At 67.0% G+C, this 57,425-nt stretch carries 47 protein-coding genes and 2 pseudogenes (1 of these 49 only partly in view); 30 read left to right on the top strand and 19 right to left on the bottom strand.

What is annotated here, in order from left to right; translation table 11 throughout:
* Positions 1-120: the 5' portion of a carbohydrate kinase family protein gene (locus AB4Y92_RS14040; protein WP_441820220.1), read on the bottom strand. The gene continues 813 nt to the left of window position 1, outside the view; the window shows 120 of its 933 coding nt (coding positions 1-120); it begins with the start codon at positions 118-120; the stop codon falls past the left edge of the window.
* A 441-nt stretch (positions 121-561) separates the two neighbouring features.
* On the opposite strand from AB4Y92_RS14040, the gene AB4Y92_RS14035 reads away from it, so the two are divergent.
* The 5 genes and pseudogenes from AB4Y92_RS14035 (at position 562) to rodA (ending at position 6,778) form a co-directional block, all read left to right on the top strand.
* Positions 562-1,608, top strand: coding sequence for a rod shape-determining protein (locus tag AB4Y92_RS14035; protein ID WP_057944408.1), 1,047 nt, complete (start codon positions 562-564; stop codon positions 1,606-1,608).
* Positions 1,609-1,781: 173 nt separating this feature from the next.
* Complete coding sequence (gene mreC, locus AB4Y92_RS14030) at positions 1,782-2,933, top strand: rod shape-determining protein MreC (RefSeq protein ID WP_441820219.1); 1,152 nt, start codon at positions 1,782-1,784, stop codon at positions 2,931-2,933.
* A complete protein-coding gene (gene mreD / locus AB4Y92_RS14025) occupies positions 2,930-3,415 on the top strand; it encodes a rod shape-determining protein MreD (protein ID WP_441820218.1) in 486 nt (161 codons plus the stop codon). The genes mreC and mreD overlap by 4 nt, the downstream gene beginning before the upstream one ends.
* A 22-nt stretch (positions 3,416-3,437) precedes the next feature.
* Positions 3,438-5,414 (top strand): annotated as a pseudogene (gene mrdA, locus AB4Y92_RS14020) (penicillin-binding protein 2); the annotation flags it as partial.
* 248 nt (positions 5,415-5,662) lie between these two features.
* Positions 5,663-6,778 (top strand): rod shape-determining protein RodA, encoded by a 1,116-nt coding sequence (gene rodA / locus AB4Y92_RS14015; RefSeq protein WP_441820217.1) that lies wholly within the window; start codon positions 5,663-5,665, stop codon positions 6,776-6,778.
* A 75-nt stretch (positions 6,779-6,853) separates the two neighbouring features.
* Here rodA and AB4Y92_RS14010 read toward each other — a convergent pair whose 3' ends face one another.
* Entirely contained in the window at positions 6,854-7,297 is a 444-nt protein-coding gene (locus AB4Y92_RS14010; RefSeq protein ID WP_441820216.1) for a hypothetical protein, read from the bottom strand.
* 149 nt (positions 7,298-7,446) lie between these two features.
* Between AB4Y92_RS14010 and AB4Y92_RS14005 the strand changes: the two genes are divergently transcribed.
* The 3 genes from AB4Y92_RS14005 (at position 7,447) to AB4Y92_RS13995 (ending at position 9,666) form a co-directional block, all read left to right on the top strand.
* Complete coding sequence (locus tag AB4Y92_RS14005) at positions 7,447-8,001, top strand: hypothetical protein (protein ID WP_441820215.1); 555 nt, start codon at positions 7,447-7,449, stop codon at positions 7,999-8,001.
* A gap of 154 nt (positions 8,002-8,155) precedes the next feature.
* Positions 8,156-8,656, top strand: coding sequence for a hypothetical protein (locus AB4Y92_RS14000; RefSeq protein WP_441820214.1), 501 nt, complete (start codon positions 8,156-8,158; stop codon positions 8,654-8,656).
* 233 nt (positions 8,657-8,889) lie between these two features.
* The gene (locus AB4Y92_RS13995) at positions 8,890-9,666 is read left to right on the top strand and encodes a DNA/RNA non-specific endonuclease (protein ID WP_441820213.1); all 777 of its coding nucleotides are present in this window, start codon (positions 8,890-8,892) and stop codon (positions 9,664-9,666) included.
* Positions 9,667-9,840: 174 nt separating this feature from the next.
* On the opposite strand, the gene AB4Y92_RS13990 is transcribed toward AB4Y92_RS13995, so the two are convergent.
* On the bottom strand, positions 9,841-10,800 hold the full coding sequence (locus AB4Y92_RS13990; RefSeq protein ID WP_441820212.1) for an MBL fold metallo-hydrolase: 960 nt from the start codon (positions 10,798-10,800) through the stop codon (positions 9,841-9,843).
* Between the two features lie 500 nt (positions 10,801-11,300).
* Between AB4Y92_RS13990 and AB4Y92_RS13985 the strand changes: the two genes are divergently transcribed.
* The 4 genes from AB4Y92_RS13985 to AB4Y92_RS13970 all read left to right on the top strand — a co-directional run bounded on the left by AB4Y92_RS13985 (position 11,301) and on the right by AB4Y92_RS13970 (position 15,320).
* Positions 11,301-11,726 carry a hypothetical protein gene (locus AB4Y92_RS13985; protein ID WP_441820211.1) on the top strand — a complete coding sequence of 142 codons (426 nt, stop codon included), beginning with the start codon at positions 11,301-11,303 and terminating at the stop codon, positions 11,724-11,726.
* A 266-nt stretch (positions 11,727-11,992) separates the two neighbouring features.
* On the top strand, positions 11,993-13,126 hold the full coding sequence (locus tag AB4Y92_RS13980; RefSeq protein WP_441820210.1) for a sensor histidine kinase: 1,134 nt from the start codon (positions 11,993-11,995) through the stop codon (positions 13,124-13,126).
* On the top strand, positions 13,123-13,833 hold the full coding sequence (locus tag AB4Y92_RS13975) for a LytR/AlgR family response regulator transcription factor (RefSeq protein WP_441820209.1): 711 nt from the start codon (positions 13,123-13,125) through the stop codon (positions 13,831-13,833). The genes AB4Y92_RS13980 and AB4Y92_RS13975 overlap by 4 nt, the downstream gene beginning before the upstream one ends.
* Before the next feature lie 122 nt (positions 13,834-13,955).
* Positions 13,956-15,320 (top strand): acyl-CoA thioesterase/bile acid-CoA:amino acid N-acyltransferase family protein, encoded by a 1,365-nt coding sequence (locus tag AB4Y92_RS13970; RefSeq protein ID WP_441820208.1) that lies wholly within the window; start codon positions 13,956-13,958, stop codon positions 15,318-15,320.
* Between the two features lie 92 nt (positions 15,321-15,412).
* Here the strand turns inward: AB4Y92_RS13970 and AB4Y92_RS13965 are convergent, their stop codons facing one another.
* Positions 15,413-16,936: a S8 family serine peptidase gene (locus AB4Y92_RS13965; RefSeq protein ID WP_441820207.1), complete on the bottom strand. Its 1,524-nt coding sequence runs from the start codon at positions 16,934-16,936 to the stop codon at positions 15,413-15,415.
* A gap of 394 nt (positions 16,937-17,330) precedes the next feature.
* On the opposite strand from AB4Y92_RS13965, the gene AB4Y92_RS13960 reads away from it, so the two are divergent.
* The 3 genes from AB4Y92_RS13960 to AB4Y92_RS13950 all read left to right on the top strand — a co-directional run bounded on the left by AB4Y92_RS13960 (position 17,331) and on the right by AB4Y92_RS13950 (position 18,786).
* Entirely contained in the window at positions 17,331-17,852 is a 522-nt protein-coding gene (locus tag AB4Y92_RS13960; protein ID WP_441820206.1) for a YcxB family protein, read from the top strand.
* A gap of 146 nt (positions 17,853-17,998) precedes the next feature.
* Positions 17,999-18,253, top strand: a complete 255-nt coding sequence (locus AB4Y92_RS13955; protein WP_441820205.1) for a hypothetical protein — start codon at positions 17,999-18,001, stop codon at positions 18,251-18,253.
* Positions 18,254-18,624: 371 nt separating this feature from the next.
* On the top strand, positions 18,625-18,786 hold the full coding sequence (locus AB4Y92_RS13950; RefSeq protein ID WP_441820204.1) for a hypothetical protein: 162 nt from the start codon (positions 18,625-18,627) through the stop codon (positions 18,784-18,786).
* A gap of 45 nt (positions 18,787-18,831) precedes the next feature.
* Here the strand turns inward: AB4Y92_RS13950 and AB4Y92_RS13945 are convergent, their stop codons facing one another.
* A complete protein-coding gene (locus tag AB4Y92_RS13945; RefSeq protein WP_441820203.1) occupies positions 18,832-19,197 on the bottom strand; it encodes a hypothetical protein in 366 nt (121 codons plus the stop codon).
* Positions 19,198-19,312: 115 nt separating this feature from the next.
* Between AB4Y92_RS13945 and AB4Y92_RS13940 the strand changes: the two genes are divergently transcribed.
* The 3 genes from AB4Y92_RS13940 (at position 19,313) to AB4Y92_RS13930 (ending at position 25,809) form a co-directional block, all read left to right on the top strand.
* Positions 19,313-19,537: a CPCC family cysteine-rich protein gene (locus AB4Y92_RS13940; protein WP_441820202.1), complete on the top strand. Its 225-nt coding sequence runs from the start codon at positions 19,313-19,315 to the stop codon at positions 19,535-19,537.
* Between the two features lie 354 nt (positions 19,538-19,891).
* A complete protein-coding gene (locus AB4Y92_RS13935; protein ID WP_441820201.1) occupies positions 19,892-22,783 on the top strand; it encodes a winged helix-turn-helix domain-containing protein in 2,892 nt (963 codons plus the stop codon).
* A gap of 872 nt (positions 22,784-23,655) precedes the next feature.
* Positions 23,656-25,809 carry a M4 family metallopeptidase gene (locus tag AB4Y92_RS13930; protein WP_441820200.1) on the top strand — a complete coding sequence of 718 codons (2,154 nt, stop codon included), beginning with the start codon at positions 23,656-23,658 and terminating at the stop codon, positions 25,807-25,809.
* A 420-nt stretch (positions 25,810-26,229) separates the two neighbouring features.
* Here the strand turns inward: AB4Y92_RS13930 and fabV are convergent, their stop codons facing one another.
* Entirely contained in the window at positions 26,230-27,435 is a 1,206-nt protein-coding gene (fabV, locus tag AB4Y92_RS13925) for an enoyl-ACP reductase FabV (RefSeq protein WP_441820199.1), read from the bottom strand.
* 270 nt (positions 27,436-27,705) lie between these two features.
* Here fabV and AB4Y92_RS13920 point away from each other — a divergent pair, with 270 nt between their 5' ends.
* A complete protein-coding gene (locus AB4Y92_RS13920; RefSeq protein WP_441820198.1) occupies positions 27,706-28,170 on the top strand; it encodes a hypothetical protein in 465 nt (154 codons plus the stop codon).
* A gap of 24 nt (positions 28,171-28,194) precedes the next feature.
* On the opposite strand, the gene AB4Y92_RS13915 is transcribed toward AB4Y92_RS13920, so the two are convergent.
* The gene (locus tag AB4Y92_RS13915; protein ID WP_441820197.1) at positions 28,195-29,067 is read right to left on the bottom strand and encodes a helix-turn-helix domain-containing protein; all 873 of its coding nucleotides are present in this window, start codon (positions 29,065-29,067) and stop codon (positions 28,195-28,197) included.
* Positions 29,068-29,484: 417 nt separating this feature from the next.
* On the opposite strand from AB4Y92_RS13915, the pseudogene mltB reads away from it, so the two are divergent.
* The 3 genes and pseudogenes from mltB to AB4Y92_RS13900 all read left to right on the top strand — a co-directional run.
* Positions 29,485-30,621: pseudogene (gene mltB, locus AB4Y92_RS13910) on the top strand (lytic murein transglycosylase B); the annotation flags it as partial.
* A gap of 95 nt (positions 30,622-30,716) precedes the next feature.
* Positions 30,717-32,402, top strand: a complete 1,686-nt coding sequence (locus AB4Y92_RS13905) for a septal ring lytic transglycosylase RlpA family protein (protein WP_441820196.1) — start codon at positions 30,717-30,719, stop codon at positions 32,400-32,402.
* A gap of 190 nt (positions 32,403-32,592) precedes the next feature.
* Positions 32,593-33,846 (top strand): D-alanyl-D-alanine carboxypeptidase family protein, encoded by a 1,254-nt coding sequence (locus AB4Y92_RS13900; RefSeq protein WP_441820195.1) that lies wholly within the window; start codon positions 32,593-32,595, stop codon positions 33,844-33,846.
* An 81-nt stretch (positions 33,847-33,927) separates the two neighbouring features.
* Here AB4Y92_RS13900 and AB4Y92_RS13895 read toward each other — a convergent pair whose 3' ends face one another.
* The 5 genes from AB4Y92_RS13895 to AB4Y92_RS13875 form a co-directional block, all read right to left on the bottom strand.
* The gene (locus AB4Y92_RS13895) at positions 33,928-35,784 is read right to left on the bottom strand and encodes a hypothetical protein (RefSeq protein ID WP_441820194.1); all 1,857 of its coding nucleotides are present in this window, start codon (positions 35,782-35,784) and stop codon (positions 33,928-33,930) included.
* 305 nt (positions 35,785-36,089) lie between these two features.
* Entirely contained in the window at positions 36,090-37,019 is a 930-nt protein-coding gene (locus tag AB4Y92_RS13890; RefSeq protein ID WP_441820193.1) for a hypothetical protein, read from the bottom strand.
* 309 nt (positions 37,020-37,328) lie between these two features.
* Positions 37,329-37,949, bottom strand: coding sequence for an NIF family HAD-type phosphatase (locus AB4Y92_RS13885; protein WP_441820192.1), 621 nt, complete (start codon positions 37,947-37,949; stop codon positions 37,329-37,331).
* Positions 37,946-38,725 carry a hypothetical protein gene (locus AB4Y92_RS13880; RefSeq protein WP_441820191.1) on the bottom strand — a complete coding sequence of 260 codons (780 nt, stop codon included), beginning with the start codon at positions 38,723-38,725 and terminating at the stop codon, positions 37,946-37,948. Before AB4Y92_RS13880 ends, AB4Y92_RS13885 begins: the two co-directional genes overlap by 4 nt.
* A 105-nt stretch (positions 38,726-38,830) precedes the next feature.
* Complete coding sequence (locus AB4Y92_RS13875) at positions 38,831-39,538, bottom strand: hypothetical protein (RefSeq protein WP_441820190.1); 708 nt, start codon at positions 39,536-39,538, stop codon at positions 38,831-38,833.
* Between the two features lie 202 nt (positions 39,539-39,740).
* Between AB4Y92_RS13875 and AB4Y92_RS13870 the strand changes: the two genes are divergently transcribed.
* From AB4Y92_RS13870 to AB4Y92_RS13850, 5 genes are all read left to right on the top strand, one after another.
* Positions 39,741-40,019, top strand: a complete 279-nt coding sequence (locus tag AB4Y92_RS13870; RefSeq protein ID WP_057944384.1) for a DUF493 family protein — start codon at positions 39,741-39,743, stop codon at positions 40,017-40,019.
* The gene (gene lipB / locus AB4Y92_RS13865; protein ID WP_441820258.1) at positions 40,016-40,699 is read left to right on the top strand and encodes a lipoyl(octanoyl) transferase LipB; all 684 of its coding nucleotides are present in this window, start codon (positions 40,016-40,018) and stop codon (positions 40,697-40,699) included. The genes AB4Y92_RS13870 and lipB overlap by 4 nt, the downstream gene beginning before the upstream one ends.
* 198 nt (positions 40,700-40,897) lie before the next feature.
* Positions 40,898-41,938: a lipoyl synthase gene (gene lipA, locus AB4Y92_RS13860; protein WP_057944383.1), complete on the top strand. Its 1,041-nt coding sequence runs from the start codon at positions 40,898-40,900 to the stop codon at positions 41,936-41,938.
* 345 nt (positions 41,939-42,283) lie between these two features.
* Complete coding sequence (locus tag AB4Y92_RS13855; protein WP_441820189.1) at positions 42,284-44,506, top strand: carboxy terminal-processing peptidase; 2,223 nt, start codon at positions 42,284-42,286, stop codon at positions 44,504-44,506.
* Positions 44,507-44,767: 261 nt separating this feature from the next.
* Positions 44,768-45,676, top strand: a complete 909-nt coding sequence (locus tag AB4Y92_RS13850; RefSeq protein WP_441820188.1) for a methylated-DNA--[protein]-cysteine S-methyltransferase — start codon at positions 44,768-44,770, stop codon at positions 45,674-45,676.
* Between the two features lie 262 nt (positions 45,677-45,938).
* On the opposite strand, the gene AB4Y92_RS13845 is transcribed toward AB4Y92_RS13850, so the two are convergent.
* Positions 45,939-46,442: an Lrp/AsnC family transcriptional regulator gene (locus AB4Y92_RS13845; protein WP_187313058.1), complete on the bottom strand. Its 504-nt coding sequence runs from the start codon at positions 46,440-46,442 to the stop codon at positions 45,939-45,941.
* Between the two features lie 94 nt (positions 46,443-46,536).
* Here AB4Y92_RS13845 and AB4Y92_RS13840 point away from each other — a divergent pair, with 94 nt between their 5' ends.
* The 3 genes from AB4Y92_RS13840 to rarD all read left to right on the top strand — a co-directional run bounded on the left by AB4Y92_RS13840 (position 46,537) and on the right by rarD (position 49,292).
* Positions 46,537-47,094 (top strand): GNAT family N-acetyltransferase, encoded by a 558-nt coding sequence (locus tag AB4Y92_RS13840; RefSeq protein ID WP_441820187.1) that lies wholly within the window; start codon positions 46,537-46,539, stop codon positions 47,092-47,094.
* A 324-nt stretch (positions 47,095-47,418) separates the two neighbouring features.
* Entirely contained in the window at positions 47,419-48,384 is a 966-nt protein-coding gene (gene yedA, locus AB4Y92_RS13835) for a drug/metabolite exporter YedA (RefSeq protein ID WP_441820186.1), read from the top strand.
* Positions 48,381-49,292: an EamA family transporter RarD gene (rarD, locus tag AB4Y92_RS13830; RefSeq protein ID WP_441820185.1), complete on the top strand. Its 912-nt coding sequence runs from the start codon at positions 48,381-48,383 to the stop codon at positions 49,290-49,292. The genes yedA and rarD overlap by 4 nt, the downstream gene beginning before the upstream one ends.
* Positions 49,293-49,301: 9 nt before the next feature.
* On the opposite strand, the gene AB4Y92_RS13825 is transcribed toward rarD, so the two are convergent.
* The 6 genes from AB4Y92_RS13825 to AB4Y92_RS13800 form a co-directional block, all read right to left on the bottom strand.
* Positions 49,302-50,015: a hypothetical protein gene (locus AB4Y92_RS13825; protein WP_441820184.1), complete on the bottom strand. Its 714-nt coding sequence runs from the start codon at positions 50,013-50,015 to the stop codon at positions 49,302-49,304.
* A 138-nt stretch (positions 50,016-50,153) separates the two neighbouring features.
* Positions 50,154-51,479: an ABC transporter permease gene (locus AB4Y92_RS13820; RefSeq protein WP_441820183.1), complete on the bottom strand. Its 1,326-nt coding sequence runs from the start codon at positions 51,477-51,479 to the stop codon at positions 50,154-50,156.
* A 12-nt stretch (positions 51,480-51,491) separates the two neighbouring features.
* Entirely contained in the window at positions 51,492-52,658 is a 1,167-nt protein-coding gene (locus tag AB4Y92_RS13815; protein ID WP_441820182.1) for an ABC transporter permease, read from the bottom strand.
* Positions 52,659-52,674: 16 nt separating this feature from the next.
* Entirely contained in the window at positions 52,675-53,367 is a 693-nt protein-coding gene (locus tag AB4Y92_RS13810; protein ID WP_057944376.1) for an ABC transporter ATP-binding protein, read from the bottom strand.
* Between the two features lie 176 nt (positions 53,368-53,543).
* Positions 53,544-54,803, bottom strand: coding sequence for an efflux RND transporter periplasmic adaptor subunit (locus AB4Y92_RS13805; protein ID WP_441820181.1), 1,260 nt, complete (start codon positions 54,801-54,803; stop codon positions 53,544-53,546).
* Positions 54,804-55,053: 250 nt separating this feature from the next.
* On the bottom strand, positions 55,054-57,099 hold the full coding sequence (locus tag AB4Y92_RS13800; RefSeq protein ID WP_441820180.1) for a GEVED domain-containing protein: 2,046 nt from the start codon (positions 57,097-57,099) through the stop codon (positions 55,054-55,056).
* Between the last annotated feature and the right edge of the window lie 326 nt (positions 57,100-57,425).

The raw sequence follows: 57,425 nt of genomic DNA, 5'->3' as shown, positions 1-57,425 counted from the left end.
CGGGACCAGGAACGACACATTCAAGATGTGCACCTTGTCCGGCAGGATGTGGTTCTTGAACTGGTCTGGAAACACCATGATGGTGTCGTAGGCCAGCGAGCCGCAGATCAGCGCAGACATTGGTTCACCCCGAAAGATTTTTATTGGAATCGTCGCGTCGCGCGCGCATCGGCGGCGAACACAAAAGCGGGCGGTGTGTGACCGCCCGGCGGCGTAGGGTAGCCGTTGGGCGCGCGGGCGGCTAGTTTTTTGCGTCACCGGGGCGAGGATGCCGGGCGATGGGGGAACTTGCGAGCCCCCGCGGCCGCGGTCCGGGGCGCCGCCGGCGGCCGGATCGGGCCGATCCGGGGCCGGGCCCGGACCCGCCGGGGCGGTCGCCGCCCCGGACCCGGCGAGCGGCCGCCCGGCCCGGACTTATCCCCAGGGTGCCCGGGCGCCGCGCCGCTTGCTTGCTGAATGGAGGAATCGCTTCGAAACCGTTGATTTTCCTTGCTCGCAGGGGGGGCGGTTGCTAGGCTAATGCCCCCGCCTCGCCCATACTTTTAACGGCCCAATCCCCCGATGTTCAAGAAGTTTCGCGGCATGTTCTCCAATGACCTGTCCATCGATTTGGGCACGGCCAACACACTCATTTATGTGCGTGGGCAAGGGATTGTCCTGAACGAGCCGTCCGTGGTCGCAGTGCGCCAGGACCGGCTGATCGGCGGCAATCGGACCGTGGCGGCGGTCGGCGGCGAGGCCAAGCAGATGCTCGGCCGCACCCCCGGTCACATCACCACGATCCGGCCGATGAAGGACGGCGTCATCGCCGACTTCACCTACACCGAGGAAATGCTCAAGCATTTCATCCGCAAGGTGCACAAATCGCGCTTCCTGCGCCCGAGCCCGCGCGTGCTGGTGTGCGTGCCCTGCGGCTCGACCCAGGTCGAGCGCCGCGCCATCAAGGAGTCGGCGGAAGAAGCCGGCGCGCGCGAGGTCTACCTGATCGAAGAACCGATGGCCGCGGCGATCGGCGCCGGCATGCCGGTGACCGAGGCGCGCGGCTCGATGGTCGTGGACGTCGGCGGCGGCACCACCGAGGTCGCGGTGATCGCGCTCAACGGCATCGTCTACTCGGCCTCGGTGCGCATCGGCGGCGACCGTTTCGACGAAGCCATCATCAATTACGTGCGCCGCACCTACGGCACCCTGATCGGCGAAGCCACGGCCGAGCGCATCAAGCTCGAAATCGGCTGCGCCTACCCGCAGGAACGCGCCGCCACCATCGAGATCTCCGGCCGCAACCTCGCCGAGGGCGTGCCGAAGATGGTGCAGATCAACTCCAACGAAGTGCTCGAAGCGCTGCGCGAGCCGCTGGCCGGCATCGTCGCGGCGATCAAGCTGGCGCTGGAGCAGACCCCGCCGGAACTGTGCGCCGACGTCGCCGAGCGCGGCATCGTCCTCACCGGCGGCGGCGCGCTGCTGCGCGACCTGGACCGTCTGATCAGCGAGGAAACCGGCCTGCACGTGCAGGTCGCCGACGATCCGCTGACCTGCGTGGCCCGCGGCGGCGGCCGCGCGCTGGAACTGGTGGACATGCACGGCAACGAGTTTTTCGCGCCGGAATAAGGCCTGGAATCGCGATTCGGGGATCGGGATTCGTCAAAGCCGGTTCCCCGCGTCTGGTTCCTTCGACGCTCAGGCGTTAGTCTCAGCAGTCAATTGGCAAGCGCGCGCAGCGATTCGTCGCTGCGTTCGCGCTTTTACGAATCCCGATTCCCGAATCCCGAATCCCGGCCCCAATGCCCCCCTACGCCGGTCCCTCCACCGCAGCCCGTAGCGGCGAAGTCGCCGATACGTTGCGCCTGATGGCGTATCTGGCACTCGCGCTGGTACTGATCGTGCTCGATCATCGCGGCGGTTGGCTCAATCAAGCGCGCAAGCAGACGGCGACCATCGTCGCGCCGCTGTGGGCGATCGCCGGCTGGCCCGGGCGTCTGGTCGAGCGCGTCAGCGACGACGCCGGCACCTTGAGCCAGCTCACGGAAGAAAACCGCCGCCTGCGCAACGAGGCTTTGATCAATCAGGCGCGGATGGCGCGATTGCAGTCGGTGGCCGCCGACAACCTGCGCCTGCGCGGGCTGCTCGAAGCGGCCGAGCGCGGCAACCTGGACGTGGTGCTGGCGCCGATCCTGGATATCGACCTCGATCCCACGCGGCAGCGCCTGGTGCTCGACGCCGGCAGCCGCGACAAAGTGCGGGTCGGCCAGAGCGTGATCGACGCCGGCGGCCTGCTCGGCCAGATCACCGGCATCACCCCGCTGCACGCCAGCGTGCTGCTGATCACCGATCCCTCGCACGCGGTGCCGGTCGCGGTCGCGCGCAACGGCGTGCGGCTGGTGGTCTACGGCGAAGGCCGCAGCGACAGCCTGATGCTGCGCAGCGTGCCGCTGTCCAGCGACGTGCGCGTCGGCGATGTGCTGGTTACTTCGGGCCTGGGCGGGCGTTTCCCGCCGGGCTTCCCGGTCGGCACCATCACCGCGCTGCGGCCCGACGACAGCCGCGCCTTCCTGGTCGGCGAAGTGAAGCCGGCCGCGCAGCTCGACCGCGGCCGCGAGGTGCTGGTGCTGCTGTCGATCCCGCCGCCGCCGGCCGATACGAATCAATTCGACACCCAGCCGGCGATGCCGGAAGGCCCGTCGGCGTCCTCGCCGGCCGCGCAGGCCGCGGCCGAGAACGCCGCCAGCGCCGCCGCCGCGGTCGCGGCGAAGAAGCCCAAGCTGCATTCCAACACCCAGCCCGACGACGCGCCGGCGCCGGCTTCGCGCGCCTTCGTCAGCACCGCCGGCAATGACGGTGACGCCGGCGCCAGCGCCGCCGCGCCCAAGCCCGCGCGCACCGCGCCCGCGCCGCAGCAAAAACCGGCGGCCAGCGCCGACGGGAACCGCCGATGACCCGCGCCCGCCACCAATGGGTGCTGCCGGTCAGTCTGCTCGCCGCGCTGGCCCTGAGCCTGCTGCCGGTGCCGCAACTGCTGCTGGCGCTGCGGCCGTACTGGCTCGGGCTGGTGCTGGCGTATTGGGTGATCGAAGACCCGGACCGGGTCGGCCTGGGCTTCGCTTTCATCGTCGGCCTGGCCGGCGATCTGGTCTCCGACGGTTTGCTGGGCGAACAAGCCCTGCGGCTGGTGGTGATGGCCTTCATCCTGCAGCGCTTCCGCGCGCGGCTGCGGTTCTTCCCGCTGTCGCAGCAAGCGCTGGCGGTGGGCGGGCTGATGCTCAACGACCGCATCGTCACCGCCGCCATCCACATGGTGCTGCGCGAACCGCCGCTGCCTTCGCTGTTCTGGCTGTCGCCGCTGACCGGCATGGCCTTGTGGCCGGTGATCTTCCTGTTGCTCGACGCGCTGCGTCTGGGCAGCTGGCGCAGGCGCTGACATGGGCCCGCGCCGCAAACTGCTGCAAAGCAAACGGGTGTTGAAGAACACCGCGGGCGAAGCCGAGCAATTCCGCATGCGCGCGGCCATCGCCTTCGCCTGCGTGCTGGCCGGCGTGCTGGGCCTGGGCTTCTGGTACTTCCGCCTGCAGGTGTGGCAACACGACGACTACGCGATGCGCTCGGAAGCCAACCGGGTCAAGCTGCGCCCGGTCGTGCCCGGACGCGGCCTGATCTACGACCGCCAGGGCCGCATCCTGGCCGACAACGTGCCGGCCTTCCGCATCGAGGTCACGCCCAGCGAAGCCGGCGACAGCGAGAAGTGGCTGCCGCAACTGGCCAAGGTGGTCGCGCTGACGCCGGAAGACATCGCCCGCTTCGAAGCCGAACGCAAAGCCACCCGCGGCTTCAAGCCGATCGTGCTGAAGCTGCGCGTCAGCGACGCCGAAGTCGCCGCCTTCGCGGTCGATCGCTGGCGCTTCCCCGGCGTCGAGCTGGTGTCCTACCTCAACCGCCGCTATCCCTACGGCGAGTTGTTCGCGCACGTGCTGGGCTACGTCGGCCGCATCGACACCAAGGACCAGGAGACGATGGGCCGCAACGGCGTGCTCACCCACACCGGCAAGACCGGTCTGGAGCGCTCCTACGAAGAACAGCTGCGCGGCCAGATCGGTTACGAGCAGATCGAAACCAACGTGGACGGCCGCCCGATCCGCCAGGTCGGCCACGTCCCGGCCAAGCCCGGCGCCGACCTGCGCCTGAGCATCGACCTCGATCTGCAACGCGCCATGGTCACCGCCTTCGGCGACATGGACGGCTCGGCGGTGGCGGTGGACCCGCGCACCGGCGAAGTGCTGGGCATGGTCAGCCTGCCCAGCTACGACAGCAACATGTTCGTCAACGGCATTTCCAACGTCGACTACAAAACGCTCAACGACGATCCCTCGCGCCCGCAGTTCAACCGCAACGTGCTCGGCGGCGGCCCGCCGGGTTCGACGATGAAACCGTTCATGGCCCTGGCCGGGCTCGACAGCGGATTCCGCCGTCCCGAAGACCGCATCCTGTCCACGGGCGAATTCCACATCCCCGGGCAGAAGCGCGGCTATCGCGATTCGCACGGCGGCGGCCACGGCTGGGTGGACCTGCGCGAATCCATCGCCCAGTCGGTCAACACCTATTACTACAAGCTCGCGCTGGACATGGGCATCGACCGCGTCGATCAGTACATGACCCGCTACGGCTTCGGCCAGAAGACCGGCATCGACCTGCTCGGCGAAAACATCGGCATCCTGCCGTCGCCGGCGTGGAAGGCCAAGCGCAACAAGAAGGAAGGCTGGTACCCGGGCGAGACCGTGATCGCCGGCATCGGCCAGGGCTATTGGGTGGTGACCGCGCTGCAACTGGCGCGCGGCACCGCCGCCATCGCCAACGGCGGCACCTTGCATCAATTGCATCTGGTGCGCGAAATCCGCACCGGCTATGAATCGCCGTGGGTGCCCAAGGTGCTGCAGCCGGCGACCCGGATCACCGACAATCCCGCGCACCTGCAAGCCGTGCACGAAGGCATGGAAGGCACCATCCACAGCTCGCGCGGCACCGCGCAGATGATGGCGCGCGGCGCGCCTTATCGCATGGCCGGCAAGACCGGCACCGCGCAGAAGGTCAGCCGCAAGGGCAACGTCAGCATGAATCCGCATTCGCTGCCGTTCCACCTGCGCCATCAGGCCTTGTTCGTCGGCTACGCGCCGGCCGACAACCCGACCATCGCGGTGGCGGTGATGGTCGAACACGGCGGCTACGGCGGCAGCACCGCCGCGCCGATCGCGCGCAAGATCTTCGACGCCTGGTTGCTCGGCAAGATGCCCGAACCCGATCCGGCCAAGGACAAAGGCGCGCCGCCGGTGGCGCCGCTCGCCGGCGCCGCGCCCGCGGGCACACCCGCTGCGGGCGCGACCGCAGCCGCCGGCAACACCGTGGCCGGCGAAGAACCCAAGCTCGTGCCGGTGCCGGTCAACGGCGCCTGGGCCGCGGCGGTGGCCGTGGCCAACGCGCGCGTCGCCGCGCAGCCGGGGCACACGCCGCAGATTCTGCAGCGCCCGGAAATGCTGCGTCCTCATCTGCCGCCGGGCTCGGCGGTACCGGAAGAGCCCGCGCGCGAAGCGCCGGCGCGCAGCGACGACGCGTTGATCGAACCCGACGTGGACCCCGAAGACGACGCAGTGGCGCCGCCGAGTACCGGGCCGCAGCGATGAGAGTGATCCTGCGCTACCTGTGGGACATGAGCCTGCGCTTTACCCGCACGCTCGACCTGCTGATGCTCGGCGCGTTGCTGGCGCTGATGGTGATCGGGCTGGCGGTGCTGTACAGCGCCGGCGAACACTCCACCCGCATGGTGTTCGCGCAGGGCTCGCGCTTCGCCATCGGCCTGGCCGCGATGTGGGGCCTGTCGCGCATGTCGATGCCGCAACTGCGCAACTGGACCCCGGTGATCTACGCGGTATCGATGGTGCCGCTGCTGCTGGTGCTGGTGGTCGGCACCGGCAAGCACGGCCGCCACTGGATCGACCTGAAGGTCTTCTACTTCCAGCCCGCCGAACTGTTGAAGCTGAGCCTGCCGATGATGGTGGCCTGGTACCTCAACCGCCAACCGCTGCCGCCGAAGTTCTTCAACGTCATCGTCGCCGCCGTATTGATCGGCGTGCCGACCATCCTGATCCTGCTGCAGCCCGACTTCGGCACCGCGATGCTGGTCGGCATCAGCGGCGCCTTCGCCCTGTACCTGGCCGGCCTGTCGTGGTGGTGGTTCGTCGCCGCCTTCAGCGGCGTCGCCGCGATCGCCCCGGTCGCCTGGTTCTGGCTGCTGCGCCCGTACCAGAAAGACCGCATCCTGACCTTCCTCAACCCCGAGACCGACCCGCTGGGCACCGGCTGGAACATCATCCAGTCCAAGATCGCCATCGGCGCCGGCGGCATGACCGGCAAAGGCTGGCTGCAAGGCTCGCAGTCGCATCTGAACTACCTGCCCGAACACACCACCGACTTCATCTTCGCCGTGCTGAGTGAAGAGTTCGGATGGGTTGGGGTGATCACGGTGCTGGCGCTGTACCTGTTCGTGGTCGGGCGGTGTTTGTGGATCGCCGCCGGAGCGCGCGATGGCTATTCGCGGTTGATCGCCGGGGCGTTGGGGCTGGCGTTCTTCGTGTACGTGATCGTCAACGGCGGGATGATTTCCGGGTTGTTGCCGGTGGTGGGCGTGCCGATGCCGTTGTTGAGTTATGGCGGTACGTCGGCGGTTTCGTTGTTGGCGGGGTTGGGTGTGGTGATGGCTGTGCGGGCGCACAAGCCTGTGCATGGTGGGCGTTGAGCGAGCAGCTCGCGCCGTAGCTTCCGATGCCAGCTTGTAGGAGCGGTGCAAGCCGCGACCGAAAATCCCCGCCGCTCATCTGGTCGAGCGCATCCGCACACGCTCGCGTGCCGCCGCCGTACCGTTGCCTGATGTGTCGATCATAGGATCCGCGTCCTCCAACTGCGCATCTCCCGCTAACTGCCGCGCCAACTCCGGGCGCTCCAAGCAGAACCGCGCGTTCGCCGCCAGTTCGCCCCAACGCTGGGCTAATGCCAACTCGTCGTCCGCTCGCTCGATCAAACGGCGTTGGTGTTCTGGAGACAAGGGATGTTCCAGCGACTCCAGCGCGATTTCGAGCAAATCCCGCGCCTCATCGACGGCCCGATGATGCAAGTCCGAGGCTTTGGTGCGGAGGTTGTTGAGTGCTGCTGGATCGAACTTTGTCAGATACGCCGCTGACTCGGCTCGCCCGGGAATGGCTGGCAGCAACTGCAGCAACAAATCGAAGGAAGTGGTTGCTGGATTTGAGTGTGGCATGGTCGCGTTCCTCGCTTGAGTGCGTCGGTAAGGAACACAACAGTAATGGCTAGTTTTGAATATCTAAAAAGGAGATATTGCGAAGGCAATGGGGTGAGGAATGCACTCAGGATTGATCTGCACTATTCACGTGTCATAGGAGGTGACAAATGCCAGCAGATATAACTGTACCGCTTGTCTGGACTTGCGTGGATTGGAGCCCGGACGAAACTTGGCAAAAAGATCTTTTGCCTCGTTTGGTAAATGCAGGCGCTTCAAAGGGGATGCTTGACAGAAGCGTGTATGTGATTCGATTGGCCGGAAATTTCGTAATCAGCTATCCCAGGGGAGAGTCGCCTGCAGTTTACGTCGGAGAAGGAAGTTTCGGATCCAGGATCGCCTCTCATAAAAAATGGGCGCGTAAGCTTGAAGAGCTCGTTAGCGGCTTCAGCTTTCAAGTATGCGTGGCAACGCCCAGGGTTCGAAAGCAGGAGAACACCTATCTCGACTGTGAAGCGGTTGTCCTAGAGCGTTTCGGTGAGCGGTTTGGCTCGGCTCCGCTTTGGAACAAGCAATTTGAGAGACGTCGATTTCCTCACCACCATTACAGTCGCGAAAAGCTGGACTACGTGATCGGAAAGCGCAGCGGCGCTAAGTATCACTGGGCACTCAAGCCAATGCGGGCGTCTCCTTTTTATGCCAGCTACCTCAAGACCCATGTGTAGCGATCCTAAATACGGGTTAGAGGGGCCTTCTCTGATGAGGCTGGAAACTTTAGGGGAATCTACTCCAACCCCGTGCCCGGATTCCCGAGAGGCCGTTCGCACTGGGGCAGAAGAACGTGCCGGAATTCGCGATTTTTCCGCCAGGAGAATTCTGATGCTGTGGCTTGTCTCAATCCTGGCCTCGGCAATGCTGCTTGTCGCAGTCACGACGGTCGCGGCGGATAAGCCGCTCGCGCCCGAGGATGTCCAGTCGATGGTTCGAACCCGCGGCGCGCCTGCGGCCGTGCGAGCGATCTGGTCTTCGCCGCACGACATCAAACGTTTCCTCGATGGCGTTGGATCGGGCGATTCACGTTGGATCGATGCGGCGCAGGCTGTGGCGCCGGCAGTCGATGCCGGCGCTTCGGAGGAGCTTAACGATGCGTTGGCGAAAGCCCTGGTAGCCAAGCCTTATCAGGTGCTTCCATGGCTCAAAGCGTATTGGTGGCGAGGCGACGGATCGTCCGTCTGCGTATTCGCGCCAGACAGCGAATTGCCCCATGGCTACTTGCTGAAGCTGCGATCGTCCTTGGCGGCAAAGCCACCGAAGACCGTTTCGAAACTCCGCGGTGAATGTCTTCGCGGAGTGGAGCGGAGTCTGCAACTGTCGAACTAACAACGACCGGGTGGGCCGATGCCTCAGCGCTCACCCACTCAAACAAAACTGTAGCCCTTAGCCTCAAGTCGTCCCAATTCCGAGAACGGGAAGTGCACCGCATACACACGCACTTTCCCGTCGATCGCGCGCTGCGGCAGCACGCACGGAAGTTTTTACGCAATACATCCGTCATCCATATGCATAAAACATAGGCGACGCTTCCAGAATCTATCGGTAGTTCTGGAGTCGTCATGGCGCGCAATACGTTGGCAATGGTCGCGGTGCTGGGTCTGTGCGGTGCGATCGGTTCGGCCGCAGCGGCCACCTGCACGACGACGCATAACGAGCAGTACCAGGGCGGCAAGAAGCCGGCGCTCAGCAATACCGAGCTGACTCAGGGGGCCATTTCGGTCTGCTACAAGGAGTACAACCTGTACGCCTCGAAGATCACCGGCGGCAGTCTGTGGTCCGCCGAGCATCTGACCAAGGCGAAGGTCGCGGGCGCGGATTCGATCACCCGCATCGATTCCAACTTCTTCAGCGAGCCGGGTCTGGCCACCACTCATGCCAGCTATACCAACAGTGGTTACGACCGCGGCCACATGATGCCGGCCGGCGACGCTTCGACCACGACGGCGCAGAAGGAAACCTTCTCGGTCGCCAACATCGTGCCGCAGACCGGCAAGTTGAATCGCGGGATCTGGGCGCGGATCGAGAACACGGTGCGCATCGTCGCCAGCAGCTACGACGATGCCTACGTGGTGACCGGCCCGGATTTCGACAACATGAGCACCACCATCGCCAGCGGCAAGGTGGTGGTGCCCACGCAAACCTGGAAGGCGGTGTACGTGCCGCAGGCCGGCGTCGCCGGCGCGTACTGGTGCGAGAACAATCTGGCGCCGGTGTGTAAGGTGATTTCGATCGATGAGCTCAAGCGCACCGCGTTCGTCGATGCGTTCCCGGGCCTGCCGGCGGCGCTGCGCAGTCAGACCTCGGCCGATTGGAGCGAGGTGTTGGTGCTGCCGTAAGCGGGCGTGGTCCGTTACGAGTCGATGATGCCGGCAGCGCCGGCAGGCGCGTTATCGGGACGGCAGGTTGGCGATGTCGCATTCGCGCCAACCGGCCCCGCGCAACGTCCGGCGAACAAGCGCTCTTCGCCTTCCCGCACGAAGAGCGCCTGCCCGAACCAGAGCCTTGCCGCCTTAGTGCTCGGCCACCCAGACGAAGCTGTCGCCCTTAGCCTCGATGCGGCCCAATCCCGGGAACGGGAAGTGCACCGCGTACACGCGCACTTTCCCGTCGGCCGCGCGCTGCAACAAGGCGCGGCGCTGCTTCTGCGCCTCCGGCGCGTTTTCGTCGTACTGCACCGTCCACTCCGGACGCTCCACCGAGATCACGTGGTGGTGCGCGGTGTCGCCGATGTAAAGCAGGCGATCGTCGCCGGTGCCGATTTCATACGCGCTGTGGCCTGGGGTGTGGCCGGCGTCGGCGACGGCGGTGACCACGCCAGGGACGATCTGCGTGCCGGGTTCGAAGGGCTGCACCTTCGGGCCGATCGCCGCGGCCAGTTTGGTTTCGTCCTTGTTGGCCTTGATGCCGTTCCATTCCGGCGCGGACAGGTGCACGGCGGCGTTGGGGAAGGCGAGGGCGCCGTCGCGGGTCAGCAGGCCGCCGACGTGATCGGCGTGATGGTGCGAGATGAAGACGTCGGTGACCTGGGCGGGCTCGACGCCGGCCGCGCGCAGCGAGGCGGGCAGGCGGCCCGCGCGGGCGAACGAGGCGTCGGCGGCGCCGGTGTCGAACAGCAGCACGCGTTCGCCGGCGCGGACCAGCAGCGGCTGGATGCTCAGGTGCAGCACGTCGGTGGGCTGGCCGGCGGCGGTCAGCAGCGCGTCCACGTCGGCCTTGGGCTGGCCGATGGCGAAGGTGGTGCCGTCGTTGGGGGCGTCGATGTCGCCGTCCTTCAATGCGGCCGCATCAAAGGCGCCGATCTTGAAGCGGAACACGTCGGCGTTTTCGGCCGGCTTGGGCGCGGCTTCGGCGGCCGGCGTGGTGGCCGCCGGTGCGGTGGCGGCGGGCGGCGCCGGTTGCTGCGAACACCCGGCAAGCAAGGCGCCGGTGAGCGCGGCGGCCATCGTCAGGAAGAGCGGGGTGCGGGTCATGGGGCATCTCGGTGGGGGTGGAGCGGCGAGGATAGAGCGCGGCGGCGGGGATTCGGAAGCGGAGGAAATGGAACGCTGCGGGCGGGCGGGCGGGCGGCGGCGGCCGGCGGAAATCGCGTGGTTCCTGAGGCGGGACGATCCGCGTTCCGAGGCGGAAATGCCCTGGTTAATTGGCAGTTTTCGCCGCGGTCGCTTTTCGGGCCGCGCATTGCCGAGCGAGCAGACGACACACGATCAGCGCCGATCGCTTCCGTATCGACGCCTGAATCGGCGCGAATACATCGCGCGCAGGCACATCGCGTCGTAGCGCGCGTCTGCCGCCGAACGATGGGCATCGCCTCCAAAGATGCATTACCCGACCGAAGGGTGCATTGTGGGCCTTCGTCTGCAAGGCCCCGCGTGTCGCGCGGTGGGCCCGTTGCAGCGCATCAGGCTCCGGGCGTGGCGGCATTGAGTTCCAGCCTGTCGATCCGGCCGGCTTGAAACTCATGGAGACGCTTATGGATACGGACTTGTCTACCGCGCAAAAAGCGCTGCACGCATTGCAAAGCGCTTACCGCGCCCACGACATGGATTTGGCGGCCACGTACCGCGATTTCGGACTTGAAGCGCAACTGGTGCTGCAACATCTCGACAAGCGCCCCGGCGCGGTCACCGCCGAGGCGATCGCTCAACTCGCTGCATCGCTGGAAGCGAAGTGGCGGCAGGCCGGGCCGCCGGATCTGGCCGGCGTCACCACCCGCGTCACCGCCACCGAGCATTACGCGGACTGTTTCTATGTGGTCAGCGAAGAAGTGCGCACCGCCGACGGCCGCGTGTTCTCGCATCGCCTGTTCCTGTCGCAAAGCGGCGGGCCGTGGGCGGTGCTGTGCCCGTATGCGATGCCGCGGCAGGAACAAAAGCCCTGGTGGGTGTTCTGGGGTTGAGCCGCCCGGGCCGAGGCAGAGCGCCGCGCCGTGAGCGCGAGTCTGCCTGCGTCGTCTAATCACGCGTGCCGACAATGCGGCGTTGATCCGCGCGATCTTGCAGCGGCCCGACGCGGCGAACGAACCGGAATGGAGCGCTCTCGCGCTCGCACGGGCGTCATGTCCCGCCCGACGTTCCGTCACTGTCTGCGATCCCCGCCACGCGGTAGGCTGCGGGCGGCGGCGCGCGGTCCGGCCGCGATCACGCTGACTCCGGTATCACGGCCATGACATCCGCACCTTCGCATGCCCCTGTTCTGCCGCCGCCCGATGGCGACTGGGCGGCGGGCGCCGCCGCTTCGTCGCTGCGCCGCATCGGCATCGCCTATGTAGGGACATGGCTGCTGATCGGGCTGGCGTATCTGTCGGCGTTCCCCGCCTATCCCGGCGCTACGCTCGCCGGCTACCTCGCCGATGCGGCGACCAATATCGTGCCCGGCGCGTTGCTCGGGTTGGCGGTCATCGCGGCGGCTCGGCGCATCGCCTGGATGCGGCCCGCGCCGGGATGGTTCGTGGCGATGCAGGCGCTGTTCGCGCTGCTGTATTCGCTGGCCTGGATGGCGTCGATCGCGATGGTGGTGCTGGCGCGCGGGATGCAGATCGCGGAGTACGCGACGCTGACCTTCCGCTCGGCCCCGAACCGTTGGCAGGTGATTCAAGGCATCGTGGTCTATCTGGTGATCGCCGGGCTGACCTACGCCTATCGCGGCGATCTGCGTTCGCGCGAACAGGCCGTGCGGGCCGAGCGCGCCGAGATGCTGCGCAGCCAGGCCGAGTTGGCGATGCTGCGCGCTCAGCTCAATCCGCATTTCATGTTCAACACCCTGCATTCGGTGCATGCGCTGGTGCGCCGCGATCCGGCCGCCGCCCAGACCGCCGTGGAGCAGTTGGGTGATCTGCTGCGTTACGCGCTCGCGGCCAAGACCGGGGCGCACGACGATGTGCGCCTGTCGGAGGAATGGGCGTTCGTGCTCACCTATCTGGAACTGGAAAGCCTGCGCCTGGGCGAACGGCTGCGCGTGGACGCGGCGATCGCGGACGAAGCGCTGGGCGCGATCATTCCCGCGTTCACCCTGCAGCCGCTGGTCGAGAACGCGATCAAGCATGCGATCGCGCCGTCGCTGGCCGGCGGCACGGTGACGATCCGCGCGACTGTCAGCGAGGGGCACCTGCATCTGAGCGTCGAGGACGACGGCAGCGGCGGCGCATCGGCGGTCGCTTCCACCGGCGTGGGCTTGTCGTTGATCCGGCGCCGCTTGCGCGAGCGCTATGCCGGCGAAGCGAGTCTGCACGTCGATGCGCGTGAGTCCGGCTTCGTGGCGCGGATCGATCTGCCGCTAGTGCTGGGCGCCGCGCCATGACCGCCGCGCCGCTGCGCACGCTGATCTGCGAGGACGAGCCGCTGGCGCGCGAATCGCTGGTGGAGCTGGTGCAGGGCGATGCGCGCCTGGAACTGGCCGGCACTGCGGCGTCGGGAAACGAGACGCTCGCGCAGATCGACCTGCTGCAGCCGACGCTGGTGCTGCTGGATATCCAGATGCCGGGCATGAGCGGGATCGAGGCGCTGTCGCTGGCCCGGCATCTGCCGGCCGTGGTGTTCACCACTGCCGATCCCACGCACGCCGCGCAGGCCTTCGATCTGGGCGCGTTCGATTATCTGCTCAAGCCGTTCGGACAGGCGCGCTTCGCCGCGGCGATCGAACGCGTGGTGGCGCGGATGGGGCCGGTTACCGCGCCGGCGCCGCTGAAGCGCTTGTTCGTGCGCCATCGCGACGACATCGTGCCGGTGCGCATCGCCGAGGTGAGCCGCTTCGAGGCGCAGGACGATTACGTCCTGGTGCATGCGCCGGGCGGGCCGTACTGGTGCTCGACCCCGCTGTCGGCGCTGGAAGCCAAGCTGGACGGCGAGCGGTTCGTGCGCGTGAGCCGCTCGCATATCGTCAATCTCGACCGGATCGAGCGCCTGTTCGCACACGATGCGCGGCGCCTGGCCATCGTCATGGCCGACGGCGTGGAAATCATCGCCAGCCGCGAGAGTTCGCAGCGCCTGCGCGCGGCGATCACCTGAGCGCGGCGCCGTTCGCCGGCGCATGCGCCCGTTGAGCGGCCGATCCGGCGCGTTCGCCGATCCGGGCGCACCGTCCCGGGAGCGCGCGGCTAGGGTCTTCGTACTCCAACGAGGACTGACCCATGTTGTCGCCTGTCGATTTCTCCCGTGCCTTGGCTGCCGGCTTTTTCGTTTATGCCCTGTCCGTCGCCGCGCCCGCATCGGCGCAGCAGTTCGCGCAGGGTTCGTTGCAAGAAGTGCTCGACGGCGAGTCCGTCGCGCTGACTCTGACCGGACTGGCGCCCAATTCGCTGGTCGAGGTGCGAGGCGAACGCTCGCTGGATTTGCCCTTGCCCACGGTGCAGCGATCGCACGCGCAGTTTCGCGCCGACGCCGCCGGACGCGTGGACATCGGCAGTCAGGCGCCGCTGTCGGGCAGTTACAGCGGCGCCGACGCCAGCGGGCTGTTCTGGTCGATGGGGCCGGTGTTTCCCTATGTCGGCGGCGGCAAGACCAACGAGTTTCGCTTCACCGCCTTCGTGCAGGACAGCGCGGTGGCGACGACCACGGTGGTGCAGTTCAATCGCAAGCCCGAGGTCGTGGTGGAGCAGATCGCGGCCTTTCCCGGTGCGGTGCTGGCGCGCCCGCCCGGGCCGGGACGTTATCCGACCCTGATCGCGCTGGGCGGCGGCGAAGGCGGGGACTACACCGCGCGCTACATCGCCCCGCGGCTGGCATCGGAGGGATACGTCGTCCTGGGCTTGCCGTATTACTCGCCGGTGCACCCGGGCCAGACGCGCGCGCAGTTTCCGCAGTTGCCGGCGCGCTTCATCGATATTCCGGTGGATCGCCTGGAAAGCGCATGGGCCTGGCTGAAGACGCGGCCGGAGGTCGATCCGGAGCGGATCGGGCTCTACGGCGTATCGAAAGGCGCGGAATTTTCGCTGATCGCGGCGACGCATTACCCGTGGATCAAGTCGGTGGTGGCGATCGTGCCCAGCGATGTGGTGCGCGGCGGTTGGGGATGGCGCGATGAAACCGACGGCGCGGCCCATTCGTCTTTCTCCTTCCACGGCACGCCGCTCCCGTTCACGCCTTACGTCGGCTTCCACGCCGATATGCTGGCAGGCGCGAGAGGGCTGCTGTTCGATCTGCGCGGCACCTCCGATGCCGGGCGCTGGGCGTATCCGAAAAAGGCCGCGGCCTCGCGCATTCCGGTGGAACGTTACGCCGGCGCGTTGCTGGTCGCCGGAGGAATGGCCGACGGCGTATGGGCGTCGGGTGTGGCGGTGCAGAACATCGCCGAAGCGCGCGCCGCGGCGGGGCTGCCGACGACGGCGCTTATTTTCAGGAACGCCGGCCACGGCATTTCAAGCACCGGCTGGCAACCCGGATTGGCGGGTTTCGGTGGCGATGCGATGGAAAACGCCAAGGCGCAGGCCAAGACCTGGGCGGCGACGCTTGGATTTTTGCGGCGCACGCTCAAGCCCGAGACTGTCGTTCGCTGAGGCCGGAGCTTGCTGCGGGCGGTGTTCGCCATCGGACCGGAGCGCGCCTGTGCGCGCTCCGGTCGATCTAGACGGGCTTATCGTTGCCGGACTCAGCGCACGGTGCCCAGCTGCGCGATCGCCGCGCGCAGATTCGGCAACGGCCCGACCTTGCCGCCGGTGCCGGTCTGCGGCGTCCCCGTATTCACCAGCAGATCGCGCATCTGCCGCGGCGTCAGCGTGATGCCGCGCTGCCTGGCGATGCCCGACAAGGCCACCACCGCCGAGGCGACGATGGGCGAAGCGCTGGACGTGCCGGAGAAGGTCTTGGTGTAGAACGCGTTGGCGCCGCCGTTGTAGAGGTTGCCGTAGCCGCTGGTGGTGACGCAGCGGCCCCAGGCCTGCACGTTCACGCGATTGCCGTAAGTGGAGAACGACTGCTTGGCGCGTTCGGCGACGCTGTCGCTGCACCAGGTGGTCGAACGCGGGCCGCCGGCGCCGACGATGATCGCGCCCGAATCCGCGCGTCCGCGCGGGAACGGCGCGCCGAAGCAGGCGGTGTTGTCGAGGTTCTGGTTGCCGTTGCCGCCGGCCTGGACGACGTGGATGCCTTTGTTGACCGCCACGACGATGGCGTCGTAGATCGACGGCACCCATTCCACCGGCACGTAGCCGTTGCAATTGCTCGGGCCGGAGGTCTGCTGCTCGATCAGGATCACATCGCCCGCGCGCAACGCGTTGGCGGCGGTCAGCACGGCGTTGGCCGGGTCGTAGCCGCGCTGGGTGTTCATGGCATTGGTGAAATGCACGGTAGCGCCGGAGACCAGGCCGGTGACGCCGATTCCGTTGTCGTCGGCGATCAATTGCCCCATCACCGCGGTGCCGTGGTTGTTGTCGGAGAACGGATCGCTCGGCGTGCCGTTGTTGATCGCCGCGCCGGCCGCGCGCAGCTTCGACAGGTCTTCGTGATTGGTGTTCCAGCTGTACTCGATGTCGAGCACACGCACGCCGGCGCCGTTGCCGCCGGCGATGGTGCGGGCGTATTCGGCGTCGATGCCGCTGTTGGCCGCGGGCAGCTTGTAGTACTGGTAGTCGTGATAGGCGGGCGACGCCGGCGCGCGCACCGGCAGCGGCGCCGGATAGGCGATCTCGACGATGCCCATGGCGTTGAGTTCATCGACCGCGCGGGCGATGTCCTGGCCCGGGCGCACGCGCATGCGGTACCACTGGGCCAGATCGGGCTGCGCCTGCGCGGCGTCTTTCTGCGCGCTGCGCGACAGCGCCGCCAAGGTGGCCGCATCGGCGCGGAACAAGGGCTCCACCGCGGCGATCGGCCCGGTGCCGGCGGTCAGGCTGTCCAGCGCCAGCAGCGGGCCGAACTTGGCCGAGGCCAGGCGTCCGCTTTGCAGACGCACCTGACTGTCCTGGGCGAATTTGACCTCGATGAATTCGCGCGAGTCGTAGCGGCCGAGCACGGTCTTGCCCGGTTTGTGCGCGCTCGACTGCGGTGTGGCGGACGCGGCCGACGGTGTCGCGGCCATCGCGTTCATGGCGGGCATCGCCGCCAGCGCGAGGCAGGGCAGCAGGCAACGGAACAGACGCGAAATGGCGGGTGCGGAGTGGGAGTCAGAGCGCATGCGGAAGTCCTGAAGTGGAGGGCATGAAGCGGCGCGCGACTTCGCGTGGGTTGCGCGGGTGGCGCGGCGTGGGATCGAGGCGGATGTTCGGACCCCGATCCGGCCGCGAGATTAGTCAGGGCCCCGCGGCGCCGGATTGAGCCGCGTCACGCTTTGTGCAGAGCGATTTTCGCGGTGTTTTTATCTGCGAAAACCTGGATCGGGCGCACGGCTTCGGCGCCGGGCGAGGGTGTCCTGAGCCGTTGCGATGCGGACCGGCATGGCATGGTGAAAGGTTGTTCGCGCGGGCGACGTGCCTATTGCCGCATTAAGCCTTCGGCTCTGAGATGATGGCGGCAGGGCGCGGTGCCACATGCCACTTCGCTTACTTCATCCACCTGCTCGAATCGCACACATGGACTCTCCGGAAAAAATCAGTTTCCCGTCGTCGTTCTCGTACTGGGAACGCGTGCGCGCCAGCGCGCTGCTGATGCTCGAACGCAAGGCGAGCTATGTCTTCATCGCGTTCTGGCCCTTGGCCGCCATCGGCCTGGCGGCGTTGAGCCTGTCCAAGGGCCGGCCGTTCGATGCGCAATTGTGCGCGGTCGTCGCGGGATGCCTTTTGTTCGTGCCGGCGATGCTGCTGCTGGGCGCGGCGTCGACGCACTACGTGTACAAGCAATCGCGCGAGCCGTTCACGTATGTTTTCGACGACGACGGAATCCACGCGGTGGGCGTAAGTTACGAATACGCGCACAAATGGCCGGCCATCTTCAAGGTGAAGCGCCGCGCCGGATTCCTGATGTTCTTCTTCGCACCGGGGGCCGCGCATTGCATTCCGCTGCATTCGATCGCGGATACGGAGCTGCAGGCATCGCTGATCGCGATGGCGGCGGCGAAGGGCGCCGATGTGAGCGGAGCGGCGGCATCGGCTTGATAATCACCGTCGCGAGCTTGACGCTGGCGCGAACGGCTCTGTATATCTGCGGAGCCCGTTGTTCGAAGGGTGCGTAATAGCTGGGGCAAGTTTTCTATTGCAGACAATCGCGAAGTTCAGACGAATATTCAATGGAGGAATACGTTATGGCTCGTTTGATCGCAAAGAGCGTTGCGCTTGCACTGATGGTCGCAGCCGTCGGCTCGGCCTCGCCGGTATCGGCCGAACCGCCCGGGCCGTGCGCGCCCGAGGGCGGGTTCTTCTGGGAACAGGTAGACCCGAGCAATCCGAACATCGTCAACGCCTACCAGTGCCGCGCCGGGGTATGGCGCTTCCTGGCGCAGTGCCACGTCTCCAGTTGCCCGTCGCCGGATCCGGGTGGGCCGATTGTCGAGGCTTGATGGCGGAAGGATCAGGTTTCTGGCTGCGAGCCAGCACTAGATGCAACGCAGTCCCCGCCTCGCTATCCGTTACGGATGACGAGGCGGGGACTGAAAGCCGCTGCGCGATGTCGAGGCCGCATCCGAGCCGCAGCGCATGAAGCGGCAACGCCGCCCATCATGATTCCCACAGTCGTCGCTCCGGAGCGAGGCCAATCATGCGAATCGCGCAAGTTTGGTGCTGGATTGCGATCCTGGCGCTCTGCGCCGGCTGCCAATCCTTTCGCGACGCACGCATGCACGCAGGAGCGGAGCGCGCCCGCGCCGAGGCCTTGGCGCGGATCGATCAGCCGGCGTGTCGCGCCAAGGGCGGGCAAGTCAGCGCCCGCGGCATGTTCGGCCTGCCGACGTGCGTTGTTCCCTTCGCGGATGCGGGCAAGGCCTGTTCGAACAAGATCGATTGCGATGGCCGCTGCCTTGCAGGCGAAAACGATCTGCCGATCGGTACCGCTGCGACCGGCCAATGCCAGCGCGACGATGCCTGTTTCGATTAGCGTTCGCTGCGTGGCCGGCCGCGCGCGGGCCGGGATGGCGCCGATTCAGAAGATCTTGGGCGCAATCGTCGTCGCGAATGCGCCCAGGACTATGGTGGTCGCAAGCCATCCCCAGCTCAGTACGCGTCGGACAGGTGTAAACGCGCGCACGATCGCGACGACGCTGCCGGTCACGATCATCACAGCGATGACCTGTACCACGGGGTCCGTGTCCTTCATCAGCTCCGCATGACGGTTCCCGCTGGCTGAAAGAAAGATCGCCGAACCGATAGCGAAAACAGCGTAAGCGACAAATCCGACGGTCATGGTCGCCGCCGACAGCAGGACTGCGATCAGCCCGCGCTTTGCCGGGTGACGGGTCGGGACTCGGGGCGGTGGTTGAGGATGCGCAGGATTTACTGGGGTATTCATTCAAAGGCACCGGGCCGATGGCGAGCTGGCCGGCTCGCGTACGAGTATTGTCGGGGAAGAGGTGCTTTACCGTAGCCGCCTCAATGCCCTGATGATATAGCCGCGGGAGTCCGGAATGACGATGATCCAAAACCTGCCCCTGCGTTGCCCCTGCTGCGGTGGCGAAACCCTGGATGAGCGCGGGCAATATGAAGTCTGCTCGGTCTGTTACTGGGAAGACGATGGTCAGGACGACCACGATGCCGACGAAGTCCGGGGCGGTCCTAACCGCGATTTGAGTCTTACCCAGGCGCGCGCCAATTATCTTCAGTTCGGAACCTCGGGTAGTCGCGCGCGATAGTCGCGGCTTTTAGCACGATACAAATTCGAAACATCCGTATCGCACGCGCTCGATTCATGTGCGCAGACACCGCGCCGCACTGGCTCGCCCATTGTTGTGCCGCGCTTGCGAACTCGCGCCAAGCCGCCATCCGTACTCGGCGGCACGCGCTGCGTGCCGGCATTCGGCGAGCAAAGAAAACCTCGGCACTGTGACCGATCTCACCGGAACTGCGCTATGTCGGCAGGTTTTCCGTGCTTGATTAGCGCGCGCTTGTCGTACAGTCGAACACCCCCAAGCACAGCATCCGGACCGCGACAGCGAGAGCGATCTCGCCGTTTGCGCTGTCGTCTGCGACCAGGGAGGCCCATGGCCATGGCAACGAGCGATGTCTGGCACAGCGATGCGCGGTATGTGCGCGTCGGCAGCTTGTGTTTGGACTTGCACCAGCGCCGGATCGTCGGCGCCGGGCCCGATGTGGATCTGCCGCGGCGGGTGTTCGATCTGTTGTTGATCCTGTTGTCGGAACCCAATCGCCTGCATCCGCGCGAGGAATTGTTCGACCGGTTGTGGCCGGGCTGCGTGGTCGAGGACAAGAATCTGTCGCGCAGCGTGTGGCTGTTGCGCAAGGCGCTGGGCGATGAGCGCAAGCATTGGATACGCACGGTCACCAAGGCCGGTTATCTGTTCGAGCCCGATCATCCGATCGAGGCGGTCGATACGTTGCCGGCGATCGAAGTAGTGCCGGATGAGCCGTCCGATGCGGCGCCGCCCCTGCCGGTCGTGATGGATGCGGTACAGTCCGCCGACACCCTCGAAGCCGAGCCCGCCGGCGACGGCGAAGGATTCACGCCGATCGCCGCCGTCGATCACCAACGCCACGCCGCGATGTTCGGCATGGCCTCGCTGCTGGTGTTGATGGTGACGATGATCGGCATCACCGGATGGCTGGTCTCGCGCCAGCACGCGGCGCCTGTGCCCGGGCCGAGCGCCGCCATCGCTTTGATCGAAGTGCGCGATCCGGGTAACGCCGATCGATGGCCGTCGCGGCTGACCTACGAATGGTTGGCGTGGAAGCTCGGCGGCATTCCCGATGTGGCGCTGCTGACGCCGTCGGAACTGGCGGCGCGCTCCGATGCGATCACCCCGCGCATCGCCGTGGTGTTCATTTCCTCCGCGACACCGCCGAATGCGCCGAATCAGATCGTGCTGCGCGCGCGTTTCGAAGACGCCGGACAGGATCGCAATATCGAACTGCGCGGCTCGCCCGAGCAGGTGCCGGCGATGGCCGACGCCTTGTCGCGGCAGGTCATGCAGCGGTTGCTGCCGCGGCGCGAGGGCGCGTGGCCGAAGCTGGAACTCAACGAAACCGCGGCGCGGCGATACGAAGCGATGTCGACCGCGATCGAGCGCCGCGACTGGATCGCCACGGTCGCGCTCGGCAACGAAGTGGTGCGCATGGCGCCGCGCTTCGGCCTGGCGCGCGTCCAGTTGGCGCAGGCGCAGTCGCGGCTGGCGCAATCGATGGCGGCGGTCGAACAGATGGACGCGGCGCTGGCGATGCTGCAGCCGGTGTCGGCGGAAGTCGCGCGGCGGCTGCGCGCGCAGCGCCTGAGCATGGACCCGCGGCGGCTGAGCGAAGCGGCCGAGGCTTACGCCGATCTGAGCCGGCGTCATCCCGGCGCGCTGCAATACGCGATCGAGCACGCGCGCTTGCTCAACACCATCGGCCAGCCGCAACCGGCGCTGGATGCGCTGGCCGGTCTCGATGCCGATCAGGCGCCGATGAATCTGCGCATCGCCCGCGCGCTGATCCAGGGCGATGCCTACGCCCTGGGCGGCGATCCCGATCGCATGCGCGCGCAGGCCCGCATCGCCCGGCGCATGGCCGGCAACGCCGGGCAAGGTTGGGAGATCGAAAGCGCCGACGCCGCGCTGATGCTGGCGCGCGCCGACACCATGCAGTATCCGGAGCGGCCGCCATCGCCGCGGTACGAGGAAGCCGCGGGCCTGTACGAAACTGCGGGCAACGCCACCGGTGCGATGACCGCGCGCTTCTACGCGCTGGCGGCCAGCCCGCCGTCGCCGCAGGCCGACGCGCAACTCGACAAGTTGCTGGCCACCGCCAATGCCGGCGGTTACCGGCAGTTGGAGGTGGACATTCTGTTGCGCATCGCCGCGCAAGCGCAGCGCGCCGGCGCCACCGACGAATACCGCGCGCGGCTGGAGCAAGCCGCGGCGGTCGCCGAGGCCGCCGGCGATGCCGGCGCGCGCGCCAAGGTCGGGGTGATGTTGGCGGGCCTGGACATGATGAGTCTGCGCTTGAGCGAAGCGCAGGCGCGCATGCGGCGTCTGGATCGCAACGATGTGTCGGGCCCGTTCCGGCGCTGGTACGACCAGGTGCAATCGCTGCAATACGAAATGCGCGGCGACGCCGCCGGCGCGCTGGACGTGGCCTTGCGAGTCGAGCGCGAACTGCCCGCGGCGGCGGCCGGCGAAGCGCCTTCGGAACTGCGTTTGCGCATGGCCTGCCTGATCGGCGAGCAACGTCTGGCGCTGGGCGATCTGGCCGCGGCGCGCGCCAATCTGGAGCGTTGCGCGGCCAGCCGCGAGAAGAGCAGCCAACTGCTGGCGAAACTGCTCGACGCCCAGGCCGAATGGATGAGCGGCGATCGCGACACGGCCAGGCTGCGTCTGGGCCAGGCCGCGACGATCCTGCCGATGATGGGCACCGGCGCCGATCACTGGAACACCACCTTGCATCTGGGCATGTTGCTGACGCGCCTGGGCGATTACCCGGCGTCGCAGCGCTGGTATGCGCAGATCCAGGCGCCGGTGCGCGCGTCGGGCTATCGCTTGCCGATGGCGCTGCTGGCGATCGGGCAGGCCGAGAACGAAGCCGCGCAAGGCAACTGGGATGCGGCGCGCGCACACATGGACGAGGCGCGGCGGATCACCCCGGCTTCGGCGTGGCCGCTGGCGCGGCGGATCGAGGCGCTCGACGCGGTCGCCGCTTTTGCCGCCGGCGATTACCTGCATGGGCGCGATCGGGTGGTGCGGCTGCATCAACGCGCGCACGAACTGGGCGACGTGTCGGCGCAGGTCGAACTGCACAGTCTGTTGCCGGCGGCGGAGTGGGACCGCTGCTGTTCCGAGCCCGATCGCATCGCGCTAGCCGAGCGCACGGGGCTGCGTGGGGCGACGCTGGATTGGTTGAGCCGGCCGCGCGGGCAGGTGACGGCTTCGTTGCCGGTTGGGCGGCACTGAGTCGAAGGGCGTCGCGGGCAGGAGGTAAGTTGCGGCGCTTCATGCACGGTTGAAGCGGTGGCGTCTTGTCTGAGCGGGCGGCTCTCGCCTGGGGCATGAGTGCGGACGTTATCGGTACCAATGCCCGTACCGCCATCGCCATCGTCATCGCGAGCGCATGCAGCGACTGCATGCGTTTCCTTCGATCGCCTGCGCTTCCTTCAAGCCGTCATTCCCGCGAACGCGGGAATCCAGCGACTTTCGTGCAGGTCACGACAAAGGCACTGGATTCCCGCGTTCGCGGGAATGACGGTAGGTAAGTTCGCTAATCGCCTCCCAAACCATCCTTAGAACGCGACCGCACCGGCCTGAAACCGCGGTCAGCACTGCTGCGCCGCAGCACAACCCCATGCAACGCGCATTACACCGCACCACATCTCCATCGCGATTTCAGTGCCCCCGACACAACACGCCCGCGCAGCCGATCACACATCGGCGCGAAGCGAACAAAAAAGGATATCCGCGGGGAAGTTCGCGACCGGCCCAGCACCCCTTATGGCCCGGCGAACGGAATCGCGACGGCCGCATCGGCCGCCCGATGGCGCTGGCTTCATCGGCAACGGAATCGTCGCGGCGCACGCGCAACACCGGCGTCGCCGATCGAGCCATACGCAGTCGCATTGTCTGGCCACCCAGCAAGGCGCGAGCGAGCCGGACCGGCCATCGAACGCAACGGCAGCACGAGCACCCGCACTACCGGCAGTGACCGCGTAAACCGCTCGGCTTTGGGGAGTCGCAGCGACGGCCGCGCCCAGGCAGCAATCGGGCCGGCCGCACCAAACCAGCGTCTTTCACTTCTTACCGTCTTTCACTTCTTATTGGGGTAATCCGGAATGAACCGTCAATTACGTATGCAGGTTTTGTTCGTCGCCACCACCTTGGCCCTGGCCGGCACCGCCGCCTCGGCCGCCGAACGCATCGACCTGCACCGCCTGAACACCGCCGCGCTGCAGCAGCGCAGCGCCGCGTCCATCGCCGCCATCGGCCCGTCGGCCACGCCCGCCATGCGTCACGCCGGCCTGCTGGGCCTGGGCGCCGAGTCCAAGCTGACCCTGATCAAGCGCAACGCCGGCACCGGCGTGGTCAATCATCGTTATCAGCAGAGCTTCCGCGGCGTGCCGGTGTTCGGCGAGCACGTGGTGGTCAGCGAAGACGCCAACGGCAATGTGCGCACGCTGTTCGGCCGCATGGTCGATGGCCTGGCCGCCGAACTGCCGAACACCGCGCCGAAGCTGAGCAGCGCGCAGGCGCTGGACCTGGGCAAGCGCGCCGGCCTGGGCAACCGCCTGGCCGCGCTGCAGGTCACCAATCCGCAGTCCAAGCAGATGATCTTCGTCGATGACAACGACCGCGCGCACATGGCCTATGTCGTGTCGTTCAACGCCGACGCCGCCGGCGGCGGTTCGCCGACGCGTCCGTTCGTGATCGTCGATGCCAACACCGGCGCGGTGCTCAAGCAGTGGGACGGCCTCAACCACGCGCTGGTCGGCACCGGCCCGGGCGGCAACCAGAAGACCGGCCAGTACGAGTACGGCACCGACTTCGGCTTCAACGATGTCGCCCAGAGCGGCAGCACGTGCACGATGAACAACACCAACGTCAAGACGGTGAACCTCAACGGCGGCACCAGCGGCTCGACCGCGTTCTCGTACACCTGCCCGCGCAACACGGTGAAGGCCATCAACGGCGCGTTCTCGCCGCTCAACGACGCGCATTACTTCGGCAAGGTCGTGTTCGACATGTACAACAGCTACGTCGGCGTCGCGCCGCTGACGTTCCAGCTGGCGATGAAGGTGCACTACAGCAGCAACTACGAAAATGCGTTCTGGGACGGCGCGGCCATGACCTTCGGCGACGGCGCGACCACGTTCTATCCGCTGGTCAGCCTGGACGTGTCGGCGCACGAAGTCTCGCACGGCTTCACCGAGCAGCAGTCGGGCCTGACCTATTCGGGCCAGTCCGGCGGCATCAACGAAGCCTACTCGGACATCGCCGGCGAAGCGGCCGAGTTCTACATGAACAACACCAACGACTTCCTGGTCGGCGCGCAGATCTTCAAGGGCACCGGCGCGCTGCGTTACATGGCCAACCCGCCGCAGGACGGACGCTCGATCGGCCACGCCCGCGATTACCGCGCCGGCATGGACGTGCACTACTCCTCGGGCGTCTATAACAAGGCGTTCTACCTGCTGTCGCAGAAGCCGGGCTGGGGCACGGTCAAGGCGTTCAAGGTCTTCGCCAAGGCGAACAAGGACTACTGGACCCCGAGCACCGACTACAACCAGGGCGCCTGCGGCGTCGAGACCGCGGCCACCGACCTGGGCTTCACCCTGGCCGACGTGTCCGATGCGTTCCTGCAGGTTGGCGTGGACTGCCCCGGCGGCCCGAGCAACACCCCGCCGGTCGCCAACTTCACCTCCAGCGTCAGCGGCCTGACGGTGGCCTTCACCGACACCTCGACCGACAGCGACGGCAGCATCGCCTCGCGCAGCTGGAACTTCGGCGACGGCACCACCTCCACCGCCGCCAACCCGAGCAAGACCTACAGCACAGCCGGCACCTACACCGTCACCCTGACGGTCACCGACAACGGCGGCTCGACCAACACCAAGACCGGTTCGGTCACCGTGGGCGGCACCGGCGGCAGCCAGACCTACACCAACGGCACCGACGTCATCATCAACGACAACGCCACGGTGGAAAGCCCGATCACCGTGTCCGGCCGCACCGGTAACGGCTCGGCCACCACGCCGATCGCGGTGAACATCCTGCACACCTACAAGGGCGATCTGAAGGTCGATCTGGTCGCGCCGGACGGCACGATCTACAACCTGCACAACCGCAGCGGCGGCAGCGCCGACAACATCAACCAGACCTACACCAAGAACCTGTCGAGCGAAGCGCTCAACGGCGTGTGGAAGCTGCGCGTGAACGACAACGCGTCCTTCGACACCGGCAAGATCGACAGCTGGAGCATCACGTTCTGATTTGGTCGGCGATGTGAGTCGCCGGTGGTGTTGAAATGACGACAGCCCCGGGGGTTTTCCCGGGGCTGTTTTCGTATGGGGGTGGGGGTTTGGGCGAAGATCCGGCTCGAACCGCGCGCCCTCCTGCCGTCATTCCCGCGAACGCGGGAATCCAGTGCCTTTGTCGCGGCTGCACGAAAGTCGCTGGATTCCCGCGTTCGCGGGAATGACGGCTTGGAGGGGCGCGGGTGTGCGAAGGAGCCGCATGTGGCCGCTAATGCCTGCACTCGCGTCATTAGCAAGAACGGCTCTGACAAGGCGTCGCCTATTCAATCACGCGCGAAACACGGCGCCTCAAACGCCAGACATAAAAAAGCCGGACCCGCATCGCGCGAATCCGGCCCGTTTGGACAGCGAAGCTCTATCGAGCCCGCGCGCCTTTTACAACTCGATGCAGTCGAAGCTAACTTCCGGATCGACATCCTTCGTGTAATCCACGTCCTCGCGTTCGAACCCGAACAGCTTGAGGAACTCGTGCTTGTAGCCAGCGTAATCGGTGAGCTGGAACAGGTTCTCCGTGGTGACCTGCGGCCACAGCGTCTTGCACTGCGCCTGCACGTCCTCGCGCATTTCCCAATCGTCCAGGCGCAGGCGCTGCTCTTCGTCGGTCGGCGCCGGCTGGCCGTCCTCGCGGTACATGCGGTCGCGGAACATGCGGTTGAGCTGTTCGATCGGGCCTTCGTGCAGGCCCTTTTCCTTCATGATCTTGAACACCAGCGCGATGTACAGCGGCAGCACCGGGATCGCCGAGCTGGCCTGGGTCACCACCGACTTGAGCACCGCCACGTTGGCGCCGCCGCCGATCCTGGACAGGCGGGTGTTGAGGCGCTGCGCGGTCTGGTCCAGATCGACCTTGGCCTTGCCGAGCGCGCCATGCCAGTAGATCGGCCAGGTGATTTCCGTGCCGATGTAACTGAAGGCGACCGTGCGTGCGCCCGGCGCCAGCGCGTCGGCGCGTTCGAGCGCGTCGATCCACAGCTCCCAATCCTGGCCGCCCATCACCGTGACCGTGTCTTCGATCTCCTGCTCGGTGGCCGGCTCGACCGTGGCCTGGATGACGGTGTCCTTGTTGGTGTCGATCGCGGTGGAGGTGTAGGGCTCGCCGATGGTCTTCAGCGCCGAGCGCTTGACCTCGCCCGTGCCGGGCAGCTTGCGCACCGGCGAGGCCAGCGAATAGACGATCAGATCGACCTGGCCGCCCATTTCGTTCTTGATCAGGTCGATGACCTGCGCGCGCGCCTCGTCGGAGAACGCGTCGCCGTTGATCGACTTGCTGTACAGGCCCTGCGCCTTGGCGAACTTGTCGAACGCTGCCGAGTTGTACCAACCGGCCGTGCCCGGCTTCTTGTCGGTGCCGGGCTTTTCGAAGAACACGCCGAGGGTGTCGGCGCCGTAGCCGAAGGCGGTGGCGATGCGCGCGGCCAGTCCGTAACCGCTGGAGGCGCCGATCACCAGCACCTTCTTGGGGCCGTTGCTGCGCGCGCCGAGCGCGCGGGTGGCTTGAATCTGGTCGCGCACGTTGAGTTCGCAACCCAGCGGATGCGTGGTGGTGCAGATGAAGCCGCGGACCTTGGGCAGGATGACCAACGTGAATACCTCTGAAGTGGGGCGTGCGCTGCATCTTAGTGGCTGGCGCGGGTTTGAGAAATGCCGGGGTTGTGTGTCCGCGCGCGCCGGCGCGGTGGTTCTCCGGACGTTTGCGTACGGAATCGGGCCGGTCCGGGGCAGGCGGGGCGCTATCGGCCCGGAACTGACGGCTCCGCACCGCTGGGCCACACAACCTGGGCTCGCATGGCGATTGCGCGCCCCGGCGTCCATGATGGTGCGCTTCGGCGCTCATCGCATCAGGACGCTCCCGTGTACGACCGCTTCATCGCTTCCACCGGCACCCTGCGTTACAGCCCGCAACTGGGCAGCGGCGGTCACGGCCGCCGCGACGGCGGCAGCACGCTGTGGTGGCTGATCATCGATTGCGATCCGGAGCTGGGCCGCTACCTGCGCCATCAGTATCTGCTGGGGCACCGGCGCACGCGCTCGCTGCAAGGTCCGCTGTGGGGCCCGCACATCTCGGTGATCCGCGGCGAAACGCCGCCGCGCATGGAGGCGTGGAAACGCGGCGACGGCAGCGTGGTGGAGTTCGTCTACGATCCGCGTCCGCAGCAGACCGACGGCTATGTCTGGTACCCGGTGCGTTGCGAGGCGATGCTGGATCTGCGCCTGGCGCTGGGCCTGCCGCGCGAACCCGAGCCGGCCTTGCATCTGACCATCGGCAACGACAAGCACGGCGAGGCCGATCCGGCGGGAACGCCTCGGCGCGCATAGCTGCGCGCTCGCCTCATCGCGTGCTTAGTGGCGCGCGCTGGCGATCTGCGACGGACTCAGTCCCAACACCCGGCGCATGCAGCGGGCCATGTGACTGGCGTGCGAGAACCCCGCGTCCAGCGCGATTTCGCCCATGTTCTTTTTGCCTTCCAGCAGCAGCGTGCGCGCGCGTTCGACCCTTCGTTCCAGCACGAAGCGATGCACCGGCATGCCCGTGGCCTGTTTGAACAGCGGCTTGAAGTGCGACAGGCTGAAGCCGGCCACGGCCGCGAGTTCGGCCAGCGACAGGTCTTCGTCCAGATGCGCTTCGATGTAGTCGAGCACGTGACGCAAGCGCCACACCGGCAGCGCGCGCGCATGGCGCTGGTTCGCGGCCGGCTTGCGCGACTGCAGCGCGAGCAGGCGCGCGGCCAGCGCGCTGGCGAGGCTGTCGGTGAACACGCGGCCGCCGGGATAAGCGTCGTGGTCTTCGGCCTGCATCATCCAGCCGATGCATTCGACCTGCGCGTCGCGCACGTGGATCGACGGCGCCAGTTGCCCGGCGTGCGCGCTCAGGCCCATCGCCTCGGAGATCTCGCGCAGCAGCGACGGCGTCAGTCGCAGCAGCAGCGAGCGCGCGGGTTTCGACACGACCCAGCGCGTACTCGACCCGGCCGGCACCACGCAGAATTGGCCGTGCAGGCGCACGCCCTGCCGCTCGTGGCCGTCCATGCGATACGACACCGGCACCGGTTCGCCGACGTGCAGACACAGCACGTGGCGGCCGTCCACCGGCGAGTCGAACAGCCCCAGCGGCACCGGCGAGACCAGCACGTCGAGCAGCGGGGCGCGATCGGGACCGGCGCCGGTCTGCAGCGCGGCCGGGGGAGCGGGGTAGCAGGCGGGGCGGTCGGTCATGCGGCGATGCTCGTCCCCGGAGCCCGATGGCGAACAGTGTCGAAGATCATCCCTGCGTGCTGCGGGCGGCCGCTTCGGTTGCGCCGATGCATGCGTCGGGGTTCGACGTGGCGCGTTGTCTCGCCGATCTGAGGCTGCGTCGATGACCGATATCGGGCATCGCCTCGCTCCCAGGCTCAGCGCGCTATTACGACCCGCATCGACAGCGGGGCGACAAAAAGCCCGAGGCGATGGCGGCCAAGTCCGGCCAACCCACCCGAATCGGGCAAGCGCTATTCAGCTTTCGAAGCCGCCGCCACGCACCTCGCAAGCGCGCCCGACCCTCGTTTCACTTCGACAACCCTACATGAATAAAATCGGTTAAGTCCCGCAAACCCAAGGTTTTTTGTCCCGCGGTCGCGTGCTACCCTCGCGACGATGACCCGACGCCACACCGCCCGTTGCGCCCTGTTCGGCGCACTCACGATCGTGTTGGCCGCCTGCGCTACGCAGGCGCCTACCGCGCCTATCGCTTCCGCTCCGGCCGCGCCCAAGCCGGCCATGCCCGCACCGGCCACGCCCGCCACCCCGGTGGTCGGCACGCCCGCGCTGCCTGCACCTGTGGTGCAGATGCCGATCGAGCAGGCCCGCGCCTTGTTCGTGCGCGACACCGCCGCGCAGTACGGCATCGACCCGGCTTATATCGAATCGGTGCTGGCGCGCGCGCAGATCCGCGACGGCATCGTCGCGGCGATGTCGCGCCCGGCCGAAGCCAAGCCGTGGCGCGATTACCGTCCGATCTTCATCACCCAGGCCCGCATCGACGGCGGCCAGGCGTTCCTGGCCGAGCACCGCGCGCAGTTGTCGCGGGTGGAAGCGGCCACCGGCGTGCCGGCCGAGATCATCGTGGCGATCATCGGAGTGGAAACCAGCTTCGGCAAGAACACCGGCAAATACAGCGTGGTCGATGCGCTGTACACGCTGGCCTTCGCCTATCCGCGCAGCGGCGATCCGGCCAAGCTCGATCGCGAGAACCGCCGCGAGGCGTTCTTCCGCGGCGAACTCGGCCAGTTGTTCGCGCTGGGCAAGGAAGAAGGCATCGACATCACCACCCTGACCGGCAGCTACGCCGGCGCGATGGGCTGGGGCCAGTTCATGCCGTCGAGCTATCGCGAGTTCGCGGTGGACGGCGACAACGACGGCAAGCGCAACTTGTTCACCGATCTGGACGACGTGTTCTTCTCGGTCGCCAATTACTTCGTCAAGAAGGGCGGTTGGGTGCGCGGCGGCCCGGTGGTCGCGCGCGCCAGCCGCGATGCGACCGCGCAGGATTTCGCTCCCGAAAGCATGGACCCGGTGTATTCGCTCGCCGACCTGGCCGCGCGCGGCTATCGGCCGCTGAGCAAGGTGGCGCCGACGCAGACCGCGACGCTGCTCAATCTGGACGGGGTCGATGGCCCCGAGTACTGGTTCGGTTTCCGCAACTTCTACGCGATCACCCGCTACAACATCTCCAAGCATTACGGCATGGCGGTGTATCAGCTGGCCGAGGCGATCGCCGGACGGGAGAATCCCTTGATCATTCCAGCTCAAGCGCCGATCCAATCGACTCCTGCCGCGCCCGCTCCGGCCGCTCCGGCGCCGGCGCCGAAACCGCAGGCGCCGCGGGCATGAGCGGCGGCCCGAAGCGGCCGCCGGCGGGGCGCACGGCCGGCGTGACGATCCGGCGGCTGGTCATCGCCGCGCTGCCGCTGGCCCTGGCGGCCTGCGCCGGCGCTCCGAAGAAATCCAATTCGCAGGCGCTCGCGCTGCCCGACCGCGACCGCGTCCACAGCAGCGGCCTGCCGGCCCATGGCGGACGCAAGAAGTCGCCGTACGCGGCGGCGCAGGAAGACCTCAGCAAGCGCGGCAACTACCGCGCCGGCGGCCTGTACGCGCCGGGGGTCAAGGACACCACGCCGGACTACATTCCCGACGTGGACGCGATTCCGGAACCGGAAGTCGTCGCCGAGCCGCGTTCGCAGTTCGGCAACCGCTCGCCGTATGCGGTGCTGGGCAAGACCTACAAGGTGTTGGACTCGCACGACGACTATGTCGAGACCGGCACGGCCTCGTACTACGGGCAGAAGTTCCACGGCCGGCGCACCTCCAACCTGGAGGTGTACGACATGTACGCCTTCACCGCCGCGCATAAATCGCTGCCGCTGCCGAGCTTCGCCCGGGTCACCAACCTGGACAACGGCAAGTCGGTGACGGTGCGGGTCAACGATCGCGGCCCGTTCCACGACGATCGCGTGATCGACCTGAGCTACGCCGCCGCGGTCAAGCTGGGCATCACCCAGCGCGGCACCGGCCGGGTCGAGGTGCGCGCGCTGCATCCGGGCGAAGCGGCGCCGCCGGTGTACGCCAGCGCCGCCAACAATCCGCCGCAGTCGCTCGCCGCCGCGCCCAAGCCGGCCGCGCCCAGCGCTATCGACCGCCTGGTTGCGGCGATGCCGATCGGCAGCGCCAACGCCGGCGAACTGCCGCCGGGGGTGCGCATCGCCACCGGCAAGCCGGCGCCGGTCGCCGCTCAGGCCGAGACGGGCACCTACGGCCCGGCGAAGACCACGATCGCCACCGGCAAGCCCGCGCCGGTGACTTCGGTCGCGCCGGTCAAGACCACGGTGGCGACCGGGCAGCCCGCGCCGGTGGCGTCCTCGGTGCCGGCCACCGTCGCCACCGGCAAGCCCACTACGGTGGCCAGTGCCGCCAAGCCGCTCAGCGGCGGCGCGCAGGATTACCGCTTCGACATGATGCAGAACGGCAAGTCGATGACCGCGGACGAGTTCGACGCCTGGATGAAGTCGCGCCAGGTCCGCGTCGCCACCGGCAAGGGCATCGACGCGCCGCCGCCCAAGCCGCTGACCAAGGCGGAAAAACGCGCCCTGGCCAAGCAGCAGAAGGAACAGCAGCGCGCCCTGGCCGCGGCCGAGAAAGCCGCGAAGAAGGCCGGCAAGACCCCGCCGGCCACCGCCGTGGCCGCCGCCTCCACCGCCACTCTGCCGGCGCCGCCCGCCGCGCCGCCGCCGCCGAGCCCGTCCAAGGCCGCCGCCGTGGTCGCCGCCAACACGCCCAGCGCCGGGGACGTGACCCTGCAGGTCGCCAGTTTCTCCGCGCGCAGCAACGCCGACCGCGCCCTGACCATGCTGCGCGGCGCCGGCATCGCCGCCGCGCGGCTGCTCGACGGCAACGCCGCCAACGGCCAGAAAGTCTGGCGTTTGCGGGTCGGGCCGCTGCAGGCCGACGCCGCTCCGGAACTCGCCGCCCGTATCGTGGGTCTGGGATTCGGTCAGCCCCAACGCGTTCGCGACTGAACCTCCGCCGCCGTCCGGCGCTGCCGGCGGCTGCAAGCGCCGCGTATCTGAGGCACGATGCACGGCTCGCGGACCGCAGCAGGAAGGCACGGTCCGGCCACATTCGACGGTTTGCCGCAGGACGCGGGCGCCGCGCCCCAACACCAACCCCCTCGGCCGGCACGGTTCCGGCCTCCGGAGTAGTTCACAGATGATCGTTCGCTTCACCCCCCGCGCGGCCGCCTTCGCCGCGCTGACCTCGGCCTTTCTGGTCACCGCCTTCGCCGGATTCGCCAGCGCGCAGGCGCCGGCCAAGCCCGCCGCCACCGCCGCGGTCGCCCCGGCCGCGGCGCTGCCGCCGGCCAGCGATTCGCTGCCGGTTCCGCCGCCGCCGCAGATCCAGGGCACCGCGTGGGTGCTGATCGACGCGGCCAGCGGCAACATCCTGGCCAGCTTCAATCCCGATCTGCGGGTCGAGCCGGCCAGCATCACCAAGGTCATGACCAGCTACGTCATCGCCGCCGAGCTCAAGGGCGGCAAGGTCAAGGACACCGATCAGGTGATGATGACCGAGAACGCCTGGCGCAAAGGCGGCGCGGCCACCGACGGCAGCTACTCCGGTTTCGCGGTCAACCAGACCGCGCCGCTGACCGAGATGGAAAAGGGCATGGTGGTGCAGTCCGGCAACGACGCCGCGATCGCCCTGGCCGAACACGTCGCCGGCAGCGAAGACGCCTTCGCCGCGCTGATGAACCAGTACGCCGCGCGCATCGGCCTGAAGAATTCGCACTTCATGAACCCGCACGGCCTGTCGCAGGAGAATCACTACTCCACCGCGCACGATCTGGCCCTGCTGGGGCGCGCGCTGATCCACGATTTCCCGGTCGCGTACTCGTACAACAAGATCAAGGAACTGAAAGTCGGGCCGATCACCCAGCCCAACCGCAACCTGCTGCTGTGGCGCGACAACACCGTCGACGGCATCAAGACCGGCCACCACTCCAAGGCCGGCTACTGCCTGATGGCTTCGGCCCTGCGCGGCGACCAGCGCCTGATCTCGGTGGTGATGGGTTCCACCTCCGAAGCCCAGCGCGCCACCGACAGCCAGGCGCTGCTCAACTGGGGCTTCCGCTTCTTCGAAACGCACAAGCTCTACGACGCCGGCAAGGCCGTGGCCAAGCAGAAGGTGTGGAAGGGCCAGTCGCCCGAAGTCCAGCTCGGCGTCGCCGAGCCGATGCTGGTGACCGTGCCGCGCGGCAAGTACGCGCAGCTCAAGCCCAGCATCGACGTGCCCAAGAGCCTGGTCGCGCCGATCAAGAAGGGCCAGGCCATCGGCACGGTCAAGGTGATGCTCGACGGCAAGGTCATCGCCCAGCGTCCGCTGGTGGCGATCGCCGCGGTCGAGGAAGGCGGCTTCTTCAAGCGGCTGTGGGATGAGTTCTGGATGTGGTGGGAGTCGGAGTGATCGCTTAGATCGCACGACACCGCTGTTGATGTGCAACGAGCCGGCATTGCCGGCTCGTTGCGTTTTGGGGCGGCCAATCGCTTAGTCGATTCCGTTCATGAACATCGCCACGTCGGTGGCGCGCGAGTATTCGACGTAATCGACGTACAGGTAGTTGATGCTCCGACCGTGCAGGTTCTGTGTCGGTATTTCGGCCATTACCGCGCCCAGATGGCGGTTGGCTTTCTTCGACACATGCCATACCCCGGTCGGTGGGGTCAGCGTCCAGGACAACAGGAACTGGTCGCAGGGCAGGCCGGTATTCGGAGAAGCGCATCGGCCGTCGTAGCGGCGGAACTGTTCCAGTTGGCCGTCTCTCATCACCTGGTAATCCATGCTGGCCGAGTATTTGTCGTACACGCGCAGATCGCCGAGCTGGACGCTGGCCGAGTTGTAATCGCGGTAGACCCAGATACCGGCGGCCGGGATGGCGACCGGATAGTCTTCGTCGCAGACCGCCAGGATCACGCCGGAATCGCGCAGAAACTCCCGCAGCGGGATATCCGCGAGCCGACGATTTACCAGCGGTGTCCGATACAGCCAGTCGCCGAGTTTTTCCTGCAGCAGCATGACCAGGGTCACGTAGGCATCGTCGTCGAATTTATCGTAGTGCGAAAACTTCAGGACGATCAGTTCGCGATGTCCCTCGCGCATGAAACGCTGGACGTCGTCGATGATTTCCGACAAAGCCGGGCCGCTGACCCCGCCGTGATGGACGTAGAGTGTGCCGCCGGCCCACTTTGGCCGCAGATCGAAATAACGGATTCCATTGCTGAGCTGCCGGTAGAGATTGAGATTCTGCGTCTTGCCGAACGTGGCCAGCGCGCCGCGTACGTACATGCCCGCATCGTGCGAAGCGCCGGTGGTCAGTTGCGACAGCGTCTTGTCGGCCAGATACCGCATGTGGTGTTGCATCCAGCGTGCGCGGTTGGTGATACGCGAGCTCGATGCCCATAGTTTCATGGTGTATTCCGACTCGTGCGCCTGGACAGCCATGCCGTTGGCGCAGGCCACGCAAGGGTGCAGGCCTTCGTCGAAGTGGACCGCATCGCCGGCCCAGTCGATGCTCTTGTCGCGAATCTTTCCGAAGCGCTGCATCAGCTCTTTGGACTGGCTGGCTTGATGGACGACGATGACGTGGCCGTCGTCTGTGAATGCCACCGATGCATCGGCGCCGGCGCCGAGTGCGATCGCCTGTCCCCAGAAAATGTCGGCGTCGCCTATCAGGCCGAGGCGGTAGTACAAATTGGAATTGGACGGTGAGCCGTACACGATCACCACCTCGCCATGGCCGTTGATCGCGACGCTGGGTCGGATGCCTTCGCCCAAAGCGTTGTTGCCGAGCCAGAGGATGGAGTCGTCCTCGATACGGCCCAGGTTGTACCAGATGACGGGAATCGACGACGATTCGTGGACCGCAACCACGTTGCGGCCGCTCAGCGCGACATTCGGATATTTTCCGTGGGCGAACTTGGTCGGCTGGCTCAGATCGATGCGAACCCGGACATTATCGTCGTCACCTTCGTCTTCGCTTTCGGCTATTTCTTTGCCTTTGCGGTCGTCGTCGTCGTCGCTCACGTCGTCGCCGTCGTTCCACGAGCCCAGTCGCCACGACAACGTGTCGCCTTGCTCCGCGCGATGCACTTCGACGACGAAGTGGCCGTCGAAGGCGATGGAAGGCGTATATCCCTTTCCGTAGTAGATCTCCTCCTCAGCCCAATCCACGAGCATCTGTTGCCGCACGCCGACGCGATAGGCCAGGTCGGCTTCGTCGTGCACTTCGCTACCCTCCACAGCGCGTTGGTGGACTTCTATGATGCGGCCGTCATCGCTCATGGCGATGCTGGGGCGCACGCCGAATCCGTAGGGCAGACCCAAGCCGAAGAATACGTTTTTCATCGAGACGGCTTCCTGCGATCGGAGCGGATGGCGTCGAAGCGAGCCGTCCGATTTCCGGTCTCGCCACGCGGGATCGCCAACGCCGGACCATGCCGTGGCGACACCGGTGTTAAGCGTCCGGCGGAGCGTCTTGTGAAGTCAGGCGGGCGAGGGCGCGGCGATCCGATTCGTCTGCCGCATTGCCGCCGTCATCGTGCGGCCATCGGTTCAGCGCACCGATCTGGACCGATCGCGCGCCCGTTGCCCCGAGATCGCATCGACGATCCCGGGGCCGATACGCGACGTCGTTGGCCGCGTCGTGTCGATCAGCGCTTGGCCGCCGGCAATTTACCGATGATCGCACCGCGGAACTTGGTCGCCAGGGCGTGGAAGCCGGCTTCGGTGGGGTGCATCTCGTCGAACCACTGGCTTTCGCTGGTCAAGGTGCCGCGCAGATCGACGTAGTCGAAGCGGCCGCCGAAGCGCGGATCGTTCTTGAGTTCGCGCAGGACGTTCTTCTCGAAGCCGTCGATCAGCATGCGCACGAAGCGGCGCCGCTCGTCCGGGGTCTTGGCCGGATCGGCGTTGACCACCGCGTTGATATGCGGCCCGATCCACGGCCCGACCTTTTTCTTCAGCAGCGCGGCGACGCCGATATTGCCCGGCGTCAGCGCGCCGGGGCGGCCGATCAGCTGCGGATGGTCGTAGGTGTGGGCCAGGATCGGCGTGTCGGGCTTGACCGCCAGCGCGGCCTGCAGAAACAGCGCATAGGCCTTGCGCACGGTTTCGTACTTGCCCGAATCCAGCACCAGTTGGAACGCCGCCTCGGCCGACAAGGCGGTCTGGCCGCGCAGGGTGCGCTTGAGGAAGTCGTCGACGAAATCGTTGCCGCCGGCGCTGAGCAGGATCAGGTCGAAATCGAACTGGTCGTACCAGCCGATGATGTCGTCGATGTTGTCGCGCACGAACATCGAGCGCTTGGGATCGTCGGGATTGCGCGAAGCGTGGTCGCCGCTGTGTTCGGCGCGGAAGAACAGGCCGCCGTTGCCGAGCAGCGGGACGCCGCGTTCCTCGTCCTCCGGGGCCGGCGACACGATCCAGTCGAGCAGGTTCATCGCCAGCGGCGTGGAGAACCACGAATCGCCTTCGCAGAAGATCACCGGCGTGCGTTCCAGCAGGCGGGCGTGCTTGAGCCGGTTGTAGAGGCTGCGGAACTGCCCGCGCAAGGGCAGGGCGACGGATTGGCTGGCGGGCATGGGGGATCTCCTGAATGCGCATCCGGTGCGCGATGGGGCCAAGTTCTAAACGCTGCGTGCTACAGCGTGTTGATAGCGCAGGTGCCGCTCAGTGGTTGAGAACGTTTGTCCGGTCCGGTGCAGGCCATGGGGCGTTGTTGCATGTCCGCCTCACAGTGCTCGCATGAAACTCCTTGGGCTACGAAGTCTTTTGTGGGAGGGGCTTCAGCCCTGATGCCTTTCGGTCAGCCCGGGTCGAAATTCATCGCAATCTGAAACAAGAGCATCGGGGCTGAAGCCCCTCCCACAAAAGCCGTGCCGGCTGCCGATTCAATCGCATGGCTGCAAACCCGCCGGTGCCGGCTCGCCTTCGCGACCGGCCGAGGCCATACGCTCGCGCCAGCGGCGTTTTTCGATCTTGCGCATATCCGGCTGCGAAGCCAACCGGTCCAGATACCCCATCAACTGCAGCAGCTCGTCGTCGTGTTCGTCTTCGCCCAGGTACTCGCGCACGCACACCAGATTGCCGTAGTTGTAGATGTGCTTGGACGGCGTATCGTCGATCGCCAATAGCCGTTCCAGTCGGTAACCGTGGCGTTTGAGTTTCTGCAGGCGTTTGCGGTTGAGGTATTCGCCGGTGGTCCAGTCGCGGGTGGTCGAGCAGCGTTCGCTGGACCAGACGAAACGCAGCGACTGCGGCGGAAACAGCGTGGCGACCACCGCATCGGCGTAGAGCCGGCCCGAGGACGTCCACACCCCGACGTCGAAGTTCGCCAGCGCGTGGTCGAGGAAGGTCTGCAGATGCGGCCGACGGTAGACGTGATAGCCGACGGCGCGAAAATCCGCGGGCCGGTCGAGTTCGATCTCGCTGGCGTAGATCAGCGTCTCGTCGAGGTCGAGCATCAGCACCAGCCGGTCGCCGCTGGGCGGGGAAGGGCGGTCGCGGCTCAATGTGCGGGCTTCGACGACGGAGTAAGTTCGACCACGCGCTTCCACAACTCCGCCAACGGCTCCTGCGCATTGCGATCGCAAGCGCGGTCGCGGGCGTAGTAGCGGCCGAGCACGCAGGCTTCGAAGAACGCCTCGCGCACGCCGTTGTGGTCGGCGCACCACACGCCGCTGCGCTGGTTGGCGCTCCACAGTTCGGGCACTTGCCAGGCCTCGCGCAACGGCGCCAGGGCGCTCAGCGGCAGGCGCTGTTCGCTGCGGATGTCGGCGGCCGCCCCCGGTGTCGTGCCGGCATGGAGCCAGTCGCCGTTGCTCATGAGGACCCGCGCGCGGCCGCCGTCGATATCGATCTGCACGCGCCGGGTATACGACGGACCGCTCGGCGCGCCGGCGATCACCATGATGTAGCGCTCATCGGGCAGCGGCGGCGAAGGCGGCGGGCCGGGCGAAACCCAGTCTGTGACCGGCCCCGCCGCAGGCTGGCCGGCCGGGACGATTTCGGCTTCGGCATCCTCCTCGCCGCAGCGCTGCGCCAGACTCGCATCGGCCGAGCCTTCGCCGACGCGCTGGCGCGGCGTCAGCATTTCGGACTTGGTCAGCAACTGGCGAATATCCGGATCGGTCGCGTCCATCGGCTGCGGCGGCAGCGCGATCCAGCCGTCGCGCTCGGGTTTGCGCAGCACGGTCACGGCGACCGACAGCAACGCAGTCGTCAGCGCGAGCAGCAGCAAGCCACGCGTCGCGGGCTTGGTCGAGTTCAGGGCGGTTTTGGGACCCATCGGGGCGGCCGAGCGAGGTTGTCGAAGAGGTTAGCGGTTCATGCGGCGGTGCGGCAGGGGGATGTCGCGGGCCCGACCCTTGGAATTCACTCTTGCTGTACGCGACTACTGCGCGGGTCGCGGCGGCGGAAAACGATCTTTCAACAGCCGCGCCAGGGCCGCGGTCTCCGATCCATCGGTGCACCTGTGTTCGCGCGCGAAGTAGCGGCCGTGTATGCAAGCCTCGACGAAGGTTTCGTTGGTAGCCCAATAGGGATCGATGCGTATGGCGCAGCCCCGGGTGTTCACGGGAGACCACAAGTTCGATTTTCGCCATGTCTCGCGCAGATCTTCCAGTTCGCCCTTGTTGAGCAAGTAGTTCGCATATGGGGCTACCACGAGACGTGAACGCCGCTGCCGCCCGAATGGCGTAGCCACCTGGCCGTTGCGGGTACGCACTTGCGCCTGATGACCCTCGATATCGACTTCGACGTACCAAACCTTGGTCATATTCAAATACGGGTCCGAATCTGGAATGCGCACCAGCGCGGCGTAGCGCTCAGCCGGCATGGTTCTCGACTCAGCCGAACAGAGTGCGACGAGCGCATCCCCGTCGCCGCCGCCATCGGGGTCGGCGATGGTGGCCGAGCGAAGCAAGGCATGGCGAACGTCCCAGGATTCCGCGTCCATGGCGTTGGCAGGCACGGGCAACCAGGATTCAGCCGGCGCGGTCGTTGCTGGCGCGCGCCTGTGACTTATCGTGATCGCCGCCGCCAGCGCGATGATCGCTAGGCTCCACACCAGAATCCGGCCGAAACTCAAACGCGTCTTCATCGCGGCATCCGTGCGGGTCGAGTGGTGAGCCTAACGACGTATCGCGGCGGCGTCATTCAGGTGCCCGGCACGCAGCGGCCCGATCCTTAGTCGTCGGCTCGAAATGTACCCTTGGTACCGGTTTTGGCCGTTCCACCCTCGGCACACCGCCGTCCCACCGCTGCGCTTGGGTTGCCCCCCTCGCGGACCCATAATGGCCGCCATGGACATCAATTCCGACAACCCCGATCACGGCTTCCAGTTTCCCGGCACCTTCGAGCTCAGCGCGATGGGCGCGGCCGAGGCGGGCCTGGAGCGCGAGCTGCCGCGGTTGCTGCTTCAGGCCGGGCTCGAGGTGGAAACCGAGACCATCCAGTGGAAGCATTCCTCGACCGGCAAGTACGTGTCGGTACGGATCACCTTCCGCGCCAATAATCGCGAGCAGTACGACCTGGCCCATCAGGTGCTGCGTGAGCATCCGGAAGTGAAGTGGACACTGTGATCGACACCGTCGCCGGCGTGCTCGGCGGCGTGGTCGCGCCCCCGGCCGCGCAGCTGCGCGACCTGGGCCGGCAACCGTACGAGCCGGTCTGGCGGGCGATGCAGGCCTTCACCGACGCGCGCGACGCCGACACCCCCGATGAGCTGTGGCTGGTCGAGCACGACCCGGTGTTCACCCTGGGCCAGGCCGGCAAGGAAGAACACGTGCTGATGCCGGGCGACATCCCGGTGATCCACGTCGATCGCGGCGGCCAGGTGACCTACCACGGCCCCGGCCAGATCGTGCTGTACCCGCTGCTGGACCTGCGCCGGCTCAAGGTCGGGGTGCGCGAGTACGTGGACCGGATCGAGCAGGCGGTGATCGACACCCTGGCCGAGTGGAACATCGAAGGCGCCCGCAAGGACGGCGCGCCGGGGGTGTACGTGGCCGGGGCCAAGGTCATGGCTCTGGGCATCCGAGTGCGCCGCGGCTGCACCTTCCACGGCCTGGCCTTCAATATCGCCATGGACCTGTCGCCCTACCAGCGCATCAATCCCTGCGGTTATCAGGGGCTGCAGGTGACCTCGGTGCTAGACTTGGGCGGCCCCTCGGGCATGGAGCAGGTCAAGCCGGTGCTGGTCGCGCAGCTTGCGCGGCAGTTCGGGCTGACAGTCGACAACGCGGAGCCGTTGAGCTTTTAACCGCCTCCCCCGCGCAGCGGGAGAAGCACCGATTCGCCTTCTCCCGTCCGGCGGGAGGAGTGTTTGATCTTCCTTCTCCCGCATGCGGGAGAAGGTGCCCGAAGGGCGGATGAGGGCGCGCGAATCCGCGAGCCCTCACCCCAGCCCTCTCCCGAGCAGCGGGAGAGGGCGCTAACAGCCAAGAGTCGAAGCGACCCCATGACCACCCCCGCCTCCAAGTCCATCCCGCTTACGGTCGTCAGCGCCAGCGCGTCCGAGGGCTTCGTGCCGGCGGTGCTGGAATCGACCACGATGACGCCCGGCGCCAAGCAGATCGGCGGCGACAAGATCAGCCGCTCGCCGGTGCAGTTCGCCGACGTACCGGTGCTGCGCAAGCCGTCGTGGATCCGGGTGCGCATCCCGTCGGGCAATTCGGTCGCCGTGCTCAAGGCCAAGCTGCGCGAGAACCGGCTGGTCACGGTTTGCGAAGAGGCCAGCTGCCCGAACATCCACGAGTGCTTCAGCCACGGCACCGCGACCTTCATGATCCTCGGCGAGGTCTGCACCCGCCGCTGCTCGTTCTGCGACGTCGCCCACGGCCGGCCCAAGCCGCCGGATGCGAGCGAGCCGGCCAATCTGGCCCGCACCGTCGCCGACATGGGCCTGAAGTACGTGGTCATCACCAGCGTCGATCGCGACGACCTGCGCGACGGCGGTGCCCAGCATTTCGTCGATTGCATCAAGGCCGTCCGCGAACAGAGCCCGCGCACCAAGATCGAAGTGCTGACCCCGGATTTCCGCGGCAAGGGCCGCATGGAACGCGCGCTGGAGATTCTCGCGACCAGCCCGCCGGACGTGTTCAACCACAACGTGGAGACCGTGCCGGACCTGTATACCAACGTGCGTCCGGGCGCCGACTACCAGTGGTCGCTGACCCTGCTGCAGAAGTTCAAGGCCCAGCATCCGCAGGTCGCGACCAAGTCCGGGATCATGCTGGGCCTGGGCGAGACGATGGAGCAGGTGCAGGCGACCTTGCGCGATCTGCGCGCGCACGACGTGGACATGATCACCATCGGCCAGTACCTGCAGCCGACTCCGCACCATCACCCGGTGCTGCGCTACTGGACGCCGGAAGAGTTCAAGGAGCTGGAGGTCTACGGCATGTCGCTGGGCTTCACCCACGTCGCCTCGGGCCCGCTGGTGCGTTCGTCCTATCACGCCGACCGGCAGGCCATCGACGCCGGTTTCGCGGTCGCCTGAGCCGCGTCCCGCCGCGCATCGCGCGGCAGCCAGGGGCCGCCTTCCGCGCGGCCCGTGCGCCGGTGCCGCCCGGCACGCGCGGACCGGCCGCCGCCGTCGTCTGTCCGGATCGGCCCGCGAACCTTGCGAAAACGGCCCGGCGGCCCCGATCCGGCCGCGCAATAACGGCCCGATAACGCCCGCGCCGTCCAAACTGAACCGCATTCACGCCCGCAACGGGCAATTTCGGCAGCGAAGGTGACAGCGCAGGCAACTTTCGGCACTGTGGCCTTGTCGAAAGCCGCACCATCCTCCTGCTGCATCCTCTCTTAAAGTCCGGCTCTCCCCGGCCGGGAAGACTTCGCGATGACCCTCAAGAACACGCGTGCCCTGACCCTCGTCGCAGGCTTCCTGCTGACCGCTCCGCTGGCGCTGCTCGCGCGGCCCGACTCCGCCGCCGCTCCGGCGGCCGCGGGCGGTGCGATCAGCTTGCCCAGCGCACCCACCGCCGACCAGACCACCGCCGCCAAGCTGGTGTACGGCCTGCTCTCCGACAGCCGCTACGCCTATCGGCCGCGCGCGCTCGACGACGCGCTGTCGGCCGACATGTACAAGCGCTATCTCGAATCGCTCGACGGCGGCAAGCAGTTCTTCACCGCCGTGGATATCGCCCGCTTCGACGCCTACAAGAACAAGCTCGACGACGCGATCAAGAGCGGCGACCTGTCGCCGGCGTACTCGATCTTCTCCACCTACAAGCAGCGCGTGGACGAACGCGTCGCCTACGCGCGCGGCCTGCTCAAGCAGCCGGCCAACTTCGAGTTCAACGGCGCCGACCGTTACGACTACGACCGCAAGGACGCGCCCTGGGTCGCCGACACGGCGGCGCTGGACGCGCTGTGGAAGCAGTCGGTGCGCAACGACTGGCTGCGCCTGAAACTGGCCGGCAAGAAGAACGATGACATCGCCAAGACCCTGGACAAGCGCTACACCAACATGGCGAAGGGCATTTCCGAGCTCAAGGGCGAGGACGTGTTCCAGACCTTCGTCAACAGCTACGCCAACGCGATCGATCCGCACACCGACTACCTCACGCCCAAGTCGGCCGACAACTTCAACATGACCATGTCGCTGTCGCTCGACGGCATCGGCGCGCAACTGCAGAAGCAGGACGACGTGGTCGCGATCCGCGAAATCATCCCCGGCGGCCCGGCCGCGCGCAGCAACCTGCTCAAGCCCGGCGACCGCATCGTCGGCGTGGGCCAGGGCGACAGCGGCGCGATGGACGATGTGATCGGCTGGCGCATCGACGATGTCGTCGCCAAGATCCGCGGCGCCAAGGGCACCAAGGTGCGCCTGGACGTGATCCCGGCCGAATCGGGCCTGGACAGCAAGCCCAACCGGATCGTGCTGGTGCGCGACAAGGTGCGTCTGGAAGAACAGGCGGCCAAGTCGGAGGTCATCGACATTCCCGCCACCGACGGCGTGCCGGCCAAGCGCGTGGGCGTGATCAAGCTGCCGGGCTTCTATCAGGACTTCGAAGGCCGCCGCAAGAACGCCAACGATTACGCCTCGGCCACCCGCGACGTCGCCAAGCTGCTGGTCAAGCTGCGCGCCGACAAGGTCGACGGCGTGGTGCTGGACCTGCGCAACAACGGCGGCGGCTCGCTCAACGAAGCCATCGAGCTCACCGGTCTGTTCATCGATCGCGGCCCGGTGGTGCAGGTGCGCGAATCCGGCGGCCGCGTCAGCGTGGAAGGCGACAGCGATACCGGCATCGCCTGGGAAGGCCCGCTGGCGGTGCTGATCAACCGCGGTTCTGCGTCGGCCTCTGAAATTTTCGCTGGCGCCATCCAGGATTACGGGCGTGGGTTGGTCATCGGCGAAACCACCTTCGGCAAGGGCACGGTGCAGAACCTGGTCGATCTGGACCGCTGGCCGGCCAACGAGAGCGCGCGCTTCGGCCAGGTCAAGCTGACCATCGCGCAGTTCTTCCGCGTCAGCGGCGGCTCCACCCAGAACAAGGGCGTGGTGCCGGACATCGCGTTCCCGGTGTCGGTGGACGCGACCGAGTACGGCGAGAGCACCTACGACAACGCCTTGCCGTGGACCAAGATCGCTGCGGTGCCGCACACCAGCTACGGCAATTTCGCGCCGCTGCTGCCGAAGCTGGAAACGCTGCACTCCAGCCGCATCGGCAGCGACAAGGAATTCCAGTGGTGGTCGCAGGACGTGGCCCAGTTCCGCGAGGAACGCGCCAAGAAGTGGATCTCGCTCAACGAAGCCGACCGCCGCGCCGAACGCGATCGCGAAGACGCCAAGCGCAAGCAGCGTCAGAGCGAACGCAAGCAGCTGGGCCTGACCCTGGACCCGCTGGGCGACGATTCCAACGACGACGGCCTGGCTTCGTCGGAGCGCGACATCGTCAAGGACGCCGCGCGCGAGAAGCTCGCCGACAAGCGTCCGGACCCGTTGCTGCGCGAATCGGCAGCGATCCTGGCCGACGCGGTGCGTCTGCTCAACAACGACCGTCAGCTGTCGGCGCAAGTGCTGCCGACCGCGACCCGGCCGGGGCATTGGGCCGACTGAGCCGGAAGGCTTCGAGTCGATAGAAAAMGCGCCTTCGGGCGCGTTTTCTTTTTGCGGCTTCGGCAGAGCGGCTTTTGCGGCAGAGCAGCTTTTGTGGCAGGGCTGCTTTTGTGGGAGGGAGCTTCAGCCCCGAAGCTCTTCGCTCAGCTCTCCACGCCTCCACCCCAAGAAAAATCCGACCTGAATCCAGGCAGAAAACCCGACCCCATCCCTCGCAAGATGCGGATAGCGGCCCCCGCGGATGAGGCCTAGTCTTGCGCCATGAACGCCAAAACCACTCCGCGCAAGCCCGAATCCGGTCACACCGCTGAGGTGTCGGCCGCCCGCAATTCCACCCTCGGCCAGCCCGCTTCCATCAAGGCGGACAAACTCGAACAGGCCCGCATCCTGCTCGAAGCCGGCGAACCCTCGCTGACCGAACTGGCCGACGCCGTCGGCCTGAGCCCCTCGCACCTGCAGCGCCGCTTCAGCGCGCGCTTCGGCCTGAGCCCGGCCGAGTACCTGGCCCAGCGCAAACTGGGCAGCCTGCGCTCGGCATTGCGCGAAGGCAGCGATGTCAGCGCCGCGTTGTACGACGCCGGCTACGGCTCGCCGTCGCGCGTGTACGAGAGCGGCGCCGCGCGCCTGGGCATGACGCCGGCGCGCTACCGCGCCGGCGGCGCCGGCGAGCAGATCCGCTGGAGCCTGGCCAAGACCGCGATCGGCACCGCGCTGATCGCGACCACCACGCGCGGCATCTGCATGGTCGAACTCGGCGACGATCCGGCGGCGCTGGAAGCCAAGCTGCGCAGCGAGTTCCCGCAGGCGGCGCTGGAGCGCGTGGACGCCGGCCGCGACGAATTCCTCGCCCCGCGCGTGCAGGCGGTGGCGGAAACGCTGGGTGGGCAGAAGCAATCGGTGCCGGTGGATCTGATCGGCACCGCGTTCCAGAAAAAAGTCTGGGATGCGTTGATGAAGATTCCGGCCGGGCAGACCCGCAGCTACGAACAGATCGCGCGGCAGATCGGCTCCCCACGCGGCGCGCGCGCGGTCGCGCGGGCCTGCGCGAACAATCGGGTGGCGGTGGTCGTGCCTTGCCATCGCGTGGTGCGTGGCGATGGTTCGCTGGGCGGCTATCGCTGGGGGCTGCCGCTTAAGGAGAAGTTGCTGCAGCGGGAGCGGGCGGCTTGAGGGGAAGAGCAAGAGCAAATCCCCCCTGGCCCCCCTTTTTCAAAGGGGGGAACCCGTCTTGTGTAGAGCGGTGACGGGTAGTTGCGGGTCTTCGTTGCGAAGACTGGAAAGCGAAAAGCGAAAAGCGAAAGACGGGAATCGGACAACCATCGCCGCCCGCCCGCCAAAAATCCACCTGACGAGTTCCCCCCTTTGAAAAAGGGGGGCCAGGGGGATTTGCTTTTGCTCTAAAAACCGCCCCAACCAGCAGACAACCCCCACCTCACCCCCGCCGCTTACGCGCAGCCCGCGGCGCATCGCGAGTCGGCAGCTCCAACCCATGCTTGACCACGTCGAACACCAGATGGGTGTCGTAGCGCTTGACGTTGCCCTCATCCAGGAACAACCGGTCCACCACCTGCCGGCAATGCAGGACGCCGGTGGTGGCCAGGATCACCAGATAGTCCCACTCGCCGGCCAGGGTGTAGCACTGCTGCACCTCCGGCGCGGCGCGGACCCGGGCGTGGAAGGCGGCGTGGCGTTCGACCGATTCGCGCTCCATCGTCACCCATACCGCGGCCAGGGTGCTGCCCAGCGCCAGCGGGTCGAGCACCGCGACCTGCCGCATCAGGCCGTCCTGGCGGTAACGGGTCATGCGTCGCTGCACCGCGCTCGGCGACAGCCCGACCGCGTCGCCGAGCTCGCTCAGGGTCGAGGAGGCGTCTTGTTGCAACAGTTCGAGCAACTTGTGGTCGAACTCGTCCAAAATCAGGGGGGCAGCACTCATGCAAGATTTTTGCGTCCACGCGGACAAATATTCAACCGTAATTTGACTGACATCGATACGCTATTCGTGTGCCAGGTACATAAAGAATTTTTATGTGGCGGCACAAGCCCCCGAAACCCAACATACGGACGCCCCCGGGATGTCCCGGTACGTGACGCAAGCCGCAGTACCCGAGCAGATCGGCGAGATTTTGACGCTGATCCGCGAACACGGTCCCAATCCCTGGAATTACCTGCCCGAGGTCGAGCTCGCCGCGCATCTGTCGGCGATCCGGCGCGGCCGCACGCAGGCGGTAGTCGCTTTGCTTGAAAGTCAAATTGTGGCGGTCGTCACATTTGAGCCCAGCGACGCGTTTCACCGCTACCAGCCCGGCGGGCGCGAGATCGAGTGGCAGGGCCATATCGGCGAGGCGGTCGTGCATCGCCAGCATCGCGGGCAGGGGCTGGGTACGCAGCTGTTGAAGGCGGCGGTGGCGCGGCTGCAGCAGATGGGGTTGGTCGAAATCTACGTCGAGCGCCACGAGGACAACGAGGGCTCGGCGGGGATGATGCGCAACGCCGGTTTCGTGGTCATCGACGTGTTCGACGATCCGCGCCGCCGCGATGCAGGCAGCCGACGCACCACGGTGTCGCGCTACCGGCCGCATCCTTGATCCTTGCGTGGCGCCGCGCCGATGCGCGCGCCGCGGGCGGCACCTTCGTCGGCACCGGCTTGTGCGTGTAGCTTCGTCCGATTCGCTTGCTTTGTGATGTCGCGGCGGCGTGTGGCCGCGACCGACCCTCAACTCGATCTCCGGCCGGCTCGCCTCGTCCGGCCCCTGCGCCTTTTCCGCGCATCGGTGTTCGCTCCGCCATCGGCGCCGACGCCAGTGCGCAGACCCCGCGAATTTCTACAGGCTGTAGCAAGTTTTTCTCGCTCCCGCTGGCCGCGCATTGGCTTCAAGCTATCCCATTCACTTCCCCCGAGTATCCGCGTCATGAGCGCCGCACCATCGACCGTCGAACGCCACGCTCCCAGCGCCCTCGCGGTCGCTTTCGCCCTGGGATCGGTGTACGTGCTGTGGGGATCGACCTACCTCGGCATCCGTTTCGCCCTGCAAAGCTATCCGCCGTTCCTGCTGGGCGCGGCGCGGATGTTCCTGGCCGGCGTGCTGATGTATGCGGTGCTGCGCTGGCGCGGCACGCCGGCGCCGACGCGCAAGCAGTGGCGCACGCTGTGGGTGCTGTCGATCTGGATGGTGCTGTTGTCCAACGGTCTGGTGAACCTGGCCGAGACCCAGGTCGATTCCGGCCTGGCCGCGATCGCGGTGGCGTCGATGCCGCTGTTCGCCGGTGTGTTCGCGATGCTGCGCGGACGGCATCCGTCGAAGATCGAATGGGTCGGCCTGGCAATCGGCTTTCTCGGCGTCATCTGGCTCAACGCCGGGGGCAAGCTGTCGGCGTCCACGCTCGGGCTGGTGTGCCTGATCGTCGCGCCGATCGCCTGGGCCTGGGGCTCGATCTGGAGCCGCGACCAGGACCTGCCGTCGCCGTTCATGGCCGCCAGCGCGCAGATGCTGACCGGCAGCGTGTGGATGCTCGGCGCGGCGGTGGTGACCGGCGAACGCATCACCGCGATGCCGACCTTCAGCGCCACCGCAGCGCTGCTGTATCTGGTCGTGGCCGGCTCGATCTTCGGCTTCACCGCCTACATCTGGCTGCTGCATCACGTGCGCCCGGCGCTGGCGACCAGCTACGCCTACGTCAATCCGCCCATCGCGGTGTTGTTCGGCGCGCTGCTGGCGAGCGAGCGTTTCACCTCGCACGACCTGGGCGCGATGGCGGTGATCCTGGTCGGCGTGGTCATCATCACCCTGGCCAAGGCGCGCGCCGCCAAGGCCGCTCCGGCGGTCGCGGCGGTTGCGCCGCCGCCGCAAGCCGGTGAACTGGAGAAACAGGCATGACCGCCGCCGCCACCGACCGCCGCGGGCTCTGGATCGCGGTCGCCTCGTTCGTCCTGTGGGGACTGATGCCGCTGTACTGGCACCTGCTGCATTCGGTGCCGTCCTTGCAGATCGTCGCTCATCGCATCGTCTGGAGCACGCTGCTGGTCACCGGCTGGCTGTGCTGGAAGTTCGGCCGCCACTGGCTGCGCGACATCCTGCGCGAACCGCGCAAGGCAGCGATGCTGGCGCTGAGCGGCGTGCTGATCGCGTTCAACTGGGGCTTGTACATCTGGGCGGTCAACGCCGGGCACGTGATCGAGACCAGCCTGGGCTACTTCATCGGCCCCCTGGTCAGCGTGATGCTCGGCGTGCTGTTCCTCGGCGAGCGCCTGCGCCCGGTGCAATGGATTTCGATCGCGCTGGCCTTCGCCGGCGTGCTGTGGCTGACCATGGAGTACGGGCGCCCGCCCTTGATCGCGCTGGGGCTGGCGGTGTCGTTCGCGGTGTACGGACTGGTGCGCAAGCTGGTCGCGGTCGAAGCGGTGACCGGGCTGGGCGTGGAGAACGTCTATCTGTTCGTGCCGGCGCTGGGGCTGCTGCTGTGGGGCGAAAGCCACGGCCAGGGCGGTTTCCTCGGCGGCTGGGGCCTGGGCATCGACGTGCTGCTGATCATCGCCGGCGCGCTGACCGCGCTGCCGCTGATCGGCTTCGCCTACGCGGTGCGGCGCGTGTCGCTGACCGCGATCGGGTTGCTGCAATACGTCGCCCCGACCCTGCAATTCCTGATCGGCGTGCTGATCCTGCGCGAGCCGTTCGACCGCGAACGCGCGATCGGCTTCGTGATCATCTGGCTGGGTTTGATGCTGTTCGCCAGCGAGGGCGTGCTGCGCTCGCGGCGGATGGCGGCGGTGGCTGGGACGGCCTGATGCGTCGCGTTAGCCGGATGCTTCGCGATGCGGGCTCGCAGTCAGCGCGGCGTGGGCGTGCGGCGCCGCGGCGAGGAACTCGCGCAAGCGCTGCTCGATGACGGCCGCGCTCATCAAAGCGTCCCAGTCTTCGATCCAGGGCTCGGCGCAGTCCCCGCGCAGACTGCGAGCTACCTCACAGGCTGTTTCCGCATCCACCCGATAGGCCTGCGTCGGGATATCGATCCGGCCGTGGCGGGCGTCGCGGGCCAGGTGCAGACGGTATCCCCAGGCCAGCAGCGTCGGGCTGTCATCGTCTAGGTAGCGCCAAGGGTCGCGCAAGTAGATCCGCAACGCGGGTGCCGGCGCATCGTCGATTGCGGAGGTTTCTGCCGACAGCCCGAGGACCTGCGGCCAAGCGATCAGCCCTAGGCGGGTTTCGAAAATGCCTTCCTGATCGATCCTTAGGCATCGCTCGTGCGTCGCGGTGAAGCCGCCGATGCGGCGGCGGTGCAGGGCCAAGCGCCGGCTCGCGGAATCTTTGGCGTGCCCACGCCGGGCCCCGGGAAACAGGATCGACCCGCCGACATAAATCATCAGCAGGAGAAAGCACAGGCACGCCAGCGCGTCGGTGAAGGGCGAGCCGTTGGCGGGGGCCTGGTAATGCATGAACCACCCGGCGCCCGCAGCGGCCGAGACGGCGATCGCCAAGGCGAGCGATCCTTGCTTGGGTTGCTTGCGCATCCTTGCCTTCATGACGGTTTGGTCGGTTGCGAGCGAGCATAGCGCGGACCTGCGCGAGGTTCGGACCGGCGCGAAAAAAAAGCCCCCTTTCATCGCAAGGGGGCTTTTCGTATCGCAACCGCGCGTGAAGCCTGGAACCTAGGAGTCGCGCAACGCCGAAGTCACCGGCAAGGTCGCCGCGCGCAGCGCCGGGAACAGGCCGCCGATGAAGCCGATCGCCAGCGCCCACTTCAAGCCGCTCCACAGCAGCTCGCCGGTGACGCGGAAGTCGAAGCTCAGCTGGCCGACGCCGCCGGCGATGGTCGATGCGCCCTTGCCGTTGAATATCAGATAGGCCAGCAATCCGCCGATCAAGCCGCCGAGCAAGGCCAGCAGCATGGTTTCCAGCATCACCGCGACCACCACCGGAAAACCGCGGAAGCCGATCGCGCGCAAAGTAGCGATCTCGCGCGCTCGCGTGGCGACGGTGGCGAACATGGTGTTGAGCGCGCCGAACACCGCGCCGATGCCCATGATCGAGCCGACCACGATGCCGATGATGCGGATCACCTTGGTCATGCCCTCGGACTGCTTGGCGAAGTATTCCGCCGTCGTCGTGGTATCGACCTGCAAGCGCGGATCGCCGGCCAGCGTGGCCTTGAACGCCTTGAACTGCTTGGCGTCGGTCAGCTTGGCGATGACCGCGTTGCGCGAGGCGCCGCGGCGGTAGGTCGAAGCGACCATCTCCGCATCGGCCCACAACTCCGAGTCCATGGCGTCGCCGGACTTGAAGATGCCGACCACGGTCCACTGCTCGTTGCCCAGGCGGATCTGCTTGCCGACTTCCATGCCGCGGAACTGGCGCCGCGCGCCGCTGCCGACCACCACTTCGCGTTTGCCGGTCTCGAACTTGCGCCCCTCCACGATCTTGACCTGCGGACGCACCTGCCAGGCGCGATCGCCGACGCCGCGCAACTGCACGCTGCCGTCTTCGTCCGGCCCGCCGCCCTGGATCGGCAGGTTCGCCGCGACCACGGTTTCCGGCGACGCCAGCGGACGGCCGTCGGCGCTGCGGGCGATGCCGGGCGCCTGCTCGATCACGTTGATGCTGGCCAGATCGAGCGTGGACATCACCTCGGCCGCGGACGCGCCGCGCAAGACGATGACGCTGTCTTCGCTGCCGGTGCGGCGCAGCGTCTGCTGATAGCCCTCGGCCATCGACAGCATCGCCACCAGCACCGCGACCACACCGGCGATGCCGATCACCACCACCGAGGACGAACCCAGGCGCTGGCTCAAGGTGCTGATGCCGACGCCGGCCACCGACGCGGCCTGTTTGCCGCTGCGGGTCAGCAGCATCCACAGCGCGATCAGCGCGGCGAGGCCGAGCAGGACCGGCCAAGGCGCGGCCGCCCACAGCGCCAGACCGGCGATCAGGCCCAGGAAAGTGACCAGGCCGCGCAGAAACGATAAGAACTTTTTCATGTGCGGTCTCCGTTAACGTCCGGCCAGTGCATCGACGATGTTCAAGCGCATCGCCCGGATCGCCGGCAACGCGCCGACCACCAAGCCGATGCCGATCATCAGCGCCAAGGCCAGCGACCAGCTGTTCAGGCCGATCGGCGGAACATTGATTGCGCCGTTGCTGCCGGCGTTGACGATGGGGCCGAGCGCGCCGGCGAAGGCGACGCCGATGACGCCGCCGATCAACATCAGCAGCACCGACTCGGCCAGCACCAGCAACAGCACGCTGCGATCGGGGAAGCCGATGGTCTTGAGCACCGCCAGCTCGGAAGTGCGTTCGCGCACCGCCTGGGCCATGGTGTTGCCGGTCAGCAGCACCAGGGTGAAGAACACCGCGCCCATGATCGAACCCACGATCAGGCCGATGTCGGCCATCTGCTTCATCCAGCTGGCCGCCGACGCCGCTTCGGTCTGGGTCTTGGATTCGTGGTCGGAGTTGGCCGAGATCGCGTCGATGGCCTTGGCCACGCGGTCGCCCTGGTTCACGTCCTTGACCTCGGTGACGTACCAGCCGACCTGGCCGCGGTTGTACGGCGTGGAATCGTCGAAGTACTTCCAGTGCATCAGGATCATCTGGTCGTACCACGCACCGGACTTTTTGTCGGTGGCCGATAAAGTGCCGACAATGTCGAAGCTCCAGTTCTTGGTGCCGTCGCTGCTGGGGAAGATCGTCGATTGCAGCGGCAGTTTTTGTCCGACCTTCCAGTTAAAACGCTTCATCAGGCCTTCGCCGACGAGTGCGCCGGTGCGAGTGGCTTCGAACGCTTTGCGCTGGTTCGCCGGAACCGCGATCTCGGGATACAGGTCGAGATAGTTAGTGGCCACCGCGAAGCTGAAGATCTGGTTGTGCGGATCCTGGTAGGCGCCGCCGAACCAGTTCGCATAGGTGACCTGCTTGACGCCCGGCACCTGCGCGATGCGGTCGTTGAGCGACATCGGCAGCGGTTGGATGAAGGACAGGCGCGAGCCGGTCTGCAGCCGCTTGGCGCCGTTGGCGCTGTTGCCGGCTTGCTGGAAACTCTCGCGCACGCCGTCGAGCAGGCCGAACAACAAGAACGCGGCGATGATCGACAGCAGGGTCAGCAGCGTGCGCGTCTTGCGACGCATCAGCTCGGCCCAGATCAGATGGAAATATTTCATGGTGGCCGCTCCCGGCTCAGGCCGCGTGCGACTGCTGCTCGACCAGGGTGCCCTTGTCGAGGTGCAGTGTGTGGGTGGCGTACTCGGCGGCCTTCGGGTCATGGGTCACCATGACGATGGTCTTGCCGTGTTCGCGATTGAGCAGCTGCAGCAGGTTGAGGATTTCCTCCGCCGCGTGCCGGTCCAGGTCGCCGGTGGGTTCGTCGCAGATCAGCAGGGTCGGGTCGGACACGATCGCGCGCGCGATCGCCACGCGCTGCTGCTGGCCGCCGGACAGTTCGTTGGGACGGTGCTTGCCGCGATCGGCCAGGCCGACCAGGGTCAGGGCGATCTCGGCGTTGCGCTTGCGCTGCGCGCCACCCAGCGGCGACAGCAGCAGCGGCAGCTCGACGTTCTTCTGCGCGCTCAGGGCCGGCATCAGGTTGTAGAACTGGAACACGAAGCCGACGTGGCGGCTGCGCCACTGCGACAACTGGCCCGCGCTCATGCGGTCGATGCGTTCGCCTTCGATCGAGATTTCGCCGCCGCTGGGGTTGTCCAGGCCGCCGATCAGATTGAGCAAGGTGGTCTTGCCCGAACCCGACGGCCCCATCAGCGCGACGAAGTCGCCCTTGGCGATGTCCAGGTTGATGCCGTGCAGCACTTCGACCTTTTCCGGGCCGCGCTGATAAGTCTTGGTGAGGTTATGGATCGAAACCAGGGTTTCCATCTTCGACGTCCTCGAGCGTGTTGATTGCGGTGAATGGGCGAGAGGCGCGCTGCGCGCCGGTCGCAGATCGGTAGAGCGGCCGCGCGGGGGCGCGACGGTTCGAACTCGTTGTCGCGGCCGGTCGCGGGTTTGGCGGCCGCGCCGGTTGGCGCCTAAAGCGGTGCGGGCATCAGGGCTTACTTGTCCGACGAACCAGCATCGGCGTTTTCGACACGCACGCGCGATCCGTCTTTCAGCGATTCGGGCGGGTCGAGCACGACGCTCTCGCCGCCGCTCAGGCCGGCGGTGACTTCGCGGTCGTCGCCGAGCTTGCGGCCCAGGGTCACCGCGGTCTGCGCGACTTTGTCCTGCGCGACCACGAACACCACGTCCTTGCCGTCGCGCTGGGCCAGCGCGGCGTTGGGCGCCATCGCGCTGGGCTTGGTCTGCACGGCGCTGGCCGGCTTGGCCGCTTCCAGGAAGCTGACCCGCACGCCCATCTCCGGGACGATGCGCGGATCGCGGCTCTTGATCGAGATGCGCACCTTCACCGTGGCCTTGCCGCGGTCGGCGGTGGGGATGATGGCGATCACCTCGGCCGGAATCTTCCAGTCCGGGTAGGCGTTGAGGACGGCTTCGACCGGCATCTTGGGCTGCACGCGGCCGATGAAGGCTTCGCCGACATCGACTTCGATTTCCAGCGAATCCATATCGACGATGGTGCCGATGCCGGTACGGGTGAAGCCGCCGCCGGCCGACAGGGGCGAAACGATTTCGCCCGGCTGCGCGGCCTTGGCGGTGACCACGCCGGAAAACGGCGCGCGCACGATGGTGTTGTCCACGCCCAGGTCGGAGATGTGCAGGCTGTCGCTCGACACCTTGACGTTGCGTTGCGCGGTGTCCAACTGCGCGCGCAGCGAATCGCGTGAGGCCACGGCCTGGTCGTACTGCGATTTGGACACCAGTTGCTGCTTGACCAGCGCCGCCAGGCGGGTGGCGTTGGCTTCGGCTTCCTTGAGCTGGGCCTGCACGCGCGCGGTGTCGCTTTGCGCGGCGGCGAGCTGGGCGGCGCTGAGCGAGCGCTGGGCGTCGGCGTCGATCGGATCGAGCGTGGCCATGACCTGGCCTGCTTCCACGCGCTGGCCTTCTTCGATCATCACCTCGCGCACCTTGCCGGTGATCTTGGCCGAGACCGTGGCGATGCGGCGGGCGACGATGTAGCCGGTGGCGTCGAGCACCGAGCTGCCGGCGCCGTTGCCGCCGCCGATCGCGGTGACGCTGGCGGTCTTGACCTGCGGCGCGGCGTTGCGGCCGAACACGAACCAGCCGGCGACGGCCAGCACGATCAGCACCAGCACGATGATGCCGACGATCGCGCCGCGGCCGGGACCGGAGGACTGGGCCGGCCGGTTGCGGTCGATGCGAAGTTCCTTCAGCAGATCGGCAGATGCACTCATGTGTTCCAACCAGGACGCCAGATGTCGCCTAGTGTGACTGCGCCAGGTGACTGCGCCAACCTGCGGAAAGTCAGTTTTTGTCAGCTGGGCCGTCGCCGGTTTTGCCTGACAACTGTCATGCCGGGCATGTGCCTGCGCCCGCGAACCGTATCAGCAACCGGTTATGCGGCGCTTGCGGTTCGGCCGCCCGGCTGGGCCGCGGGCCCTCTCCCGTCGACGGAAGAGGGCGCGAGCAGGCCGCGACCGGCGATCAGTAATCGGCCGGATTCGAACTGAAGACCGTCGGCACGCTGATGTTGAGGCAACCACCGGCCGGCAGCGTGGCCGCGGTCAGCGAGATCAGATTGTTGCCGATGGTGCCGCCGTTGGCGGCCGAGCAGGTGGCGCCGCCGGTGCCGGTGCAGCCCCACTGCGCCGACAGGGTCGCGCCCGGCGGCAAGGTGTCGGCGATGGCCGCGCCGTTGGCCGGGTCGGCGCCGGCCGCGTTGCAGGCCTGGATCGTGTAGGTGGTGGAGCCGCCCGGGGTGTAGGTCGTCCGCACCGGGCTCTCGGTCTTGATGATCGACAGCGCCGAGGACGCCACGCGGTTGGTGAAGGTGCAGGTGACCGCCTGCGCGCGGCCGTTGGCGGCTGCGCCGGGCACCGAGATCGGCAGGGTGATATTGACGCTGGTGCCGGTGCCGGTGGCGACCGTGGCGCCGGAGCCGTTCACGCAGGCATAGGTGCTGACATACAGCGCGGTGGTCGCCGGCGTCGGCACTTCGCTGACCGTGGTGGTGATCGCGGTGTTGGTGATGTTCTGCGCGACGGTGAGGTCGGGCGCTCCCGAGGCGCTGTTGTGGTACAGCGTGCGGAAGTTGGTGGTGCCGTTATGGCCCGCGGCCAGGGCGAAGGCGGTGCCGCCGATGCCCAGGTCGAAGCGGCCGGTGGCGCCGGTCGGATTGAGCAGCTTGATCACCCGCACCGCCGGCTTGATCTCGATCATGTAGTCCTCGACCTCGCCGCTGTCCACGCGGCCGGTCGGGGTGGCGGTGGTGAGCTGGGTGCCCTGGGTCGCGCGCAGGCGCACGTAGCTGCGTCCGGCTGTAGTCGCGATCGGCACGGTCCAACTCAGCGTGGTGGTGGTGGCGCCGCTGGCCACCGCGTTGCACACGCCCTCGGCGGTTTCGAACACGTTGTTGCGGTTGAAGTCGATCCAGCCGCAGACCGTGCCGGCGGCGGTGCTGCCGCTCAGGCTCGGCGAAAGCGTATAGGCCTGCCCGATCAATCCGGTGTGCAAGGTCGTCAGCGGCGTGGTCAGGCCGTCTTCGTCGGCGCCGTCGCCGCCGGCGTTGTTGTCGCCGCCGGCCGCGACCGCGTTCGGGCTGGGCGTGACCGCGGGCGTGGTGTTGAGCACGTTGGTGTTGTCGGCATCGACGCTGGCGCCCAGGCGGATGCCGTCGAGGATGTGGCTGGCCGCTTCGACCAAGTCGTAGCTCGCCGGCGCGTCGCCGAAATCTTCATCGACGGTGGTGGTGATCAGGTAGCCGTCGTCGCCGAGCCCGGTGCCGATGGTGGGGTTGAAGTTGGTGCGCCGGCCCGACATGCCGACGTTGAAGGTGACCGAGGTGACCGTGCCGTTGATGCGCACGCTGCCGCAGCCGGCGAGCTGGGTCGCGGGCGCGGTGATGGTCGAGCAACTGGTGCCGTTGTAGGTGGTGTTGACCAGGTCCAGCGAAGTGCCGGCGCTCAGCGTCTGCAGATTGACCGCGCCGCCGAGCAAAGTCATGGTCGCGCCGGCCGGGACCGAGCTGGCGATGGTGTGGACGGGGCGGCTGGCGGTGATGGTGACCGTATCGCCGACCACGGTCTGCACGCTGCCCAGGCCGACGAAATGCAGGATCGGGTTGGTGACCGGCCGATTGAAGCTGACGGTCAGGGTGCCGATATTCGGGCAGGCCGCGGTGGTCGCCGCGCCGTTGGCGAACTGGCAGGACGCGCCGACGGTCTGCAACTGGATGCTGGTGGTCGTGGTCGGCAGGGTCGGCGTGAACATCGCCGAGGTCGCGCCGCCCAAGGTGGTCAGCGGCGCGTTGTTGGCGACGATCTGCAGATTAGCGCCGGTGACCGTGTAGGTCGTGGTCAGCGTCGAGGGAAACGGCTTGGTCGAGTTGCTGTTGAAGCCGGTGCCGCCGGTGGCGGTGGCGTTGTGCGGCTGGGCCGCGTTTGCCGAGGGGCTCCAGGTCGCCGAAGCGACTAGCAGGGCCAGACCGGCGGCGCCGTGAGCGAGCCGGGACAACTGTGTAGCGAGTGCCATCGCTGTTCCCCGAATGACGCATTGCAAGCCTCGCCTCCGGCGAGGGACCCCTGATGCGATGCAGTACAGGTGCACTCTACGACTGGCATATCCGGTACGGATTCAAGCCTTAAGACTTAACACGTAATCTGTGGCTTGGTGCGGCCACGGTGCGTGACCCACGGCCGTAATGGCACCGATTTTGCAGGCGGCCCCGGGCGATTGCGGCCCTGTCGGGCCGGGTCGGCGGGGGTTTTGCGCGAAACCCGGGGGAATACACGGGTCGGAGCGGGGTGCCGAAGATCTGTGCCGGCACGGTGCCTGGGCGCGCAATCGGGGGCGGGACG

Origin of the sequence: Lysobacter sp. TAB13 (genome assembly GCF_052113885.1) — a bacterium.
Classification (GTDB): domain Bacteria; phylum Pseudomonadota; class Gammaproteobacteria; order Xanthomonadales; family Xanthomonadaceae; genus Lysobacter; species Lysobacter gummosus.
This window is presented reverse-complemented; position numbering and strand designations above follow the sequence as displayed.

Coding starts and splice junctions, on each gene's coding strand:
- AB4Y92_RS13930 (WP_441820200.1), top strand. CDS start 23,656: ATGAACCGTCAATTACGTATGCAGGTTTTGTTCGTCGCCACCACCTTG.
- AB4Y92_RS13945 (WP_441820203.1), bottom strand. CDS start 19,197: ATGAATACCCCAGTAAATCCTGCGCATCCTCAACCACCGCCCCGAGTC.
- AB4Y92_RS13905 (WP_441820196.1), top strand. CDS start 30,717: ATGAGCGGCGGCCCGAAGCGGCCGCCGGCGGGGCGCACGGCCGGCGTG.
- AB4Y92_RS13820 (WP_441820183.1), bottom strand. CDS start 51,479: ATGAAAAAGTTCTTATCGTTTCTGCGCGGCCTGGTCACTTTCCTGGGC.
- AB4Y92_RS13935 (WP_441820201.1), top strand. CDS start 19,892: ATGGCAACGAGCGATGTCTGGCACAGCGATGCGCGGTATGTGCGCGTC.
- AB4Y92_RS14000 (WP_441820214.1), top strand. CDS start 8,156: ATGCTGTGGCTTGTCTCAATCCTGGCCTCGGCAATGCTGCTTGTCGCA.
- AB4Y92_RS13955 (WP_441820205.1), top strand. CDS start 17,999: ATGGCTCGTTTGATCGCAAAGAGCGTTGCGCTTGCACTGATGGTCGCA.
- AB4Y92_RS14010 (WP_441820216.1), bottom strand. CDS start 7,297: ATGCCACACTCAAATCCAGCAACCACTTCCTTCGATTTGTTGCTGCAG.
- AB4Y92_RS13900 (WP_441820195.1), top strand. CDS start 32,593: ATGATCGTTCGCTTCACCCCCCGCGCGGCCGCCTTCGCCGCGCTGACC.
- AB4Y92_RS13970 (WP_441820208.1), top strand. CDS start 13,956: ATGTTGTCGCCTGTCGATTTCTCCCGTGCCTTGGCTGCCGGCTTTTTC.
- AB4Y92_RS13825 (WP_441820184.1), bottom strand. CDS start 50,015: ATGCGCAAGCAACCCAAGCAAGGATCGCTCGCCTTGGCGATCGCCGTC.
- AB4Y92_RS14035 (WP_057944408.1), top strand. CDS start 562: ATGTTCAAGAAGTTTCGCGGCATGTTCTCCAATGACCTGTCCATCGAT.
- AB4Y92_RS13915 (WP_441820197.1), bottom strand. CDS start 29,067: ATGACCGACCGCCCCGCCTGCTACCCCGCTCCCCCGGCCGCGCTGCAG.
- AB4Y92_RS13895 (WP_441820194.1), bottom strand. CDS start 35,784: ATGAAAAACGTATTCTTCGGCTTGGGTCTGCCCTACGGATTCGGCGTG.
- AB4Y92_RS13875 (WP_441820190.1), bottom strand. CDS start 39,538: ATGAAGACGCGTTTGAGTTTCGGCCGGATTCTGGTGTGGAGCCTAGCG.
- AB4Y92_RS13890 (WP_441820193.1), bottom strand. CDS start 37,019: ATGCCCGCCAGCCAATCCGTCGCCCTGCCCTTGCGCGGGCAGTTCCGC.
- rarD (WP_441820185.1), top strand. CDS start 48,381: ATGACCGCCGCCGCCACCGACCGCCGCGGGCTCTGGATCGCGGTCGCC.
- AB4Y92_RS13990 (WP_441820212.1), bottom strand. CDS start 10,800: ATGACCCGCACCCCGCTCTTCCTGACGATGGCCGCCGCGCTCACCGGC.
- AB4Y92_RS13985 (WP_441820211.1), top strand. CDS start 11,301: ATGGATACGGACTTGTCTACCGCGCAAAAAGCGCTGCACGCATTGCAA.
- AB4Y92_RS13800 (WP_441820180.1), bottom strand. CDS start 57,099: ATGGCACTCGCTACACAGTTGTCCCGGCTCGCTCACGGCGCCGCCGGT.
- AB4Y92_RS14005 (WP_441820215.1), top strand. CDS start 7,447: ATGCCAGCAGATATAACTGTACCGCTTGTCTGGACTTGCGTGGATTGG.
- AB4Y92_RS13995 (WP_441820213.1), top strand. CDS start 8,890: ATGGCGCGCAATACGTTGGCAATGGTCGCGGTGCTGGGTCTGTGCGGT.
- AB4Y92_RS13965 (WP_441820207.1), bottom strand. CDS start 16,936: ATGCGCTCTGACTCCCACTCCGCACCCGCCATTTCGCGTCTGTTCCGT.
- AB4Y92_RS13960 (WP_441820206.1), top strand. CDS start 17,331: ATGGACTCTCCGGAAAAAATCAGTTTCCCGTCGTCGTTCTCGTACTGG.
- mreC (WP_441820219.1), top strand. CDS start 1,782: ATGCCCCCCTACGCCGGTCCCTCCACCGCAGCCCGTAGCGGCGAAGTC.
- rodA (WP_441820217.1), top strand. CDS start 5,663: ATGAGAGTGATCCTGCGCTACCTGTGGGACATGAGCCTGCGCTTTACC.
- yedA (WP_441820186.1), top strand. CDS start 47,419: ATGAGCGCCGCACCATCGACCGTCGAACGCCACGCTCCCAGCGCCCTC.
- AB4Y92_RS13810 (WP_057944376.1), bottom strand. CDS start 53,367: ATGGAAACCCTGGTTTCGATCCATAACCTCACCAAGACTTATCAGCGC.
- AB4Y92_RS13805 (WP_441820181.1), bottom strand. CDS start 54,803: ATGAGTGCATCTGCCGATCTGCTGAAGGAACTTCGCATCGACCGCAAC.
- AB4Y92_RS13975 (WP_441820209.1), top strand. CDS start 13,123: ATGACCGCCGCGCCGCTGCGCACGCTGATCTGCGAGGACGAGCCGCTG.
- AB4Y92_RS13855 (WP_441820189.1), top strand. CDS start 42,284: ATGACCCTCAAGAACACGCGTGCCCTGACCCTCGTCGCAGGCTTCCTG.
- AB4Y92_RS13980 (WP_441820210.1), top strand. CDS start 11,993: ATGACATCCGCACCTTCGCATGCCCCTGTTCTGCCGCCGCCCGATGGC.
- AB4Y92_RS13950 (WP_441820204.1), top strand. CDS start 18,625: ATGTTCGGCCTGCCGACGTGCGTTGTTCCCTTCGCGGATGCGGGCAAG.
- AB4Y92_RS13845 (WP_187313058.1), bottom strand. CDS start 46,442: ATGAGTGCTGCCCCCCTGATTTTGGACGAGTTCGACCACAAGTTGCTC.
- AB4Y92_RS13870 (WP_057944384.1), top strand. CDS start 39,741: ATGGACATCAATTCCGACAACCCCGATCACGGCTTCCAGTTTCCCGGC.
- mreD (WP_441820218.1), top strand. CDS start 2,930: ATGACCCGCGCCCGCCACCAATGGGTGCTGCCGGTCAGTCTGCTCGCC.
- AB4Y92_RS13940 (WP_441820202.1), top strand. CDS start 19,313: ATGACGATGATCCAAAACCTGCCCCTGCGTTGCCCCTGCTGCGGTGGC.
- AB4Y92_RS13880 (WP_441820191.1), bottom strand. CDS start 38,725: ATGGGTCCCAAAACCGCCCTGAACTCGACCAAGCCCGCGACGCGTGGC.
- lipA (WP_057944383.1), top strand. CDS start 40,898: ATGACCACCCCCGCCTCCAAGTCCATCCCGCTTACGGTCGTCAGCGCC.
- AB4Y92_RS13850 (WP_441820188.1), top strand. CDS start 44,768: ATGAACGCCAAAACCACTCCGCGCAAGCCCGAATCCGGTCACACCGCT.
- AB4Y92_RS13815 (WP_441820182.1), bottom strand. CDS start 52,658: ATGAAATATTTCCATCTGATCTGGGCCGAGCTGATGCGTCGCAAGACG.